Genomic DNA, 57,671 nt, shown 5'->3' with positions numbered 1-57,671 from the left:
GCGATCCGGAGCTGGCACCGGGCACCTACTACTACCGGGTGGTGGCCATCGACGAGGCAGGGAACGCCGGGGAGGCTTCAGACGAGGCGAAAGCCACCGTTGCCGGCCCTCCTCCGGCTGAACCGGTAACGCTGTCCCTGACACCGACAGCCGACACCTATGTGAACCAGGGTGCGCCCAACGCAACCCACGGAGGCGCCACCTCCATGGCCTCGCGCGGCTCACTGGCTTACACGTCCTACCTGCGGTTCACCCCCGGCACCACCGTTCCGCCCGGCATGCGGCTGCTTTCGGCCACGCTGCGGGTCTACACAACTTCCGATCCGCTCGCCAACTCCGTGGACCGGCACAGTGTCCAGACAGTGACTGGCGACTGGACGGAAGCGGGCACCACCTACAACACCCGTCCCGCCCTGGGCAGCGCGGTGCTGGGTGCCCTCTCACCGACGGCCACCAACACCGCCTACTCCGTGGATCTGGACCCCGCAGCCGTCTCGGCCGCGCTGTCCGAATCCGTTGACCTGGCGATCACGAGCGCAGGCACTGACAATGCCTGGTTCTACACGAAAGAAGCGTCCTCCACCCGCCGGCCTGTCCTGACCTTGGTCTTTGGCCCCTAACCCGCTGCCCTGACCGGGCAGCACCATCTCTGCAGGTTTCATCTAAAGAAAGCCCACTCCATGAAAACCGGTCTCAAACCATCAATATTGGGGCTGCTGCTGTTGCCGGCGCTGGGTATGGCAACAGGATGCAGTTCCTCCGACCCCTCACCCGAAGCGGCGCCGCCGTCGGCTTCGTCAGCTTCGTCCGCTTCACCCGGCGGGCCGTCGTCGTCGGCCACGCCCTCAAGCAGCGGGACTGCCGGTGCGAGCAGCGCACCCGAGACGTCCGCCCCGGAAAGTACCCAGACGGCGCCCGAGGCCGTGGTGCAGTCGCCGCAGCCGGCGCCGGTGCCAACCTTCGAGGCACAGCAGGAGCAATACCTGCAGGACAAGGTGCCCGAGGGCATTGACCCCAACGCCGTGCTGCAGGTGGGCCAGGAACGCTGCGACCAGCTGCTCAGCGCCCGTGCTGTTGACGAAGAGTCAGTGCTCAGCGAGCTCATCATGAGTCCCTCGCAGGACACTGCCGACGCCGTCGCCGCTTTGTGCCCCGAGCTGCAGCCCGTCCTGGATGCGGCCGCCCTGGGATTCCCGGACGGGGTCTTCTCGGTGGGAGGGGCAGCGCCGCACGGCGAGCAGCCCTCGATCGCACCGGGGACCTACCGGGCCTACGGGCAGCCCGAAGGCTGTCTCATCATGGTCTACGCCGGCTCCGGGGAGCTTCTCGGGTCCTTTGACGGCTCCGCTCCCGTCACTGTCGGCGCTGACGCTGCACGCGTGGAATCGGACCAGTGCTATTCGTGGTTCCGTTCATGACATTCATCTGCAGCTTCCTTTTCTGTTCACAAATTCTGCCTATCCTAGGGAAGGGGTAACCAATGGATATGCGCGAGCAAATACTCATCCTTCGCCGCAATTGGATGCTCATAGTCTCATTTGCACTTATTGGTCTCATCACCGCAGGAACAATTTCCGTATTGATGCCCAAAACTTATACCGCAACAAGCAACCTTTTTGTCTCCACCCAAAATGTTGAAACCTCCGCCGAACTGCAGCAGGGCAGCGTTTTCTCCCTGAACCGGGTGGGCTCCTATGTGGAGCTGGTCAGCATGCCCCAGGTCCTCAACCCGGTCATCGAGAATCTCGACCTGGATATGACGCCGCAGGAGCTTGCCGGCAAGGTCAAAGCAGGCACGTCCCGCAACACTGTTCTGATCGAAATCCAGGCGGTGGATTCCTCGCCCCAGCGCGCGGCGGACATTGCCAACGGCGTGGTGGCCAGCCTGATTACGGCAGTTGCCGATCTGGAGCGGCCCACCAACGGACTGCCTTCGCCCATGCGCCTCACCTCGGTGGACACGGCCCAGCCGCCGTCCTCCGCTTCCAGCCCCAATACGCCGCTGAACCTGGCACTGGGTCTGCTGTACGGGCTTGCGCTGGGGCTGGTGGTGGCAATTCTCCGCCACGTTCTGGACCGCCACGTGCGCACTGAGACTGATCTGCGCAAGTCCACCGATCTGCCGCTGCTGGGCGGGATCACCGAATCCACGCGGCACACCAGCCGGCCCACCGTCCTGGGCGGTTCGGGGACAGATGCCTTCCGGCAGCTGCGGACCAATCTGGAGTTTGCCGCGGTCAGCCAGCAGATGAAATCACTCGTGATTACGTCATCCCAGGCAGGTGAGGGCAAGAGCACCGTTGCGCTGAACCTGGCACTGAGCATCGCGCAGAGCGGGCAGCGCGTCATCCTGGTGGACGCCGATCTGCGGCTTCCCTCAGTTTCCAGTGCCACCGGCCTGGAAGGAAGCGTCGGTTTGACCACCGTGCTGATCGGACGCACCAGCCTGGCTGAAGCAACCCAGCACTGGGGCACCGGCGGCCTGTCGGTGCTGACCTCCGGACCGCTCCCGCCCAATCCCACCGAGCTGCTCGGTTCCGAGGCCATGCAAAACCTGATCGAGGAACTGGAGGCCGAATACGACATGGTCATCCTGGATGCTCCGCCGGTGCTGCCGGTGGCCGACGCCGCCATCCTGACCCGCCACACGGACGGCATTCTGCTGGTGGTCGGGGCAACCCGGGTTAGCCAGCACAACCTGTCCAAGGCCGTGGAACAGCTCAGCCTGGTGAGCGCGAACGTGGTGGGGCTGGTCCTCAACCGCATTCCGCGCACCGGCCCCGATGCCAACTCCGCGTACCTCTCCGATTACGGAATCACGCCGCTGCCCGTCATTCGGGACGCCGACGGCGGCCCCGCCTCTCCTGTTGCGGAAGCCGAAGCGGCTATCGCCCGGGACAGCCAGGGCGACCGGGCCCTGAGCAAGAGCTAAACCGCCGGTGTCCGGGCCGGTCCGCTCTGCGGGGCCGGCCCCGGGCATTGGAAGACAGCAGGACCGCAGGCCCCACAGGACAGCAGGACCTCAGGACCGTTCACCGGAAGAGCAGGACTCCGGAGACAGCAAAAAGCCTTCCGGGTGATGCAGCTAATGGAGCGCATCACCCGGAAGGCTTTTTTGTGTGTCCGTGTGCTGTCTGAGTACGTTAGTCCACCGGTTCGAGGGCGCCCGCGGCAGGCCTGACGGAAGAGCTCCGGCCCACGCGTACCGCCACCAGTCCGCAGACAGCGGCAACTGCGACCGCACCCGCAAACCCCCAGGCTGAGGCTGCAGCGGATCCGCTCAGGGCCAGGGCCAGGGGCAGCGCGAGAGTCAGGGCCGCCAGAACCCCGCGCATGAGTGTGGACAAGCGGTTGGCCTGAACGGCCCGGAAATAAGCCAGGAGGACTGTGTACGGGACCATCGCAAGGTACTGGACGGCGTACGGCCAGCGCAGCTCGGAGGCATTGTGCCAGGTCTCCCCCAGCACAAACTCGCCGGCGGATGCCGGCAGCAAAAGCACCGCTGCACCCCACCCCAGACACAGGACCAGCACCAGGACAAACGTCTCCAGCAGCCTGCTGCGGAACGCGCCGGTCCCGCGGGTCCGGACGAGTTCAGGGATAACGGCCGTCTTGATCGCGCTGAAGACCGTGTTCAGGGGAGAGAAAAGCAGTTGCGCTGCCCTCAGCGCCCCCACGCCCGCGGCACCCAGCGGAAACACGAGAAAATAGAGCACAGCAAACGTGGAGGCGTTGAGGCCCGCAAATTCGGCAACGTAGCGGAACGCGCAGTCCTTGTTGAGCATCAGCCAGCGGACGCCGGCAGGAACGGCCGGCACGCTGCGGGCCAGGATCAGGCCGGCTGCGAGCGCTGCGGCGGCACCTGCGCCCCACCAGGCCAGGACCACCCACAACCCGGCGCCGGACCGGGCGGCCAGCAGCATCGCGCTGATGGACCCCACCGCCCAGACGCCGTCGATCAGGAGTGCCCGGGCTGGCCGGCCCTGACAGATGAACAGGTACCGGATGCTGTCCTGCAGGAGAACAAACGGCGCTGCCGCTGCCATGACCAGCCAGAGGAGGGAGTTTTCCGGGCCCGAGAGGACGGCCCCGGCCAGCAGCAGCAAGATGGTGGGTACTGCCACCAGGGCTGTGGCGCCAAGGCTGGCCGCGGACACTTCCCGGGTCAGCTTGCCGACCTTGGAGTAGCGCACCAGCAGGGTTTCCCCCACGAGTGCCCGCTGCCCGCCCAGAAACAGCAGCAGCCCGGCATAGGCCAGCGAGAACTGGCCGAATTCCGGGACTGTTGCCACGTTTGCCGCCACCGCCACCGCAACAAAGTTGGAGATGCTGGAAACACCCTGGTCCGCGAAGGTGACCAGCCGGCGGAATCCTCCCATCTAGCCCAGCGCCAGGAGCTCGGACCGCCACTTGGGCAGGAATGCCGCAGCCATCAGCACGTGCGCCGCTGCCAGCACCAGATAGGCTGCCAGGAACACCCGCGGCCAGGGCAGCAGCAGAAACGCCAGGCAGGTCACTCCGTAATCCACCGGCAGGGTTACGGCGGACCGCACCAGCATCCGCCGGTTGTTCGCCCGGTCATTGTCCGGGCGCACGGCCGCCGTACCGGACTGCCCGGCATCACTGGCCAGCGCGGCCCGCCTGCTCTTGCGCAGCTGATCAATGAGTGCGCCGCCGAAGAAAATGCACGAGCTGGCAAGCAAAAACAGTCCACAGGCTGCAGCCAGGAGGATGTGGTCATAGTCCGTGTTCCGGGCCAAAAAGCAGAAGGCCGCCACATGCATGACGGTGATCCTGCCGTTGTCCAGCGCGTGGTCCAGCCACTCACCGAAGGCCGAACTGCTGCCCTGCAGACGTGCCAGCTGTCCGTCGGCTGAATCAAGGACGTATCCGGCTGCGAGCAGCAATCCCACCAGTGCCGATGACAGGTTGGCCGTCGCTCCGAAGGCCAGCCAAAGCAGCGAACCGTAAGTGAGAACCGCGCCGGCCGCAGTGACGTGGTTAGGCGTCAACCGGGTATTGCGCAGTGCTGCCGCCACGGTTCGGCCCGCCGGCCTGTTGATGTACAGCAGGTACAGCGGCACGCCCTTGCGGGTTTTCTGCGCCTGCTTGAGCTGGTTGAACGAGTCCCTGAAGGAAACCCGGGTCTGAGGGAGGGTCTGACTCATGACTGCAGCCTTTCTCGGCGGTTAGTGACAGCGGTCAGGATCAGGACCGAAAGTACCAGGATCATGAGCCGCCCCATGGACTGCAGCAGAGACCCGCGCAGCAGAATGAACAGATACCCGGCGAAAATGGAAATGCCCAGGTATCCCACCGACCCCTTGCTAAGGATCTCCGGCCGGAATCCCCGGTCAAGGCGCCGTGAGAGCAGGCCCAGTGCAGCGAACACCACGATCAGGCCAATCAGGCCGAAGTTGATCCAGGCCTCTGCCCACAGGGGTGCCGAGAGGTTGAGGTTGACGCTGTTCATCCACTGACCCACTTCAACACCCGTATCCAGCGGTTTGTTAGCCCACACGACGCGCGGCACCCAAAAGAGCAGCGGACCCAGGGCCTGCATGCCCCAGGACAGGCCGCTGTTGTCGGTGTAGGCCAGGGTGTTGGCGAACATGGTGAACTGGTCATAGTCCTTGGTGGCGATGACCACCCAGACCGACTCCAGGTTCAGCGGTGTCCCCTGCCCGCCCGCCCGTCGGGTGATGTCCGACAGGGGAAAGATGACAATGGACGCTATGACGCCCCCGGCCACGGCAGCGTTGAACAAACCCTTCCGTCCCCGGATCAGGGGCAGCAGCAGGCCAAAGACCACCGCGAGGGTCCAGTAGCGGGAATTCGAAATCGGGTTGTTAACCACAACGTTCATCACCGCCAGCGCTGCCATCAGGAGACCGTCCACGGCAGTCAGGGTGCGGTCCCGGGTGCGCCAGACGTGCAGATAGAAAATCAGTGCTGTCAGGCAGCCCACCGAACCCGCAGAGGAAATGATGGCACGCAGCGCATGCCCGCTGTCAGGGTTGATCTCATCCAGTGCGTGGCCGGCCTCCTGGCGGCTGAGGAAGAACACGGAGAGACCGCCCGCCTGCACGATGTACACCAGCCCCGCCACCACGGCCGCCACCGAGAAGACGCGCAGCACGTCCATGCTGCGCAGCGTGCGGAACCGCTGCTGTGGCTGGGGTCCGCGCCTGCGCAGCTTCAGGTGATATGCCACGTCAAAGCAGATGCAACCCACCAGGATGAGCAGGGTGGTTGTTGTCAGTGCGGCGTCGTCCACCTGCACGGCCAAAGCCGTGGAGCGGCCGGTAGTCAGCTGTGCCAGCGGCGCGAGTCCCATTCCGGTGTAGACAAAAATCCAGAACACTCCGGCAGTAGGGCGGATCTCGCTGTGCAACAGCAGCAGGGCAAGCTTCACCGACGCGTACAGCGCCACGGTATAGCGGATCGCGAAATCCGTGTCGCTGAAGTAGACCGTGCCGGCACCATGGATCACCAGCGGAAAGACCACGGCAAACAGCAGAAAGGCCACCAGCGCGACGGCGGTGCGTACGCCCGGCCGCGTGCCTTCCGCGCGCTTCTTTGCCGCCGGCGCCGAACGGCTAACTTGTACGGTACTCATGACCGGCCTCCCTTGGGCTGAACGGGCCCAACAGCCCTGATGGTTCCAGCCGCGCTTCCGTCGGTTTCTTCCACTGCCTCCAGGCACAGTTTGCGGAGGTCTGCGGCCAGTGACTGGGTGGACCACAGCCGCTGGTGCACGCGGCGGGCGTTTGATCCCAGTTGGGCGCGGCGGACCGGGTCATTGGAGAGTTCCAGCATGGCCTCACAGAAGGCCTCTGCTGTGGGCTCGGGCAGAAGGGCAGCTTCCCCCTCAGCCAGGTCAGCCGCAAGGCCGCATTGTGCGGTCACAATCAGCGGTGTTCCCACCGCCGCCGCCTCGATGACCGACATGGGGTACGGCTCTTTGAGGGCCGGCAGCACGTACGCCGTGCAGGCAGCCATGGCGCTCTGCACCTGTGCCGGAGACAGCTCACCCAACAGCTGGAACCGGCCCGCGTGCGCCGACGCGGCGATCAGTTCCCTGATCCCGGCGGCTTCACCCTGGTCGGGGCCGGCCAGGACAAAGCGGGCATCAAGTCCGCGGTCCAGCGCTTCCAGAGCGGCCTGGACAAACACGGCCGGCTGTTTCCGGGCGGCCAGCCGTGCAGCAAACAGGTACACCTGCTGCTCGGGATCCGACCACCTGTGTTCGGCTGCGGCAGCTGCGTTGACGACCCGGCGCATCCGCGCTGGATCAACCCCGAGTTGCTGCAGGCCGCGCTCCTCATCCTCCGTCAGCGTCAGCCAAAGCCGCGGAACACGGATCAGCCGACGGGTGATGAGTGCGTCATAGATCCGGATCAGCAATGAGCGTGACGGGACCAGCATTCCGTGGGACTGGGCAATGACGGCGGTGTTGCTCCGTCTCAGCAGTACCGTGGCTGCGGTGGTGATGAAATCACGGCACAAATGCATCTGGACCACGTCCACGGATGCGGCGCGTGCGGCAACATAGCGCGGCAACCGCACGCTCACCAGGCCCCGCAGGCGGGCTCCGGGGAACGGACGCCGCACCCGGAACAGCGTCGCCGGGTCCCGGTCAGTACCGCTACCGCTGTCAGCGGCCGCCGGCACGCGGCCGAGCCAGCCGCCCACCAGTTCGACGTTTTCGCCGAGGTCCGCCAGGGCTGCACGCTGCGTCCTGGCAACCGCCCAGACACCTCCGGCGGCCGCTCCGGGGCCGGCCAGTCCGCCAACCTGCAGAATGTTCAGGCCGCGCTGCGGCGCTTCTACGGGGTTATCCATGGTTTGCCGTCTGCTCCCGCTGCAGTTCGCGCGACTTCAGACCGATCTGCCAGTAGTACATGGACAGGCCAAGGGCGTAGTCGAACCCCGCCCTGCCGTCCAGGAACCCGCGGCGCAGCACATAGCTGTACAGGAAGAACACCAGGGGCTTCAACGGAAGCGCGTCAAACCGGCGCCCCTGGCTGCTCTTGGACTTGCGCACGCTGCCCCGGGTTTCAGGGTGGATGCGGATGGAGGCTTCCCAGTCGGAGTAGAGGTTGTGCCGGTCAAACCATGTCCGCACCGGATCCCTGTCATTGTGGAACAGCATGGCGGTGGTCCTGCCTACGGGACCGAATGCTTCAGGCTGGTAGTGGGCCTCCTGCTCCCCCATACCGGGAAAATGCAGCAGATCGATGTTGGGGTAGGAGTTCCTCCCCCGCCGCAGGAACGTCCGCTTCACCACGCGGTGACCGTACTTCAGGTCCGCGCCGGCGAAGTGGTAGGCAACAGGCACGTCAAAGGCCACCCGGACTTCGGCAGGGTCCTCGGCAATGGCACGCAGTTCAGCGGCCAGCTCCGGCGTGGGGAACTCGTCCGCGTCCATGATGAGCAACCACTCGTTGCGGGTTTCCACCTCGGTGAGCATCCATTGCTTCTTCTGCGGAAACTTCCCGTCCCAAGTGAAGTTGATGACCGTTGCCCCGGCGTCCTTGGCCAGCTCGGCGGTGCGGTCTGTGCTGTTGGAATCAACAACAATAACCTCGTCAAATTCACTGAGCTCAGCCAGGCAGCTCGTAATTCCGTTTTCCTCGTTTTTGGTTTGAATTAAGACCGAGACAGGTATTTTATTCACGTAATTCCCCCCTGAAGCAAGTATTCTGGTGTTTTGGATAAGCGTTTCTTCGAAGCGGCCGCTCGGTTACTCTTTAGGAATGTCAACTCGACGCGATAATCGCCGAACTTCCCGTTTCATTCGCCGGTGGCCCCAGGTCATGGGTTTCCTCGCCCTTTTGGCGGCCGCGGTGCTGCTGACCTTTTACGCGATGTCCCAGTCGAGGGAAGCGAGCGGCGCTACCCGCCCCGCAGGTACACCGGAGTCCGTGACGGAGTCCGTCTCTGAGAAGGTTCCCCAGATCGATATCCTGGGTGACTCCTATGTGGCCGGCTCCGCCGAGGGCGGCACCGGCCCCGCCAACTGGACCCGCGTGGCCGGTACCCGGTTCTACGAGTTGGGTGACCGCGTTGAGCTGAACGTCATTGCGCAGCCCGGCTCCGGTTATTTGGCCCGGGGCACCACCAACCTGGTGTTTCGGGAGGCCGCCACGCTCCGCATCCGCCCCACCGCTGATGTGGTGCTGGTCTTCGGCAGCCGCAACGACGGCCGGCAGGACGACGAGACCATGTACAACGCGGCCAAGCTGCTGTACTCCGACATCCATGAGATGGCTCCGCAGGCGGAAATCCTTGTTGTCGGACCGGTTTGGGTGGATGCCGACGTTCCCGACTTCATCGCTGCCAACAACGCGGCGATGGAACGGGCCGCTGCGGAGAACGATGTGGTGTACGTCGATGCCCTGGAGGAAGGCTGGTTTGCCGGCGCCGAAGAAGGACTGATCGGAGCGGACGGAATCCATCCCACCGATGCGGGCCACGCCTACCTGGCCGCGAAAATCTTCCCCCTCCTCGAGGACATGGTCCAGGAACCCGCCGCCGGATAAGCGGAGCCTCCGGGCGCAGATCATGCCCGCTCCCGGGTATCCGTTTCGCGGGGACCGGCGGTCCCGGAAACAAACCGGTCCCCCAGTTCCACCGGCGGCTGCGGCGTTCCATAGACGCGGTTGGCGCCCACCTCTCCCTTGACCGTTGTCATTGGCTGCACCACTGCGGACTCCCCGATCCGGGAGCCGCCGAGCACCATGCAGCGGGAGGTGATCCAGGCGCCGTCGCCGATCCGAATGGGGCTGGTGATCAGCCCCATGTCGCTGCGTACCCGGTGGCTCCCCGTAGTCAGGAAAGTCTCCTGGGAGATCACGACGTCGGCGCCCACATAGACGTGGTCCTGATTATGGAACCAGACACCGTCGCCAATCCAGCTGCGCTCTCCGATGTGCAGTTTCCAGGGCGACTTCACCCGTGTCCGGGGACGGAAGATCACGCCGTCGCCAATCTCTGCTCCGAAAGCCCGCAGCACCCCCACGCGCAGGCGGGAACTGATCTGCCACGGATTTGATACGAACAGCAGCTCGCAGGCGGACCAGAGATACACCACGGCCCGGGGCCGGTCCCATGATTCACCGCTTCCCGGCGCCTGCGAGAGGTCAATGACCGGAGGACGGCGGCGCGGCAGATCCTGCCGGACCATCAGGAAACCTTCCGCAGGAAGTGCCGCTGGGCAGCATGTGCGGGGCGAAGCCGGGGCACCGGAACTCCCGGAACCGTGGTCCGTAGGACTGCCTCAAAGCGGTCCGTGATGGGTCCGATTCCGAATCTGGTCTCTGCCAGCATCCGTCCCTTGGCTCCCACCGCCCGGGCAGCCTCAGGATCCCGGTGCAGCCGGCGCAGCCATCCCACGCCCCCAGCGATTCCGAAGTCCGTCGGCGGGCCGACAAACCCGTCTGCAGCCCTGATGTCAGCGGCCGCAGGGTTGTCTTCGGGCATCAGTCCCAGCACTGGCCGGCCCGCGGCCAGGGAGGAGAGCACCTTGCTGGGAATGGAGAAGCGGGAAGCCTCGGGTTCCAAGATGGTGACGAGCACGTCGGCGGCTCCCAGCATGTCCGGCAACTCTGCTGCCGGCTGGAAGGGCAGCAAAGTGACAGGAAGCTGCGGCTCACGCTTGACGTCCTCCCGCAGCATCTCGATTCCTTCCCCCTCTGAGGCCACGATCAACCGGGCAGGCAGGCCGGCAGCCAGTGCCTGCCGCAGCAGTGCGGTGAGCAGCAACGGATTGTGCTTTCGTCCGAGGGTTCCTGCATACACGAGCCGGAGTTCAGGCTCAGGCGGAAGGTGTTGTGCCGACCAGGCGTTTTCCCGCGGACGCGGCGTGATCTCATCCAGCGGCGCCCAGTTGGGGATAACCGTGACGTGATCCGTGGTTAGCCCCCAGAGCCGATACGCCTGGCGGAATTGTTCACCAATCGCCACCACCTGTGTGGCTGCGCGCACCACCTCCGCTTCCATGCGGCGTACCAAGGCACGGCCCCCGATGGCTGCCGGCCCGGGCAGTCGCCGGCTGACCTCCTCGGAAATGGCATTGCTGAAGAGGTCCTGGTGCCAGAGCAGCCAGGGCTGTTTGCGTCGTGCGGCGGTTCGCCGAAAGGCATCCAGGGTGAACAGCGGCATGTTGCAGGCCACGACACAATCCGGTTTGGTTGCGCGGACGTGATCCTCCCACACGGCCGCATAGGACCGTTCGAAGCGGATCCGACCGAGGGCGCTGTACTTCTGGAACGGCAGATCCGCCGTGAGCGGCGAAAACGTAAGGCGCTCAGAGTCACCCGCTGTCCGTACCAACGTCCCCTTCCCGCTGGCGTACTGGGTGGAATACACATGGTCCACGGAATGTCCCCGGGCCACCAGTGCACGCGACAGCTCGGCAGGAAAGAGATGGCCGGAAAAATCATGCATTTGGATACGCACGGCTGATCCCTCCGGTGAGTGATGACGTCTTCATGGTTTCCGCTTTCTTAGTGGTGAGACCAGCCGCAGCCGGAAGGGAGTGAATTAGTAGGCGCCCACTGGGCGGCGGAGCATTTGCACCGTGCGCCAGAGAATGATGAGGTCGCCGGCAAGCGACCAGTTTTCGACGTAGTACAGGTCCAGCCGCACTCCGTCCTTCCAGTCGAGTTCCGACCGTCCGTTGATCTGCCACATGCCGGTCAGGCCGGGCTTGATGTAGAGCCGCCGGTGCACCGCGCCGTCGTACTGGGCCACTTCACGCGGGAGCGGCGGCCGGGGACCAACGAGGGACATATGTCCCAGGAAGACGTTCCACAGCTGCGGCAGCTCATCGAGGGAGTACTTCCGCATCCACCGCCCAACGCTGGTGACGCGTGGATCGTGCTGCATTTTGAAGAGCAGGCCGGCGCCTTCGTTGCGGTCCAGGAGTCCGGCCAGGTCATCCTCGGCTGTCTGCACCATGGACCGGAACTTGAGCATTTCGAACGGTTCGCCGCCGCGGCCCACCCGCTCCTGCCGAAAAATCACGGGCCCGGGGCTGTCCCTGCGGATGAGCACGGCCAACACCGCGAAGACCGGAATCAGCACCAGCAGCGCGGCACCGGAAAGCAGCATGTCCAGCCCGCGCTTGAGGACATGCTTTCCGCCGGCGTACTGCGGAAGCTCCACATGCATCAGGGGAAGGCCTTCAACGGGGCGGGTATGGATTCGCGGGCCCGCCACGTTGGTCAGGCCGGTAGTGAGAATCAGCTGGGTGGCCGATTCCTCCAGCTGCCAGCCCAGTTCCTGCACGTAGGCGCTGTGGCCCTTCATGCGGCCCGCCACAATGACGGCGTCCGCCCGCAGGCGCCGCACGGCGTCCACTACGGTGTTCCGGTCGGCGATCACGGGGATTGGGTTGCCGCTGCCTCCCACCTCGCAGTGCCCGGGACTGGTTAGCGCTGCGCCGATGACCCGGTATCCCGATCCTTTCTGGCGCTGAATCTGTGCTGCCACATATCTGACGTCCTTGGGCCGTCCCAGAATGATGACTGTGGACAGGTACCGGCCTTTGGCCCGCTGGCCTGCCAGCCACAGCCGGAGGATGAATCGACAAAGGATCAGGCCGCCCAAACCAATAGGGAAGGCGAGCGCGAAGTACCCGCGGGAGATGTCCACCTGGAACACGAGGCAAAACACCGCAATCAGCCCCATCAGGATGATCGTGGAGCTGACCACCCGCTTGTATTCGTCCACCCCGGTCCCGAGTATCCGCGGATCACGGGTCCGGTAGACCGCCAGGGCCAGCAGCCAGGCCGCCCAGATGCCGGCGGACACGGCGACGTAGGAGATGTTGACGCCGGGGCCGCCGCCGGACATGAATTCCGGTGCCACCCCGAACCGCGCCAGGTGTGCCACTGCCACGGCCAGCGTTACCGCCGCCAGGTCGAAGGCCAAGAGGATTCTGCGGTACCTGCTAATCCAGCGGGCTCTGTCACCCGTGGCCAGGGCCGTGGCACCGGAGCTCTTGTAACTGGGGAAGGTGAAGGGTGCAGCCGGGGCCGGAATCGGTCTCGGCCCAGCAACTTTGACATCTGTCATCCGAGACTCTCCTAGCCGCTGCGAAATCTTCCGAAAGGGCCGACGGCGGCTGGGGGGAAGCCTTGGTCTCAAGAGGCTTCGACGCCGTCGGCCCCGCTCGGGGACCGGCGCCTGGGGCGCCGGATAACTGGTTCAAGACGGGCCTGGTGGTGGGCAGTATCCGCTGGGGATATCCGCACTACCTGCGCTGAGAGAGGCGCAGCCGGTAACAACAACCAATCAACAAAACCAAGACTAGGAGCGGCTCAAATGGCAGGCACGAGTAATGCCTACTCGACTCCGCAGCCCAACTTCGCCCTCTGCGGAAGCTTTACCTAGCACTACTTGGAGGGCGCCCGGGGATGGTTCCGGAGACGCAGAAAGCCGGCCCCGGTAGTGCAAATCCGGGGCCGGCAGGATGTCCGTCTTCTGCGGGTGCAGCTATTCGTGGGCGGCCGAACTCGTTCCAGGCTCCAGTGCACGGTAGGCGGCTTCAAGATCTGCGCGGCGGCTGATACCCAGCTTCACGTATATGCGGTACACATGCCCTTCGACCGTTCGCTGCGAGAGAGTGAAGTGTGCCGCCACGTCCCGGGTGCTGGCCCCGGCGAGCAGCAAATCGACAATTTCATGCTCGCGGCGGGTCAGCCGGACCAGGTGCAGGGACGGACTCAGGTAGGACACGGTCACGCCCGCCAGCTCCCCGCGCCTCCTTCTCAGCTGCTGGATCAGGGCCCGTTGCCGGCGCAGGTTGCCGTGCGTGCCGTAGAACCTGATGGCGTGCCCGATGCTCTCCACGGCAAGGAGATATTTGCGGTGGCGCACTGCTTCATCCGCTGCCGCAACCATGAGATCCGGGTTGCCGGAAGCCACCGCACCGGCATAGGCGTTCAATGCCTGTGCCTCACCGCCTTCAAAGGCCGCACTGACCTCCTGCAGCCGGGATGCCTGGGACAGGTCCCCCACGGCGAGGCACAGTTCCAGGATGTCCTTTTCCGCCGCCAGCAGACCCTCAGCCCGGGCCTGTTCAGCGATTTCCGCCAGTGTTGCCGGAACGCGGGCATCCGGTTCGGATGACGCCGACGCCGCAGCTGCATATGCCTGGCTCACCAGCCACAGCGGCCGGGAGCCGGTGCTGGCAAGGCTGCGAAGTTCCTTGGCGTACCGGGCTGTCTGGTCCTGGTCCCCCACCACGGTGGAGGCATAGCCGGCAAGCCCCAAGGCATAAGGCAGGAGTTTCTCCGGGTCGGAAATCCGCAGGGCTTCCACTGCCGGATGCAGGCTTTGAAGCCCTTCCCGCAACCGGCCCTGGTGAATCTCCAACGCTCCCTCGAAGACGCCCAGGGTGCCGCCGTGAGCGATCAGGTGCTTGGTGGTGCCCTCCAGTTTGGCTGCCAGAACGCGTTCAAGTTCACTGAAGCGTCCTCCGTGCAGCAGTGCCTGCGCATGACGCACCAGCATGGCACCGCAGTATGCCTGCAGCAGCCCACCCAGGCGTTTGATCAGATCCAGCGCCGTGCCGGAGTGCACCAGCGCGCTGCTGATCCGCCCTTCCGACACCAGGAGTTCCGCCAGCAGCCCGTGGGAAACCACGGCCACCAGTGCCGGCAGCCCTGAAGCCTGAGGCTGCGGAGCTTTCGTTAATTCGGTGAGCCGGTCCCGTGCCTCGGGATAGTTCCCCGCCGCCATGAGCGCCAGAACGCGAAGCACTTCAGCCCCGGCCTCAACCGAAGGCGGCGGCTCCCCGGAACCGCCGAGCCTGGCTGACAATTCGCCGGCGGCCTCGACCCACGTGGAAGCAAGAGCCTCCAGATCCCCTTCGTCCAGCCCGGACCGGTTGTCCAGGCGCACGGTGGCAAGCACCGCCCGGGTGAGGGTTTCTTCATCCTGGGCCAGGGTTGGTTGTCCCGGTTCCAGCATGCCTTCCAGCAGGTCACGGGCCGGGCCGAATCCCCCGGTTTCCATCAACGCAGCTGCGGTTTCCACCCGTGCCGCCGCGAAGCAGGAGCCGTCGCGGACGGCAGAGCCGAGGCGGACCGCCAAAGGCCACTGGCCGTCGTCGTTCGCTGCCCGTGCCGCCTGCAGCAGCTCCGCGTCGGGGATCCCCTCACCGCAGTCAAGGGCCCATTCCAGCCGGCGCAGCCAGGCCGTCTTTACGGACGGATCACCGGTCTCTGCCCCCTCGCGGTCCGGGAGGCAGTCCAGCACCTTGGTACGGATTGCCGCACTGCGCACGGCCGGCACCAGGGACCGGATCACTTCGGCGTGAAGGGGCTGGGCCAGCCGGAGCATTTCAGCCGGCCCCTGCACGGCGCACAGTATTCCGTCAGCCAGCAGGGCGTGGACCGGGGCCGGGCCGCAGACGGCCGCCAGCACCGAACGCTGCAAGGGCTGGGCCAGGGCGAGGGTCTCCAAGGTGTCGCGCTCTTCTGGACTCCTGGTAAGCAGCTGGCCCTTCACCCGGTCAACCACGGCGGCGTCCAGTCCGTCCGGTTCGCGGCGCAGGAACCATGCGCCGTTGCCTTCGGCGAGGTGGCCGAGCCGGCGTGACTGAGCGAGCAACGCCTTGAGATAGAGGGGATTACCGCCGGACAACGTTGCCAGCACGGCACTGGAGGCCCGGAGCACGGGTCCGTCAAGGACACCTTCACAGACTTCGTGGACCGCGTCCCGGGACAGTGCCCCCAGGTCAATGCGCGCCAGCAGGCCGTCCCGGGCCAGGGAAAGCAGTTCATGGATGTGTCGGGCACGCGGCTGCGCAAGGATCAGGAGCCTCAGCTCCCCGGACATGGCCAGCTGCGTCACCACGTGGGCGCTGGCTTCATCGAGGAACTGGGCGTCGTCGATGACCAGCAGCGGCTGCCCGCTTCCCACCTCGCTGAGCTTGCGGAAATGGCGGCGGATGGTCCGAAGCACTGCAAGCGGTGACTCCATATCCTCCGGCCCGGCGGTTTCGAGATACGCGGAGAGCACCCCGTAGGGCAACCGGGACAAAACGGGGCTGCCGTGGATGAAGGACGGCGTGACGATTCCGTTCAACCGTTCCAGGACCTGATCTGCCAGTGCAGACTTTCCCATTCCCCCTTCTCCAATAACCACGGCGCCGCGCAGCCCCGGCTCGAGCAGCCGGGAAGTGATTTCCGCAAGCTCGCGGTCCCTGCCGAACAGGGCCGGTGCCCGCCCTGGTCCGGGAACCGTTCCGGGGATCATGGCCGCACCGCCGATTTTTCGGCGATGACTTTGGCCAGTTCACGCCTGCTGCCGACGTGGAGCTTGGAATAGACCTGGTACAAGTGACCCTCCACGGTTCGCACCGAGATGTTCAAATCAGCGGCAATGGCTTTATTGCTCGTTCCCGCGGCGGCCATCCGGGCGATCGACCGTTCCCGGAAGGTCAGGGCGCTGAGGTACTCGTCGGCGGAGTCGGAACCTTCAACAGCGGCGACGTCGGGCCCGCGGCGGCTGCGGTGAATCAGCCTCACCGTTGCACGGTCTCCCGCTCCCGACGCCACAGCGAGCGCACGTTCCGACGCCTCGGCGGCGAAGAGCACATGCCCGTCGGCTTTCCCCAGCTCACTGGCCTGGATCAGCAGCTGAGCGTCGAAGCTGCCCACGCCTTTGGCATAGACCTCGCACATCCGGGGAAACGAACCCTGCTGATGAGCGGCAACGGTCAGAATCCGGTCAAGGTTCTCCAGATCCCCCAGCCGGGCGGCGCTGAGCAGCGACAGCAGCTCGTATGAGTACGCTCCCCTTCGATGGTCATGGCCGGCCAGCTCAAGGAACCGGCGGGCAGCCTGCGGGGAGCCAAGCGCACCGTTGGCGAGGGCAGCGAAATGACGTGCGGCGCGGCGCAAGCTCCAGGGACCGCCGTCGCCCGCCTTGGCTCGGAGCTGAAGGTAGGCCTCGGCATTCTCGCGGTCCTTTTGGAGGGCAAGGCAATAGGCGGCTGCGGACGTGGCCAGCGGCAGCAGGGATGCCGGTCCGCTCAGCCGCAGCTGCGCGACGGCGGGGACCAGACAACGCAGCGCGGGCGCCGGCTCTCCGGCATAGGCATGCAGTATGCCCTCGGAAATTTCGCCGAGCAGCCCCGGAAACAGCTCCGTCTGGCCGTTCCCGGACGGCTGCTGCAGCAGGCGGCGGGCGCTGTTCAACGCTCCAATGGCCAGGTGGACGTGGACAATCCGGGCGAAGGCACGGGTACGGTCGGCCGTGCTGATTCCGGAATCGCCCAGCAGCCGCTCCACCTCCCGGGAGACTTCGGCTGCCTCATCCTGCCGGTTTGTCATCCCCAGGGCCTCGCAGAGCCAGGAGCCGGTGAGGACGCGGTAGGTCTTGTCCTGGGAAGCTGCCTCCGCCTGCAGCGGTGCAAGGAATGCGGCGTTTTCGAGGAACCGCCCGTGTGTGGAGTTGCACTCGGCCCGGGCCAGGACCAGCCTGCGCTTCAGCTCTGCGGCCTCGCTGCGGCTGACGGTTCCGGCACTGCTGATTGCGGCCACCCGTTGTTCGGCTTTGGCCAACAGCTCTTCGTGTTTCTTGGCAGCCCCGGAAGGAAGCACTGCTGCGGACACCGTGGCGGACAACGCGCCGGTGGCTGCCATGCAGAGTACCCTGTTCTCCGCAATCAGCAGCAGCACCTCTTCCCGCGGTGCCGCGCCGCCGCTGCGGGCCCGGCAGGCACCCAATACTGAGACCGCCGCAGCGTAGTCTTCCAGTGCCATGTGGGCAGACACCAGCTCAAGGACGGCTCCCGGGTTATTGGCGTAATTCTCACAGGCGGTGATGAAGCGGATGGCGCCCCGGAAGTCCCCCGCGGCGTTGGCACTTTGTGCCGCCTCCACAGCGGACTCCAAGTCGAGGGACTCTCCGGCGTCGAGCCGCCACAATGCCAGCCGTGCAGGGTCCAGAACCGCCGCCAGCGGGTCCGTGCCGGCGGCCTGGAGTTCGCCGGCCGGCACCGCAGCCGCGGCAACGTCCCGCAACTGATGCAGCAGTTTCGCCCGTGTGGCTGTGTCCGCGGAAGAGCGCAGGGCGGACACCAGTACCCTGTCGGAGATCATGATCCGCGGGACGCTCCCCTGTTCGAGGGCCAGAATTTCCCGTTCCTGCAGGGTGTCCACTTCATCGGAGGCGACGCTGTGCAGTGCTGCTGCCAGGGGCAGGGCCCCTGCCAGCGCGACCGTTTGCACCAGTGCCAGCTGGCCGTCCGTCAGCGTGCCCAGCTGGTTGAGCACGGTTTCAGCCACACGGCCCGCGGGTGCTGCCTTGGCGCGGTCAAGAACCCAGACGCTTCCGCTGAGGCGGAGCTTGCCCGAGTCACGGTAGTCCTCGCAACCCAGCTGGAGCAGATGGGGGTTGCCGCCGGTGGAACGGTGCAGGTGGGCGACGGCGGAGCCCGAGACGGGGCCGTCCAGTGCAGCCGACATCAGTTCCGCCGTCTCCGCCAGATTCAGGGGGTCGAGATCGACCCGTGACAGGATGCCCTCGCGCCAGAGCCCGGCGAATTCGGCCGGTGCCCGGCTAAAGTCGCGGAAACAGGCCAGGAGTCCTGCCGTGCGGCTAAGGACCATTTGGCTAAGTGCCATGGCGGAGAACTCATCCAGGTCTTCCCCGTTGTCCACGGCCAGCAAGACGGCACGTCCCTGAGCACGTTCCTGGATCAACCGGGTGAGTCCGCGAAGGATCAGTACCGGATGCGTGGCAATCTCCGGTTCCAGGTCCGAGAGGAGAAAGGTGAGGGCACCGAAGGGGGTCCGGCCGGAGAAAGCCGATCCGCGGACATGGACCACATACGTGTCGGGGCTGCACTGGCGCAGTACGTGGTGGATCAGTGCGGTCTTGCCGCTTCCTGCTTCCCCCACCAAGATGCATCCTGCTCCTCCGCCGGATGCCAGGCGGCCCAGAATGGTGCGGGTGACGTCGCTGCGGCCCACAAAGTGGGGTGGCGTCCGCTCTTCAGGACCAGCGGTATCCGGCCTGGGCCCGCTGGCGAGGGATACGACAGGACCCAGGGAGTTCGGCCCGGGAGCTGACGAGGGACGCACATAGGACTGGGAGAGACTGTTTTGCACGGTGAGACCCGATTCTTCCGATGGCCTGCACCCGACCGCGTTCGCCGGGCACAGGCTGCGTTCTATACCTGCGGCCAGACTAGAAGCCGGAGAAAGTACAAACACGAGTACCGTTCACCAGTCACGCGCGCCAACTACTCAGGTTCGTCCCGCATCCGGCCCGGACACCACTTGGTTTGGGGGTAAGTTGCAGCGTGTGTCTACGTAGTTTTCCCGCTGAGAGCCGCTCGAAGGTCGCTTCTGCCCGAGACACTCAACCGGGCGAAAATGCGGCCCAGATGCCAGTCAACAGTCCGGGCCGACAGATGGAACCGTTCCCCAAGCCGGGCGCTGGTCTCCCCTCCGGCGGCAAGCAGGGCGAGCTCCCGTTCAAAGTTTCCCAGCCGGGACAGGCCGTGCTCAATACTGTTGGCCGGCGACAGTTCACGGAAGGTCACGTGCTCCAGCTGTCGTGCCCGCCGCGACAAGGCGCGGCCGCCGCCGTCGGCCGCGAAACTGCGGGCAGCACCGGCAGCTTGATAGGCCAGCAGGGTATTTGACTGCCCCAGGGCCGTCTCCCCGGCCCGGATCAGCGTTGCCGCGTCCTTCTCCAGGAGTCCGTCAGCCAGATTGCGGTAAAGGAGCCCGGGGATGCCGTTGGCCGATGACGCCGCAGCGGAAAGGTCCGCTGCCGCCGCCCGGCTGCCCCGCAGCGCTGCCGCACCGTAGCAGAGGAGGGCATCCGGAAGGTTTCCCTCAGCGCGGGCATGTCCGGCACGGGTATGAAGCTGCTCCGCCGTACGGCCGGTGCCGGCAGGGGTACTCAGGATCCGAAAGTACCGCACCGCTGTTTCAAGATATGGATCCGTTCGGTACCCGGATTCGGCGTATGCTTCCCGGTCCGGCTGCCGTCCGGGTTCCGAACCGAGGAAATCCGAGTAGGCAGCTGCCGCGGATGCCAGCGGCAGCATGTTGTCCGGGTCGCGCGATTCCAGCTGTGCCAGCGCCGGATTCAGGAAATCCATGGCGGTGTCGCCGCGGCCGGCATACGCGTGGACCAGGCCGGCGGGCAATTCGGTCCCAGCGGCGGCCCGCAGGCCTGTTCCATTTCCCGGGCGGGCAACCAGCTCGGTCATTGCCAGCGCCTGGCCCAGCTCGCCGCAGCGGATCAGCAGGAAGAACAGATGGTGGAAGAGCTGTTCCCGGGTGCGCACGTCTGCCGAGATGCCTCCTGCCAGACGGGACCGAATCAGCGCCACTAGTTCCAGTGCTTCGTCAAAACGGCCGGCAGCTGCATCCTGCTGTCCCCGGCGGATACCGGCCATCAGCCTGAGGTCGGGCGGAGCAGCGGGGTCGGCAAAGTCGTCCCCCAGGGACGCCGGCAAGTCCCCGAGCCTGCCGTCCAGCGAAAGGATCTCCGCCCGTGCCAAGGTTAGCCTCAGGCCGGGCCCGGGATTGGCGCCTTCGTCTTTGGGGAGCAGCCGTTCGGCCTGCTGCAGCAGGGCCGGCGGATCGTCGGTTGAGTCCAGGATCCGGGCCGCTGCCAGCGCACGCTGGGTCAGTAGGGTGATGTGCCGGTCATGCGATGGCTCGCTGCCGGTTTGTGCCGCTGCAAGACACCGGTGCGCCTGCGCATGGTTACCAATGGACCGCAGGGCGGCCGCTTCTTCCAGCACCAGGGGCAGCGGCCGCGGGGACGGAACCGCACGGGAATACCGCAGGGCGGCGTCAACGTCCCCGGTTTCGTTGGACCAGCATGCGGCGGCCAGAGCTTCATCCGGGTCGAGGGAAACGCCCACCGAGAGGGACCAGGCGGCCATGCCGGCAGCAGCCTCTCCGCTCAGCTGTTGCGGATTCACCACCCGGGTTACTTCGGTCCAGAGATCCCGGCTGCGGCCGAAGGGGATTCTCGCTGCAATGGTTGCCGGCTGCAGGTTCCAGGCCAGGCGCACCGGCTGGCCCGGTCCGCCGCCAATGGTCACCAGCGATCCCTCCTCCAGTGCATCCACGGTGTGGGCCGGCATCAGCTGCAGGAGAGTCTCCAGCGGCAGCCCGCCGCAGAGCGCAAGAATTTCCACGGCGTGCCGTTCACCGGGGGTGAAGCGGCGCAGTACTGTTTCCACGCGGTCCGGAAGCTCACCGGAATGAACCAGCGGACCGGTCCACGTCCAGTAGCCGCGTCGAAGCACCAGCGCCTTGGCCGCTTTGTGGTCCCTGCACAACAGGGCCGCCAGAAGCGGGTTCCCCCTGCTTTGCTGCCACAGCTTCTCCTGCGCCAGCGTGGTCAGCGGGCCTCCGGCGGCGTCGGCGAGCAGTTCCGCGGTTTCCGGCAGGTCCATCGGTGCCAGGTCAATCCGTTTCAGGGTTCCGTCGGTCCACAGCCGCACGTAATCCTGGTGGCAGCCGAGCAGGTCACCGCAAATGAGCAGCAGTGCCACGGTCCCCCGGCGGCACAGTTCCGACGTCACGAGGACGCCCAGATCATCAATTCCCTCGGCGTTGTCGATCACCAGGATAATCCGCCGGCCGCCGGCCAGCCGGGTCAGCAGTGATTCCAACGCCCGCAGGACCTGAACCGGATTGACGAGATCTTGTGGGGGCAAATCGCTGAGCAGCCAGGCCATGGCTCCGTAGGGGGTCTGTGCTGACAGGGGGCTGCCGCGAAGGTGTACCCGAAACCCGTCCTCGCAGAGGTCCACCGCCTCCCGTGCCAGCGTGGTTTTTCCGATGCCCGGGGGGCCCAGGATAACTGCACCTGATCCATCTAAGGCGTCCCGCACAGCCATGCGGGCGCTCCCCCGGGCCTCGGCGGATCGAGACGGGACGGGTGTGCGGTGGTACCGGGCACCGGACGGGGACGGGGGTTGAGGCACCCGGCCGTCCGGGGTCGCGGGGTCGCCGGGCGGGCCGGACTGCAGGAGCGTGCTCATCAGGGACCTCTAAACAAGTGCGGAGTGCGGCTGGTGGGGGACCGCCGAATTTTCCGGGCGCCTCATTGGCCCCGGACAACAATTGCTCACCAAGGATCACGGCCAGATTAAGTCACGGGGCTGAACCCTGCACGGGTAAGGCATACCCGAATAGCGGTCCCTGACCGCTTGGATTTCCGGCCAGGCCAGATACGGAGTACTGGGTCAGGCCGAGCCGTCCCGGGCCAGAAGCTCCTGTTTCAGCTCTTCCCGCTTGCTGATTCCGAGTTTTTCGAAGGTCCGGTAGATGTGTCCTTCAACTGTTCGCACGGAAAGGAAAAGGCGCTCGGCAATTTCAGCGTTGCGGTAGCCCTGCATCACCAGCGCTGCGACGTCGCGTTCCCGGCGGGTCAGCAGTGGAATCCCGGCCTTGGTCCTTGACCCCGTCCCCCCACGCTGCTTGCTGAGGACCCGCTGGACGCGCTGGAGCAGAGCGTGGTCACCTTTGGCCTTGGCAATCCGGTGCGCTGCGGCGGTGCATTGACCGGCCAGACGCTCCCAGCCCGGTTCCACGGGGTCGGATCCCATCAGGAGCAGCTCATCGGCGTCGTCGTCCAGGATTGCCCGGGCGAAACGGCCCAGGACCGATGCCTGCGGTCCCTCAAAATCCTCCGCGATTTTCTGCAAACGGTTGAGCCCCTCCAAGTCGCCGAGGGACAGGGACAGGAACCGCAGTTCCAGCTCAACGGAAACAAACCCGGCGTTCTCCGCCTCATCGGCGAGCTCGCTGAGCGTGTTCGCCGCCTGCCGCTCCGGCGACAGGATCGAACGGGCTGCCGTCTCGTAGCCCCTCGCCAGCAAACGGTACGTTGCGGCTCCCCGGGGTTTCCGGGAATCGGCGTCGGCAAGCAGTTCTTCAGCGAGGATCGGCTGCCCGCTCGAGGCTGCGACGAAGGCGCCAAGCCCCAGGGCGAGAGTCAGCAGTCCTTCCGAATCGCTGGTGCGCAGTCCCTCGACGGCGGCGGAGAGAGAGACCAGCGCCTCCTTAGTGTCGTTTGTCCGCAGGTGCGTGACGGCTTTGGTCAAATCCACGACACCGGCAACGTGGACCAGCGCGCCGAAGATCCCTGAGACGCCGATTTGGATGGTGGAGTGGATTTCATCCCACTTCCCCAGCCAGAGGAGCACCGTCAAATGGCGGTACAGGACAAACTGGTAGTAGGCCATGAAGCGGTGCCCGCCCCGGTCCAGCATCGTGACCGCATCCTGCGAAAGGCTGTAGGCCGCCTGGAGCCGGCCGGTTTCGGTCAGGATCTCGGCAAGGAGGGTCTTTGCGATGAGGACCGCTTCGTCGTCGTGCGCCCGCAGACCTGCAGCGAGGATGGCACGGAGCTCCTCCTCGGCGGATCCGAACCTGCCCTCGAGTATCCTTCCCGTCAGATCCAGCAGCCGCCCGCCGCGGCGTGATGACAGGATGTCCGCCGCCAGCTCGCTGCCCGCGTTTTCTCCCGCGGACTCTTCGATCCGATCCACGCCGGCAAGCCAATCCGCAGCTATGGCGGAAAGCCCGCCGTCATCCGTCTGCTGCAACCGAAAAAGTTCCACCCGGATCAGTACTGCCATCTTGAGCGTGGTCAGGTCCGCAGCGGCAGCACTCACTCCGTCAATCAGTTCACGGGCCGCCTCCGGTTTACCGTCCTGGAAACGGGCGCGGGCGGCCTGAACCCGCGCGGCCATGGCATACGCCGGATCCTTGACGGCGGAAGCCAGCCGAAACGCTGACGAACTGTCGAAGAGGTTGTTGGCACGGTACGCGGCGGCGACCAGACTCGAATCCGGCACATCCGCTCCGCAGTCAAGGGACCATGACACCCACCGCAGCAGGTTCTCTCCCTCCTCAGCCCCGGGATCGGAGACGGTGAGCAGCCGCCGTCGCAGGCGCGCACTGCGGGCGGCGGGGACGAGCCGGCGAACAACGTCACCGTACAGCGGATGTTTCAGCCGCAGAAGCCGAACCGGATCCCCGGAAAGGACCACAAGCTTGGCGTCGGTCAGCGAATCCACCGCGCGGTGCAGGCCCAGGCTGAACGCTGCGGCGGCCGGCAGCGGCTCCGCCAGTGCGATGATCTCCAGCGCGTCCCGCTCCTCGGTGGACAATCCTGACATCTGTGCCCGGAGCAGGTCACCCAGCCTCCCCTCCGGCGGAAGCATCTGTTCATGCAGCAGCCAGACGCCGTGCCGGAACACCAGGCTTTCGGCCCTCACAGTTTCGGCGAGAAGCGCCAGGACCAGCATGGGATTGCCGCCGCTGACCCGGGCGAGGTCGGTGCTGGTGCTGGTCAGAACCGGTCCGTCAAGCACCTGGACGCAGAGCTCATGAACCTGGGCCTCCGTCAGCGGGGGCAGGTCGTGCCGGGACAGTACCCCCTCCCACACCAAGTTGGACAGCCCGGCGGGAAGACCGGCGATCCGCCGGGTGAGCAACAGGACACGTATGCGGCCGGAGGCCACCAGCTGCATCACGAGGTCACCGGACGCCTCATCCAGCGAGTCGGCGTCATCCACGATCAGCAGGGGCGCGGTGGCAGATTCGTAGCGGGCATCCGGGAAGAACCGGCCCATCAGGGAGCGCATCACAGCGAGCGGGGAATCGGTCTCGCCTGGATCCAACTCGGAAATCAGTGGTGCCAGTGCACCGTAGGGAACCGTGGAAAGGGAAGAACTCGTGTGGATGCGATGCACGTCCGCGCGGTCCTTCATTTTTCCGGCAACTGCCGATGCCAGCAAACTCTTGCCTGTGCCCGCGTCAGCCACCACCACAGCTCCGTGCCCGCCCGGCCGGCGGAGACTCTCCATTACAGCCTCAAGGACTGCATCCCGGCCCACCGGCGGCCGCACGTTAAAGCCCTGTCGCACCAGTCACCCCCTGACTTCCGTACCTGTTCAGTGCTGCCCCAGAACCTCGCCAAGTTCCGAGCGCCCCGAAACGTGCAGCTTGTCGAAGATCTTACCCAGGTGCCAGTCAATGGTGCGCGGTGACAGTTTCAGCGCGCCGCTAATCTCCGCCCGCGTTGCCTGTCCTGCCGCGCGAAGGGCAATTTCAGCTTCAAACGGCGTGAGGGTCTTCATCCGTTCCGTGATGGTGTTGGATGCACGGAGTTCGCGGAAGCTCAGATGTTCGAGCCTGAGCGCGTCCCGGGCATGGACCCGGTCTGCGGAGTCCGAACGGCCGTCCAGAAGCCGGAGTGCAGCACGCGCCGCTGTGTTGGCCAGAAGGACGTTGCCCAGTTCAAGAGCGGTATCCGCCGCTTCCACCAGCAGGGCGGGGTCATTGCCGTCCATGCCGGCGCCAAAGCAGTACAACGCCCGGGCCCAGCGGCCGCTGGCTTGGGCAGCTGCCTCGGCCAGCTCGATTGCTGCTTTTGCATCGCCGTGCCGCGCTGCCGCGGCCAGGCATTCCAGGGCCGGCGCCACCATTGCCTGGTCCAGGCAGCGGCGCGCCATGGAACGCAGTTCGACGCAAAGCCGCTGCGGGTCACCGGCCAGCACCACCTGTACCCGCAGCAGTTGTGCCACTGATTCCAGCTGGGCAGGAGGCCGCCACCGGTACCCGACATTGTTCTCGGACAGACGGGCGGCCTCATCCATGTTTTCCAGCAGAAGGTGTGCGTAGGCAGCCAGTGACTGCGCCGTCGGCAGCAGATCGATGGAATCCCGCAGCTGCAGTTGGCTCATGGCCGAAGCGAGCGACCCGAGCGCTTTGTCAGCTCTTCCCGAGAGGGCATGCACCATCCCGGAAGCAACTTCACCCGAGTTGCAGCAGAAAGCACGCGGGCTCCTGCCATCCACCAGTTCATTTGCCAGTGCCGCGGCACGCGCATACTCGCCGGCTGCGGTGAGGGTCTGAAAAACCCGGACATGCACAATGTCCAGGATGCTTGGAATGAACACACCGCGGACATCCTCCATCACGGCATCGAGCAGTGTCATCGCCTGGTCGGCCCGGCCGGACAGCGCCAGGAACTGTGCCTGCAGGGCACCTGCACCGGCACGGACTACAGGCGGGAGCGCCGGATCTGAGCTGATGTCCGCGAGCTCCGGCGGCACATCGGCCAGGCACCCGGAGTCAATGGCCAGGGCGCCGCGCACCACCAGCAGCAGGGCCTCTCTCTTCCGTCGAACAGTTTCCGGTTCATCCGGCAGGACCGCTGTCCGGGCCTTCTCCAGCACTTCCACCGGGTTTCCGCGTCCAAGGAGTCTCAGCAGGAGGACCTGATGGCGGAGAAGATCCGCCCACGCGTCCACGTCTGCGGGGCCGTCCGCCCTATCCAACCTCTGAAGTGACGCCAGTGCATCGCTGTACTCCCCCTGCGCCGTAAGCGCGCGTACCTCCTCCAACACCATGGCCTGGGTACGCTGCCCGGCCTCAACGGAATGGACAAATTGCAGGGCCTGGCCATAATTCCCCGCCGCCGTGGCCAGGCTGGCTGCACGCTGAGCGGTTTGCGGGTCCAAGGTGCCGTCGCATGCCAGGGTCCAGCGGCAAAAACCCGGAAGCGCCGAAGCCGGCAGCAGCGCCGGGTCCAGGATGGCTGACACTTCCTCCCAGAGCTCGCGGCTTCTTCCCGGAGGTATGCTTGCGGCGATTGCCTCGGCGGAGGTCTCCGGTCCAAGACGGATGATCCCGGAGCCGGTCACTTCCAGAAGCCGCTCCTCTTCCAGCGTATCCACCGTTTCCGCGGGAACCAGCTGCAGGACAACGGACAACGGCAGCTCACCGGAGAGGGCAAGCAGTTGAATGACGGAGCGCTCCGCCGGGGGACGCCGTTTCAGCCGAACGGTCATCACTTCGGCAACCTGACCTGAAGACACCAGCGGTTTGGCCAGCACCCACGCACCGTTCTGCTCCTTCAGGACTCCTTCGTCCGCCTGTTCCCTGGTGAGGAGCGTGATCAGGTGGGGGTTCCCGCCGGTATGCCGCTGCAAGGCCCGGGCCGCGGCCGAGGACACCGGCCCCCGGAGGATAACCTGCATGAGTTCACGGGTGTCATCCAGGTCAAAGGCAGCCAGGTCCACTCGGAGAAGCAGTCCTTCAGTCCAGAGTGCCTGAAACTCGGCAGCTGCCCGAAACAGGCTTTCGGCCGTGGCCAGCACAGTGACAACGGAGCGCCGCGCCAGTTGGGAGACCACCATGGCGGTCAGTTCGTCCAGGTGCTCCACGCCGTCCAGCAGCAGCAGAATGCGTTTTCCGGCAGCCCGTTTCAGCAACAGTTGTTCCAGTTCCTGCAGCAGGCGGGCGGGACGGGATCCCAGCCCGTCGGGAAGGTCCGAGATCAGCCAGGCCAGAGCGCCAAAAGGCGTCTTGCCGGATTCGCGGCTGCCGCGGATGGTCACCGAATAAAAAGCCGGATCGGCCGCCGCGGCATGAACCAGGACAGTCTTGCCAATGCCTACCGGCCCCACCACAACGGCACCGCCGTGGCCGGCCTGCAGCGCCTCTGCCAGCACTGCATGCTCTCTTGCCCTGCCAATTAATGCGCACTGCGGTACGCCAGTATCTTCAAGCAACATATTATTGTCCACGCCCCCGCGGCCCCCCACGACTATTGCAACCGCACACACCGAGTCCGGCAGCAACTAGAGCGCCGGCGCCTGAATTTTCAGATCACTGCGGAAAAAGCGGCGGTTACTGGAGCGACAGTACGCGACATGCCTGGTTTCGTCTACATACAAAGGCATGCGTTTTGGGCGTGGCGGTTTTATTGGGTCGAGACAATCTACAAAACGGCGGACAACCCTTAAACGCAAAAACCCGGGCGGTAAACGCAAAAATCCGGGCGCTCGGCATAAAAACTGCCGAACACCCGGATATTCTGTCAAAGGGACCGGCGCCGGGATGGGGGTGGCCCAGTCTCGGAGGCCTCCCGACGCCGGCCCCAGCTAATAGTGCCCGAAGGCATGATTCGATTCTAGGCCCGGGGTATGCCCCCAACAATGGGTGGCGGCCTGTTTGCCCTGACGGGATCAGTACCCGTTTCTGCTGGCCAACTACCTGCCGGGCCGCCCCCCCCGCACGAAGGAGGACGAACGCTCACCGGGATCAGGCCGCTGAGTGGAATTTCTGCTGCGCAGCCGTTAGGCCCTCCGTCAGCAGCAGCTCCACCGCATCCGCCGCGTCGCCAATAAGGAACGGCAGTTCCTTGGCTTCGGCCGAGGGGAAATCCTTGAGCACGTAATCCGCGGTGTCCATGCGTCCGGGCGGCCGCCCCACCCCTACGCGGACCCGGAAGTAGTCTTTGGTGCCCAGGGCCCGGCTCATGTCGCGAAGCCCGTTGTGGCCGCCCTCGCCGCCGCCGGACTTCAGCTTGATGGTGTTGAAGGGGATGTCGATCTCGTCGTGCACGGCCACTACGTGGTCTGCCGGAATATCGAAGAACTTGGCCAGCGCCGATACGGGGCCGCCGGAGAGGTTCATGTAGGTCTGGGGCTTTGCCAGGATGACGCGCGGTCCCCCAATGCCCAGCCGGCCCTCCAGGATCTGCGCCCGGGACTTGTGGGACTTGAAGTTCCCGCCCACGCGGGAGGCCAGGTCATCCAGGACCATCTGGCCAATATTGTGCCGGTTGCGGCTGTAGCCGGGCCCGGGGTTCCCGAGCCCGACTACAAGCCAGGTGTTGCTGTTCACTGCAGGTACTGCTCCTTCGGCAAGAACCGGACGGCTCCGTTACGGGGAGCAGACCCCGGAGATGAATTACGCTTCGGCGCCAACTTCAGCAGCTGCATCGGCGATCTGCTCGTCCGACGGCGCGCCCAGGTCCTGGACCGTGGCTTCGGAGATGTTGATGACCATGGTCTCGGGATCCAGCAGCAGCTCAACGCCGGCGGGCAGTTCCAGGTCCTTGGCGTAGATGTGCTCGCCGGCGACGCGGCCTTCGATGCTGACCACGATGGTTTCCGGCAGGTTGGTGGCGTCGGCGGAAACCAGAACCGTGTTGGCTTCCTGGTTGTAGACGTCGGTGCCCGGTGCCAGTTCGCCCTCAACGTGGACGTTGACCTCAACCTCAACCTTTTCGCCCTTGCGGACGGTCAGCAGGTCGATGTGCTCGATGATCTGCTTGATCGGGTCGCGCTGGATGTCCTTGGCCAGAGCCAGGTGGGACTCGCCGTCGACGTCGATTTCCAGCAGGGCGTTGGCCGTGCGGACTGCCAGGGTGGTTGCCTTGGCGGGCAGCAGGATGTGCATGACATCTTCGCCGTGGCCGTAGATGACTGCGGGGATCATGTTGGCAACGCGTGCCTTGCGGGCCGCACCCTTGCCGAATTCGGTGCGGACGGTTCCTGCGAGCTTCTGCTCAGACATTTCAAACTCCTGATAATGGATGTTCCGTGGTTGCCGGGACGAAGGCGCCGGTATGGGAACAGCGCTGCATTCCGTGGATCAAACGTCCGCGGATGCAGTCAGAAGTTGCCAGCCACCGTCGATAACGGAGTATTGCCCGAATGTATCCGGGCCTCTCCCTCGCCTAGGCATCGCAGACCATCCTACCAGCAGCACGCTGCCCGTCCGAACCGCGGCCCCAAGGGAGCCGAAGGTTGAACGGGCAGCGCGGATGTTGCAGTGATTAATTTGTGAAGCAGCTGACGCGGAAGGAACTAGGCCTTGCCGTCGAAGAGGCTGGTGACGGAGCCGTCTTCGAAAACTTCCTTGATCGCCCGGGCAATCAGCGGAGCGATCGAGAGGACGGTCAGCTGGTCGAAGCGCTTAGCGGCCGGGATCGGCAGCGTGTTGGTGACCACCACTTCGCGGGCACCGGACTCGGCCAGCGTGCGGGCCGCCGGGTCGGAGAACACGGCGTGCGTCGCAGCGATGATGACGTCCTTTGCACCGGCTTCCTTCAGCACACGCACGGCGCCTGCGATGGTTCCGCCGGTGTCGATCATGTCATCGATGAGCACGCAGGTGCGGCCTTCAACCTGGCCCACAACCTGCTTGGACACAGCCTGGTTGGGCACTGTGAGGTCACGGCTCTTGTGCACGAACGCCAGCGGCGCTCCACCCAGGCGCTCGGCCCACTGCTCGGCGACGCGGACCCGGCCGGTGTCCGGGGACACCACCGTGACGTTGGAGACATCAACTCGGGTGCGGATGTAGTCGGCCAGCAGCGGAATGGCCATGAGATGGTCCACGGGACCGTCGAAGAAGCCCTGGATCTGCGAGGTGTGCAGGTCAACGCTCATGATGCGGTCAGCGCCGGCCGTCTTGTACAGGTCTGCGATCAGGCGGGCCGAGATCGGCTCGCGGCCACGGCCCTTCTTGTCCTGGCGTGCGTACGGGTAGAACGGGGAGACCACGGTGATGCGCTTGGCGGAGGCCCGCTTCAGGGCGTCAACGGTGATCAGCTGTTCCATCAGCCAGTTGTTCATGGGCGCCGGGTGGGCCTGGATCACGAAGGCATCAGTGCCGCGGACGCTTTCGCCGGGACGGACATAGATCTCGCCGTTGGCGAAGTCATAGGAAGCCAGCGGCAGCAGGTCCGTGTCGAGACAGCGTGCGATTTCCTCGGCCAGTTCCGGGTGTGCACGGCCGGTGGCAAGGACAAGCTTCTTTTCACCTTGGGCGGTGATCTCGCTGCTCATTAATGATCGCTTTCTCGCGTGGGGGAATCAGTTGTTGAGGAAGAGGCTGTGGAATCGGCGTCCGCAGCGGCGGCTGCCGCATTGGCTGCGGCGGTGCCCGGACGGTTGGTCAGCACCCAGCCGTCGAGGTTGCGCTGAGGCGCCACATTGATGGCCAGGGAGCCGGCCGGAACGTCCTTGCGGACCACGGTTCCAGCTCCACTGTACGCGCCGTCGCCCACCGTGACGGGGGCCACATACATGTTGTCGCTGCCCATCCGCACGTGTGAACCGATGGTCGTGTGGTGCTTGTTGACGCCGTCGTAGTTCACGAAAACCGAGGCGGCACCGATGTTGGACTGCTCGCCGATGGTGGCGTCCCCCACATAGGAAAGATGGGGAACCTTGGACCCCGCACCGATATCCGCGTTCTTGGTTTCCACGAAGGTGCCGATCTTGCCCTTGGCGCCCAGGACGGTGCCCGGTCGCAGGTAGGCGAAGGGTCCGACGTCGGCCCCGGCCCCCAGACGGGCCTCGGAACCGTGGGTGCGGACCACCTTGGCGCCCTCCCCCACCACGACGTTGGTGAGGGTGGTGTCCGGGCCGACGACTGCGTCGCGCTCCACCACGGTGGAGCCGTGCAACTGGGTGCCGGGCAGGATGGTGACGTCCTCGGCGAGCGTGACGCCGGCGTCGATCCAAGTGGTGGCGGGGTCAACGACGGTGACGCCGGCCCGCATCCAGCGAACGAGGTTGCGGCGGTTGTGCTCGGCATTCAGTGCTGCCAGCTGGACGCGGTCATTGGCGCCCTCCACCTGCCAGAAATCATCGGTGACGACGGCGGCAACGCGGCCGCCGTTCGCCCTGGCCAGGCCGAGTACGTCAGTGAGGTACATCTCACCCTGGGAGTTGTCCGAGGTGACCTCGGCCAGGGCGCTGCGCAGCACGGCGGCGTCGAACGCGTAGATGCCGGAGTTGATTTCGGTGATGGCGCGCTGTGCCTCGTCGGCGTCCTTGTGCTCCACGATGGCGGTGACGGTGCCGTCTTCGGCGCGCAGGATCCGGCCGTAGCCGGTGGGATCTTCCAGCCGGGCGGTGAGCACGGTGACGGCGTTGGCGTCGATTTGGTGCACGGCCACCAGCTGCCGCAGCGTGTCCGCCTCCAGCAGCGGCACGTCTCCGTAGGTCACGACGACGGTGCCCTCCAGCGGCGCGAAGGTGTCCAGTGCGTCCAGCGCCACCTGCACGGCGCGTCCGGTGCCGGGAACGTCATCCTGGTCCACGATCACGGCCTGCGGAGCGGCGGCGGCAACGTGCTCCGCCACCCGGTCCCGCTCATGCCGGACCACCACGGCCAGGGCGCGGGGCGCCAGTGCCTGTGCTGCCGCCAGGGCATGGCCCACCATGGACGTTCCGCCAACGGGGTGCAGGATCTTGGGTGTCCGGGACTTCATCCGGGTGCCGGCTCCGGCAGCGAGAACTATGACAGCCGCGGGTCCGCCGGTCTCGGCGCTTTCGGTGGATTTTGCATCCTGCATGGTCACGAAGTAGCGCTCCTGGGGGGGGTGGTACGGCCTCGGGTCTGGAGGGGCGGGCCACCGGACCGGGCCGGTGCTCCTACCGTTCCGCCCATAGGATTCGAACCTATACTCCACGGCTCCAAAGGCCGGGGTGCTGCCATTACACCAGGGCGGAAAATGTACAGGTTGCCCCGCACACAAGAGTTTAGTTTGCCATGTCTGCCGATGTCGGCGCGACTTGGGACGGCGGAGTGTCATGCAGCGCCGCCTTCCGGACACATCCGAACGCGTCCCGGGGACAAGGCTTAGACTGTGGAGGTGGCAAGAATTCCGGCTGGCGGTGTCCGCCTGCGCATGACCGGCGTGCAGCGGCGCGCACAGCTTATTGAGGTGGCCCGGGGGCTGTTTGCCCTGCGCGGGCTCGACGGAGCAACCATCGAGGACATTGCCGCTGCGGCCGGTGTCTCCAAACCAGTGGTGTATGAACACTTCGGGTCCAAAGAGGCGCTCTACACCGAGGTGGTTGAGGCCGAGTTCAACCGGCTGCTCGCCGTCATTACCGAAGCACTGGGCGCCGACGCCGGTCCGCGGATCCTGATTGAACGCGCCGCCTATTCGCTGCTGGACTATATCGAATCTCACACCGACGGTTTCCGCATTCTGGTCCGGGACGCCCCGCCGTCGCAGCCCGAAGGCACCTTTGCCACTCTGCTGTCCCGGGTCACCAGCCATGTGGAGCACATCCTCTCCAAGGAGTTCAGCAACCGCGGCCTCAGCGCCGAGGTGGGCGGCATGTACGCGCAGATGCTGGTGGGCATGGTGGCCATGACCGGCCAGTGGTGGCTGGATGCCCGCACCCCGGACAAGGCAACGGTGGCGGCGCATCTGGTCAACCTGTCCTGGAACGGCCTGACCGGGCTGCAGAAGGATCCCGAACTCCGGCACATGCGCACGGAGGACCCGGTGGTCCTCACCCTGTCCGCCGTCCTGGTCCGCGACGCCGGCGGACGGATCCTGCTGGTCCGCAAGCGCGGAACCAGCAAGTTCATGCAGCCCGGCGGCAAGCTGGAGCCCGGCGAATCATTCAGCGCTGCTGCGGCCCGGGAGATGCAGGAGGAACTGGGCCTCACTGTCGCGGAATCCGAGCTGGAAGTCCTGGGCGACTGGTACGGCCCCGCCGCGAACGAGGAAAACACCTTCATTGATGCCGGGCTGTTCGCGTACACGCTGCCGGCGTCCAACGGTGATCCGGCCCGGGAACCCGTAGCCGCTGCCGAAATCGAGGAACTGCTGTGGATGGATCCGGCGCAGGCGCTGGAACGCGAGGACATTTCCCCGCTGCTGCGCGAGCACATCCTGCCGCACATGCTTGCCGGCGCCTGACCGCCGTTTTGGGCATTCCCCTCCGTTTTGGGATTTTACTGCCGGTACGCCCCGGCAGTAAATTCCCAAAACGGTTGCCCTTTTCGCTCTTTTTCGCGCCGAAGGCTACTCGAGCTTCTCCGACGCCTCGAGCCACTGCATTTCCAGGTCTTCCTGGTCCGCTGCCAGTGACTGCAGCTTCTTGTTCAGCTCGGCCAGCTGCTCAAAGTCCGCTCCGCCGGATTTCTCCGTGGCGGCCGTCATCTGCGCGTTGACCTTTTCCACCTGCTGCTTGAGCTTGGTCATCTGCCGGTCGATCCGGGTCAGGTCCTTCTTGGCGATCCGCTTCTCGGCTTCGGAAGAGCCGGAGGCCACCGCCGTCGCCACCCCGCCGCCGGAACCGGGCCGTGTGGATCCGGCCGCTGCGGCACGCGCCGCCTGCGAGGACCCGCGGGCCGCCGTCGACGCCGAAGAGTTCGCCACCAGAGCCGCGTTGCGCAGCTCAAGGTACTGGTCCACGCCGCCGGGCAGTCCGCGCAGCTTGCCGTCGCCCAGCAGTGCCATCTGGTGGTCGGTGACGCGCTCCAGCAGGTACCGGTCGTGCGAGACCACCACGAGCGTGCCGGGCCAGCCGTCCAGGACGTCCTCAACGGCAGCCAGGGTGTCGGTGTCCAGGTCATTGGTGGGCTCATCGAGCATCAGCACGTTGGGTTCGCCCACGAGCAGGCGCAGCAGCTGCAGCCGGCGCCGCTCACCGCCGGACAGTTCCTTCACCGGGGTCCACTGCCGCTGGGCGGAAAAGCCCAGCTGCTCCACGAGCTGGCCGGCGGAGAGTTCGCGGCCGCCCACGTTGAAGACGCGCTTCTCGTTCTCGATGACCTCGATGACGCGCATGTCCGCCACCTCGTCGAGTTCCTTGACTTCCTGGGTCAGCACGGCGGTCTGCACGGTCTTGCCGCGCTTGAGCCGGCCCCTGGTCGGTTCAATGTCGCCGTTGAGCAGGCGCAGCAGGGTGGTCTTGCCGGCGCCGTTGACACCCACCAGTCCCAGCCGCTCCCCCGGCGCCAGGCGCAGGGTGATGTTCTTGAACAGTTCGGTGTCGCCCAGGGTCAGGGACACTTCCTCAAGATCCAGTACGTCCTTGCCCAGGCGGGCGGTGGCCATCTTGTTCAGTGAGAGGGTGTCGCGGGGCTCGGGGACGTCTGCGATCAGGTTGTTCGCCGCTTCGATACGGAACTTGGGCTTGGCGGTCCGGGCCGGGGCGCCGCGGCGCAGCCATGCCAGTTCCTTCTTCACCAGCTGCTGGCGCTTGCCCTCCACCACGTTGGCCATCCGGTCACGTTCGGCGCGGGCCAGCACATAGGCTGCGTAACCGCCGTCGAACGGATCAATGACGGCGTCGTGGACTTCCCAGGTGCGGGTGCAGATTTCGTCCAGGAACCACCGGTCGTGGGTGACCACGAGCAGGCCGCCGGCGTCGGCGCGCCAGCGGTTCTTCAGGTGCTGCGCCAGCCAGGCCACGCCTTCGACGTCGAGGTGGTTGGTGGGCTCGTCCAGCATGACGACGTCGTCGTCTCCGGTCAGCAGCTTGGCCAGCGCCACGCGGCGCTTCTGGCCACCGGAGAGCGAGGAGACCTGGGCGTTCCAGTCGACTTCCTGGATCAGTCCGCTCATGACGTCGCGGATACGGGCGTTCGAGGCCCATTCGTAGTCGGCGGCGTCACCCACGATCGCTTCACCGACGGTGAGGTCGCCGTCGAGCACATCGGACTGGTCCAGATAGCCGACGGTGACGTCGCGGCGGCGGGTGACCCGGCCGTCGTCGGGCGTCTGCCGCTCGGCCAGCAGGCGCATCAGGGTGGACTTGCCGTCGCCGTTGCGGCCGACGACGCCAATCCGGTCCCCCTCTTCCAGGCCCAGGGAAACCCCGTCCAGGATCGTGCGGGTGCCAAAGGAAATGCTGAGGTTCTCAGCACCAAGCAGGTGTGCCAATCGGTACTACTTTCTTCCGGGGTTGGAAATGTTGGAAATATAAAAAGCTAGCCGGCGACGGCTGAGGCCAGCCGGGCGCCGGAAACCGGCCCCTCGACGGCGAGGGCGCGGTGGCCGCCGGCGCGCAGGGCCGCCGCAAGCTCCGCAGCCGCGGGCGCGTTCTGGGCCAAAAAGGCCACGGTGGGCCCGGAGCCGGAAACCATGCCGGCCAGTGCGCCCAGCCGCTCGCCGGCGCTCAGTACGTCCGCCAGGCCCGGCGCCAGCTGCAGCGCGGCCGCCTGCAGGTCATTGGACATAACGGATGCCAGGTCCTGAGCATTCCCGGAACGCATGGCGGTAAGGATTGCCGGATCAACTTCCTCCGGTTCCACTGCCTGCAGCTGTTCCTCCTCGCGGAGGGAATCCAGGGCGCCGTAGACGCCCGGGGTGGACAGCCCGAAGTCGGAGGCGACGAGCACCCAGTGCAGGGGCGTCTTGGATATGGCCGGGGTGAGCCGGTCCCCCACTCCCAGGCCGACGGCGGTGCCGCCGAGCAGCGAAAAGGGAACGTCAGCGCCGAGCCCGGCGGCGATGCCGGCCAGCTCTTCACGGGAAAGATGCGTGTTCCACAGGGCGTCACAGGCGACCAGCGCCGCCGCGGCATCGGCCGAGCCTCCGCCCATGCCGCCGGCAACCGGGACCCGCTTGGTGATGTGCAGGTGCACCCCGGTGGGGTTCTCCGCGAAGGGCGCCAGTGCCTGGGCCGCGCGGACCGCGAGGTTGTCCGGCCCGAGGGGAATGTCCTTCACGGGGACCTGCAGGGCACCGTCGCTGTCCACGGTGACGGTGATTCCGGGTCCCTCGGTAACCGTGGCCCGGACCTCTTCGAACAGCGAAACGGCCAGATAAACGCTGGCGACGCTGTGGTAGCCGTCGGGCCGGAGCGGGCCGACGCGCAGGGATACGTTGATCTTCCCGGGGGCGCGGACGCACACGGAGGCCGGGGCTGCCGTGGGGGGCTGTGCGGGTGAAAACTTCGCTGCGCTCATGTCTTCCAACTTAGAGGAAGGGCGGGCCGCGCCGTTAATGCAGCTGTTACCGGGGCCTGCGCCGGTGCAGCTCCGGAGCGGGCTCCGTGCCGGGCTCCGCGATTAGGAGGCGTCGCGATTAGGAGGCGTCGCCGTCGGGCAGTGCTTCGATGTCCGACGCAGACACAGACTCGGCGTCCGCAGGAGCCTGTGCCCCCTTGGCTTCCGCAATCCGGGCAAAGGCGGCAATGTCAATGACTTCGCCCCGGGCCCGCGGGTCCACCCCGGCCGCAACAAGCGCGTTTTCGGCCTGGGCCGGGCTCCCCGCCCAACCGGACAGAGCAGCGCGCAGCGTCTTGCGGCGCTGGGCAAAGGCGGCGTCGATCACGGCGAAAACTTCTTCGCGGGTGGCAGTGGTGGGCAGCGGATCATGACGGGTGAAGCCCACCAGCCCGGAAGCAATCTTGGGCGCGGGCCAGAACACGTTCATGCCGATCACGCCGGCCTTGCGCATGGTGGTGTACCAGGCGGCCTTCACTGACGGCACGCCGTAAACCTTGGATCCGGGGACCGCAGCCAGCCGGTCCGCGACTTCGTCCTGAACCATCACCAGGCCGTGCTGCAGGGACGGGAAGCGCTCCAGCAGATGCAGCACCACCGGAACGGCCACGTTGTACGGAAGATTGGCCACCAGTGCCGTGGGCTCAACAGGAAGCTCGGTAATCCGCATGGCATCTCCGAGGACCACGTGCAGCTGATCCGCCTTCTCGGGCCGCCATGCCTTCACCGTTGCGGGCAGCCGTCCGGCAAGCACAGGATCAATTTCGACGGCGACCACGGTCTTCGCTGCATCCAGCAGTCCCAGCGTGAGGGATCCCAAGCCGGGCCCCACCTCCAGCACGGTTTCTTCGGGTCCGACGCCGGCGGCGGCGACGATGCGCCGGATGGTGTTGCCGTCAATGACGAAGTTCTGGCCCAGGGTCTTGGTGGGGCGCACGCCCAGCTCGTCGGCCAGGGCGCGGATGTCAGTGGCACCCAGCAGCGGTTTGACCGGAGGACGGGAAGCGGAGGCGGATTCAGTCACCTAGCAATACTAGCCGAGCACCGTGTTCCTACCGATGGGGCGCTAGTCAGGCCAGTTACCCACCGCCGCGCCTGCCCGCAGGCGGAATTCATTCCTCTTCATCGTGTTTCCTCCCAGAATGGTGGATCACCCTGCCCCCACCAAAAATCGGTCGGTAGCATTCGGGGCCGAGGCACTCTTCCAGTGTCCCCCAGCCCCGGAACGGCGGTAATGACATATGGGCAAAACCTTCGGAAACCGACTTCAATTGGCGCGCACGGAACGCCTGCTGACCCAGGAAGAGTTGAGCGGCGACGTGTTCCTGGCACGCGATGTGTCGATGCTTGAAAAGGGCCGGCGGGAGCCGTCCGGCGGGGCCATCCGGTTTCTGGCGGAACGGTTGACCGCGGTGCCGGGCTATCCGCACCCGAGGGCAGGCGGGGACAGCCGCCTCTTCCTGGAGTTCTCTGCAGCACAGGCGTGGGATGAGCGGAATTACCAGGCCGCACGAAGGTTGTCCCAACTGGCGGCGGATGCGGCGCTGGTGGAAGAGGACCCTACCGGATGGTGGGAACTGTCCTTCATGGCGGCTGCGTGCCTTCGCCGGCTGCACGACTACCCGGCCTGCATCGCAGAGGCGGAACTGCTGGCACAACACCCCCTGGCAGCGGAGGGGCAACCGCTGCGCCCGCAGGCTGAGGCCTTGCTGGCAACCGCCTGCCAGGGAGCCGGACGGCTGCCCGAGGCTGTCATCCATGCCAGACGCGCACTGGACATTGGCGTGCTGCTGCGGCTGAGCGCTGATCAGCTCATCGAGGTATATCAGGCACTCATCGCTGCCCTTTCCGAAAGCGGCCTGCAGGAGGAAGCGTGGGGCCACTGCCAGGCATTGCTGCTTCCGCTGCTGGAAGCAGCGTCGGATGCCCAGACGGCGGGAAAGGGGTTTTGGGCGGTGGGCAACGTCGCGTTCCGCCGGGGCGATACAGCCGCCGGCCTCCGTTACCATGCCAGAGCCGAGTTCCTCCTCAATCCCGACGCGGATCTGGAGGCCTGGGCTGCCTTTAACCGCTCTTCGGCGGCCATGCGTCTTGCCGAGGGACTGCACGACGCCGCTACCAGCCGGCTCATGGACCATGCCGAAACTGCCCTCTCAGTGCTGGGCGGCACCGAGGAAGACATCCTGGAGAACCTGCACAGCAGGGGCCGGTGGCATCAGCTCTCAGGCAACCATCAATCCGCCGTGCAGATCCTTACTGATGTCTACGCCCGGCGGACGGCGCTCTCCCCCCAGGGCGCCGCCGAAGTGGCCCTGCACCTGGGGTTGAGCCGGGCTGCCCTCGGAGAAATGAGCACCGCGGTGCAAATGCTGGATGACAGCGCGAAGGCCTTCTTCAACGCCGGAGCCATGGACCGGGCAGACCACGCAGCCCGGTTGGCGAGCCAGGCGCGGGCGGGGGCTCCTGTCTGGTTAACCGCGAGGACCGGAACCTGATAACAGGTTCCGGTCCTCGCGGAACTGGTAGCGCTCTGTGCCCTTAGCCCTTAGCCCGGGCGGGCACAACAGGCGGGGTAACTTCCGCCCGGTTAGAGCAGGCCCAGCTTGGCGGCACAGGACGGCCAATGTCCCCAGCCGCCGTTGGCGCGAAGCTTTTCAGCTACGGCAATCTGCTGATCCGGGGTGGCCCCGGCGGCGATGGGCGCGTACTGGCCGCCACCGGCACCAAGCCAGCTGGAGACACTGAACTGCAGGCCGCCGGAATAACCGTTGCCGGTGTTGATGTGCCAGTCTCCGCCGGATTCACACTGGGCCAGAGCCGCCCAGGTTCCGCCGGAGGGAGCGGCGCCGCCCGGAGCGGCAGCCGGAGCCGGTGCCGCGGGTGCGGGCGCGGTTTCCTTCTTCTTGGTGCCTACCGCGACCTTCGCGTCAACCGGCTGCACGGAGACGGTTTCACTCACCAGGGTCCGGCTGACCTCGCGGCCGTCAACGAGTTTGATCGCGAAAACTGCGGCCTTCTCGCCCGGAGTTCCCTTGACCGTCACCTTTTCTTCGCCCTCGTAAAGGTTGGGGTCCGGCACTTCAGCGGTTTCAAACGGCAGGGCTTCGGTGACTGTGACCTTTTCGCCGGCCGTGACGCGGGTAATCTTCAACGCCATGCCGTCCACCAGTGCGGCGGACTCAGGAGCCGAGAGGCGGTCCGTTGCAGCGAGCTCAATGCCCGCTTCGTCCAGCAGCTCCTCCACCGTCTCCGCTGTGGTGGGGCGGTTGTAGGACTTGCCGTCCATCACCATGGTGACTGTCTTTGGAGTGGAGATCGACAGCGGATCCTGAAGCCCGGAGAGGGCCGTGTCCAGGGAGGCGGACACCGCAGAGTTGGAAGCTACCCGAAGTTCCGACACCAGATCCGCAACGGTCTGGCCGGTGGTGCTCACTGTGTGGCCCTGGCCGTCCAGGGTTACGTCCACGGTCTTGGCCTTGGAGACTTCGATCCGGGTTCCGTCGCTGACCTCGCTGGCCAGGTCGGGGCTCACCTGGTCTGCCTCGGTGACCTGGACATCTGCTTTTTGGAGAACTTCAGCGACTGTGCCGCCGAACGTCTTGACGTCGCTGGTCTGGCCGTCGACGCTTAGTACCACGGACTTGTTGGTGCCTACAAAGGCCACCAGTCCCAAAATGAGGGCGACCATAACAACGGCCTGCCCGGTTAGTTTTACCCCACGCCTCACGAGTGCATGTGCCACGGAATCCCAAACGTTCATAGTTTCCGGGCACGGGGATCAGGGCGCGTGGCAGCCGATGTCCCCGGGTCTCACGGGGCGACTCTGTGCGCAGGCAAGGAACCTCTGCCGCAACCAGGCACAGATGTGGCACGGCGCTTCGGCTGAAGCGTGCGCACGCCTGTTCACAGGACGGTGTGTGGTTCGATATCAGTTCCGGTGCCTTCCCCGACCCCGGCTAATAGGTCCCCACCGTAACCGAACCGTGATCTGAGGGCAAACCGGGGTTTGGGCCGGTCCAAGTGGTACATGTGCCATACGGGGAAACTTTCACACCGGCGGCTAGTCCCATGAACCGTAGGTACGGACCGTGTTTTCCACCAACTGCGTTCCCAGTTCAGCCAGGTCCGCTCCGAGTTCTGCGGCCATGAACCGGACGGTGTAGGGCACCATGTAGCTGGCATTGGGCCGGCCCCGGAAGGGGTGCGGCGTGAGGAAGGGGGAATCGGTTTCCACGAGCAGCAGCCTGCGGTCGGCCACGGCGAGCGCCTCCCGGAGATTCCCCGCGTTCTTGAAGGTGACGGTGCCGGCAAAGGACATACTCCAGCCATGCTCATTGCAGGTCCTGGCCAGATCGGCATCCCCGGAAAAGCAGTGGAAGACCACCTTCTCCGGGGCCCCCTCTTCCAACAGCACACGGACAACGTCCGCGTGCGCGTCACGGTCATGGATCTGCAGGGCCAGCCCCAACCGCTTGGCAATGTCGATGTGCCGGCGGAAGGAGTACTGCTGCCGCTCAACGCCGTCCGGGCCGGTGCGGAAGTAATCAAGTCCGGTTTCGCCGATGCCCCGGACCCGGGGATGGCCGGCCAGTGCTTCAATTTCCTCGAGCGCCGCGTCCAGGGTCCCCTCTCCGGCCAGTACGGGGGCATCGTTGGGGTGAATGGCCACCGCTCCCAGCAGCCGCGGTTCCTCATCCAGGATCCGGACAGTGAACCGCGAAGATTCCAGATCCGTGCCTACCTGAACCGCACCCCGGACTCCCGCCGCGGCGGCGGCGTCCATGGCCGCCCCCACTTCCGCGGTGCCGGCCCCGCCAGGGGCAAAGTCCAAATGTGTATGGTTGTCAATCACGGGCACCGGCAGGGGCTCCGGCCCGGGAGGATAAGGTTTCCCGGTGCCGGACGCGAAGTCCAGATAGGCCGCAGGGATTTCGCCCGGAACATAACCACTGTCATTGCACATGTCTTTAACCCTAAGTGAGCTTGTAACCTGTATTCACATGAGGCCGCTGCCGAACCGGCGGAGGGCCTGTAGCGTCGCACACCGGATCCCTTAGTCAGGGGCAACGGAGTGCGATTTCCCGAGGCTTGGAAGGTATCCATGGACGCTCGAACTCCAGCTGCAGCCGCCGCTCCCTTTGCCGGTGATTCACCGGGAACGGAGGTTCCCGGGCCTACGGCTGGATGGAACCGAGCCGCAGGAGCGGGATACAGCGCCGACGCATTTCACACTGCGGCGTCCAGCATCCTCGCCGCAGTCAATACTGTCATTGACGGCAAGAAGGAAGCAGCCTCGCTGGTCCTGACCGTACTGCTGGCCCAGGGGCATGTCCTGCTGGAAGACGTGCCCGGCGTCGGAAAAACGCTCCTGGCCAAGACGCTCGCCCGGACCATTGACTGTTCGGTGACGCGGATCCAGTTCACCCCGGACCTGCTGCCGTCCGACGTCACGGGCGTGTCCATCTACAACCAGGACGCCCACCGGTTCGAGTTCCGCCAGGGCCCCATCTTCGCCAACATCGTGATCGGCGACGAGATTAACCGCGCTTCCGCGAAGACCCAGTCCGCGCTGCTGGAGTGCATGGAGGAGCGGCAGGTGACCGTCGACGGCGGGACCTACCGGCTGGCCGAACCCTTTATGGTGGTGGCCACCCAGAACCCGATCGAAATGGAAGGGACCTATCCCCTGCCCGAAGCCCAGCGGGACCGGTTCATGGCCCGCATTTCCATGGGTTACCCGGACACCCGGTCCGAAATTGAGATGCTCGAAAGCCACCAGTCCACCTCGCCGCTGGACGCGGTCTCGGCAGTGGTCGACGTCGGTGAAATTGCGGCCATGACGGCCCGGGTACGGGATATCTTTGTCTCCTCCGCCGTAAAGGAGTACACGGTTGCCATTGGCCAGGCGACCCGGGAGCATCCCCATCTGCGCCTCGGTGCCAGTCCCCGCGCCCTGCTGCAGCTGCTGCGAGCCGCCAAGGCCCACGCCGCGCTGGCGGGGCGTGACTTTGTCCTGCCCGATGACATTTCCCGCCTCGCTGATCCCGTGCTGGCCCACCGCATCATCCTGGACCGCAAGGCCACCAGTTCCGGCGATACGCCGTCGGGCCTGCTCTCACACCTGCTCGCACGCGTTCCCGTTCCGCGCAGTCCCGCCGGCGAGCGCCTGAGGCGGTAGGGCCGCCGCGGGACGGCTCAGGCAGCACCACCGGTACACCACCAGCGGGAAGGCTCCATGGACTTTGCAAGCGCAGCACGGCTGCTGACGGCGCGCGGCTGGGGTCTTGTCGTGGCCGGGGCCGCAGCCCTCCTGACCGCCCACATTATGGGCCGCCGGGACGCACTCATCCTGGGCCTGTTCCTGCTCACCCTGCCGCTGCTTTCGGCGCTGGCGCTGCGGCTGGTCAAGCCGGTGTTCCTGGTTGAACGCACCTTCAGCCCGGCCACCGTGGAGACCGGTGTCCCCGCCCGGGTGATGCTCTCGCTGCGCACTCCCCGACCGGTCCGGCAGAGCGCCTCCATGCGCGAAGGTCTGCCGCTGCGCTTCGGACAGAGTCCGGTGTTCCGTTTTCCGGCCCGTTTTCCTGATGCCGACGGCGCCAGCACCTACGAGTACCAGTTGCGCTCCGCCCGGCGCGGCATGTTTCCCATCGGACCGGTGACGGCGGAGTTCACCGACCTTTTTGGCCTCTCCCGGAGGCTGCACACCCTCGGTGCCACGGATCCGCTGGTGGTGTCCCCGGCACCTCAGGAGCTGCCGGCCGCGTCGCTGGGCGGCCCCCGGGGGACGGAGGGATCCGTTTCCAATCCCCGCCGCGGCAGCCCCAGCGAAGATGACGTCTCCACGCGCGAGTACCGCGCGGGTGATCCCATGCGGCGGGTCCACTGGGCGGCGACTGCCCGTCACGGCGAACTGATGGTCCGGCAGGAGGAACCCGTCACCTCCCCGAGCGCCACGCTGCTTCTGGATTCGCGGCAGTCCTGCTTTGCGGGCGGCCTTGGAACGCCGCTGTGGACGGACCCCGCCGCCGGAAACGGGCTGTCCACCTCCGAGTCCTTTGAATGGGCGGTCACAGCATCAGTTTCAGCTGCCGCCTTCCTGCTCGACAACGGCTACTCGCTGCGCCTGCTGGATGCGTACGCGCGGCCCGGTCTCGGCCGTTCCCCTTCCACCCCCGATCCCCTGCAGCGCGATTTCAGCGGCCCCGCAGGGCTGCAGGACATCGCAGAGGGCCTGGCGGCGCTGGAACTTGAGGCGCGGCCGTTTGAACGGCAGGCGGACACGGGCAAGGCGGCGGTCCCCGGGTCCGTACCCGCAGCCCCGTTCCGGGGTATTCGCGCAGTCCGCGGCGCCCACAGCGCCGGCACGGCCAGCCCAAAGGGAGCCGACCCGTCACCGGCCGACAACCGCCGTGCCTTCGGTTCCGGGCTGGCGGACACTTTGGCCCAGCGCCGACGCGGCCCCCTCGTTGCGGTTCTGGGCAGACTCACGGCCGACGACGCCGCCCGGCTGGCTCCGGCGGCAGACTATGCCACCCGGGCCTGCGCCATCCTGGTCACGGACCGGCTCCAGGAGGCGGGGCCGGCACTTGCCGTCCTGCACGCCGCCGGCTGGCAAGCCGTTGCTGCTACCCCCGAATCCGATCTGGCCCGCTGTTGGGCGGGCTTCGCTTCCGCCGCCCAGCCGGTAACTTCATCCCCCGGTCGGGAGGACCATCCATGACTGATGTGCTGTCCCGCCCCGCGGCCAACGCCCCCGCCGGTCCTCCCCCGCCGCCGTGGGACTGGACCGCCGCCGGGGCGAGCGCCGCAGCTGTCCTGCTCTGCAGCATCAGTCTGCACGGAGTCCTGGACGGCTGGAGCTGGTTGCCGCCGCTAACCCTCAGCACGGCCGCGGTGATCGCCGCCATGGCTGCGGCACGCAGGTTCCGGTTTCCCACCGCACTGGTGCCGGCGGCAGGCCTGGCAGCGCTCGCCGTCGTCCTGACCTGGTTGTTTGCCGCCTCGACGGCGCTGCTCGGGCTGCTGCCCACCGGGGCGACCCTGGGGCGGGGCAGACAGCTGCTCACCGAAGCCCAATCGACCATCATGAACCAGGTTCCGCCGGTGCTCGCCGACTCCGGGATCGTTTTCATTGCCTGTTTGGGCACCGGACTGATCGCACTGCTGGTGGACACACTGGCCACTACCCTGCGCATGCCTGCAGCCAGCGGCCTGGGGCTGCTGTCCCTGCTGATCGTGCCGGCCGTCCTGAAGCCGGAGAGCATCGGCGCGTTCCCCTTCATCCTTGCCGCAGCCGGATACCTGCTCATCCTGGCCACCGGGTCCTGGCAGGAGCGGCCGCACCGACCGGGGGACGCCATGCGGCGCCCGCCGCGCAGCCAGGTGGGCACCGCGGCCGGCATCGGCGCCGGTGCCCTGATCCTCGCCCTGTGCCTGCCCGCAGCGCTTCCGGGCTTTAACCAGGGCACGTTTCCGCAGGGCTCACGGCTGAACATCTGGACCGGCCAATCCGGTCTCAATCCGGTGGTGGCGCTGGGCAATGACCTGCGCCAGCCCTCAGCCTCCGGCCGGATCCTGTATGCCACGGATTCTCCTTCTTCGCTCTATCTGCGATCGACCACTTTGGAGGACTTCTCGGGCCGGCGCTGGGCACCGGATCTTCGGGAAGACACCCGACGGCGGGGCCTGCAGGACATGTCACCGGCCGAGGAGAACGGTCGGGCGCCGAACATGTCAGTGGTGACCACACGGGTCAGGTCCGAGACCTATGTCAGTCCCTGGCTGCTCGCTCCCTATGCCCCCCAGCGCGTGTCCGGAGCCCTCGGACCGTACAGCTGGGATCCCAAAACCATGACCGTCATCTCCGGGGACAACACGGAGCGCGGGTATTTGGACTACGAGGTCCAAAGCTTCGCGCCCAACTTGTCCCAGGCTGACCTGCAGGGCCTGGCGCCGGCACCCAAAGACGCCGTGGACCCCGTTTTCACCTCACTGCCCGAGGACCTGCCCGTAAGTATCCGGGACGCTGCGGCGACTGCCACGGAGGGAACCTCCGGACCCTATGAACAGGCCATGGCCATCCAGGCCTACCTCCGCGGGCCGGCGTTCAGCTATTCGCTCGATGCTCCGGTTGAGGGCGGATACGACGGGAACGGCATTGATGTCCTCGACCGGTTCCTGCAGGAAAAATCCGGCTACTGCACTCATTTCGCCGCTGCCATGGCTGTCATGGCCAGAGAGGCCGGCATTCCCAGCCGCATGGCGCTGGGCTTCGCTCCGGGGCGGTCCACCGGTAATTCCATCCCCGGCAACGACGGCCAGGAGCTTCGGGAGTTCGAAGTGGATTCCCGCGATGCGCACGCGTGGCCGGAGCTGTATTTCGAAGGGCTGGGCTGGGTGCGGTTTGAGCCGACCCCGTCCCGGGGATCAGTGCCTGCCTACGCGGTGGAGCCCCGCTCGAACCCCGGCCCGGTCCGCGACGACGAGCGGGACCTGGAGGCGGGAAACCCGGTGCTTCCCGAGCCCAGTCCCGAAACCTCAACCAGCGCGGCCGCCCCTGAGGCTGCAGCGCCGCCGCAGCCGGAAGAGACCCATGCCGGGAGGTTCGCCGGAGTTGGACTTGGCTTGGCGGCAGCCGCCGGTGCACTGCTGAGCCCCTGGCTGCTGCGCCGGCGCAGGCGCAGCATCCGCCGGCGTCTCCTCGGACCCGGACAGCCGGCACGCGGCAGCGCGGGGGCTTCCGGTGCCGGCGGGGCGGGGCCCCGGAACAGCCTCACCGGGCCCGCAACCCTGGCCTGGGAAGAAGCGGCGGACACCGGAGTGGACTACGGCCACGTCCCGCAGAAGGCGGAATCTCCCCGTGCCTACGCCCTGCGACTGGCGCACGAGGCCGGACTGACGGACAACTCCGCGGCAGCGCTGGAGCGGCTTCGGGCCGCTTATGAACTCGAAGTGTATGCCGCACCGGCTGCACGGCCGCAGGGCGCGTCCGGAGCAGCCCGAGACCTGCCGCCGGGCCCCGGATCAGGGCTCTGGTCCGATGTCACCGCTGTCCAGCAGGGGCTTCAGGAATCCGCCACGTGGGGCGCAAAGCTCCGGGCCCGCTTCTTCCCGGCCTCCCTGGCCTCCCGGTTCCAGCGCTGACGCACAGGCTGTACTGACCGGCAGTACGGTACGGGAGACCGGGAGCCCGGACAGTCCGGCCTAGACCGCGGTGGGATCAGCGATGCCGATGTACTGCGTGTACAGGTACTCCTCGATGCCCTCGGCGCCGCCTTCACGGCCGAGCCCGGACTGCTTAACCCCGCCAAAGGGAGCGGCGGCGTTGGAGACCACGCCCGCGTTGAGCCCGAGCATCCCGGTTTCCAGCTTCTCCCCGATCCGCAGTCCGCGGTTCAGGTCCTCGGTGAAGACGTAGGCCACCAGGCCGTACTCCGTGTTGTTTGCCAGTGCCACGGCTTCATCCTCAGTGGAGAAGGTGACGATGGGGGCCACCGGACCGAAGATTTCTTCCCGCAGGATGCGCGCATCAGGAGCCACGTTCTTCAGCACGGTCGGCTGGTAGAAGTAACCCGGGCCGTCCACCGGTGCGCCGCCCACTACGGCGGAGGCGCCGCCGTCGACCGCATCCGTCACCAGGGCGTGGACCTTGTCGCGGGACTTGGCATCAATCAGCGGGCCGATCTTGGACTCGTCCTCGGTTCCGCGGGCAGTGGTCATGGCGCCCACCTTCGCCGCGAACTTCTCCGCGAACTCGTCGGCAACGGACTCGTGCACAATGAAGCGGTTCGCCGCCGTGCAGGCCTCGCCCATGTTGCGCAGCTTGGCAGCCATGGCGCCGGCCACGGCCTTGTCCATGTCCGCGTCCTCGAAGACCACAAACGGGGCGTTGCCGCCGAGCTCCATGGAGGTGCGCAGCACCCGGTCCGCGGCGTCGCGGATCAGACCCTGGCCCACGGGAGTGGACCCGGTGAAGGAGACCTTGCGCAGCCGCTCATCCTTCATGATCGGGCCGGTGACGTCGCCTGCGGACGTAGTGGAAACCACGTTGAGGACGCCGGCCGGCAGCCCTGCCTCCATCATCACCGCAGCAAAGAGCTGGGAGGTCAGCGGGGTGAGCTTGGCAGGCTTGAGCACCATGGTGCAGCCTGCGGCAACGGCGGGGGCGATCTTGCGGGTGGCCATGGCCAGCGGGAAGTTCCACGGGGTGATCAGCAGGCACGGTCCCACGGGTTTCTTGTTCACCATCAGGCGGGACTTGCCGTCCGGGGAGGTGCCGTAGCGGCCCGAGATGCGGACCGCTTCCTCGGAGAACCAGCGCAGGAACTCGGCGCCGTAGGTGACCTCGCCCCGGGCTTCGGCCAGCGGCTTTCCCATTTCCAGGGTCATCAGCAGGGCAAAATCCTCAGCCCGCTCGGTTACCAGGTCAAAAGCGCGGCGCAGGATTTCCCCGCGCTCCCGCGGTGCGGTTTTGGCCCAGGAGTCCTGCGCGGCAGCGGCGGCGTCCATGGCGAGGGCGCCGTCCCCGGCACTGGCGTCGGCGATGCTCAGCAGCACCTTCCCGGTGGCCGGATCCTCGACGTCGAAGGTCCTGCCGCCCTCGGCATCCCTCCACTCGCCGTTGATCAACAGGCCGGTGGGGACCTGAGCCAGCAGTTCGGCTTCGCGGTCAGCGGTAATACCCATGGAATGCCTCCAAGATTCGACGTCGTTGCCCGGGCCGGAAGACCCGTCATCCATGTTCACCGTATGCGGGTGCCGTTGCGGCTGTAAATGCGGAAGTGCACCATGGAGTTCCCCCGACGCTGTGCATTTGGCCAAAGACCGGACGGCTGCAGCCCTAGCCGCGGGCGGCCAGCACCGCCGAGTACAGCTCGCGCTTGCTGATCCGGGCGTCCTCCGCGACGGTGGCCACGGCGTCCTTCAGGCGTGCGCCCTGGGCCACCAGGCCGTTGACCGCCGCAACGTGGTCTTCAGGCAGCTCGGGGGCAGCCTCGCCGGCTCCGGCGACGACGACGGCGATCTCCCCGCGCACCTCGGAGGCCTCGGCCCATTCCAGCAGTTCACGCAGCGGGGCACGGAGCACCTGCTCGTGCAGTTTGGTCAGTTCTCGGGCGACGGCGGCCCGCCGGTCTCCGCCGAACGCTGCGTCCAGCGCGCGGAGCATTGGTTCCAGACGGTGCGGCGCCTCAAAGAACACCATGGTGCGCCGTTCTCCCGCCAGCTCGGCCAGCCGTGCACTGCGTTCGCCGGCCTTGCGGGGCAGGAACCCTTCGAAACAGAACCGGTCGGTCGGCAGTCCGGAAAGCGCCAGGGCGGTCAGGACCGCGGACGGACCGGGAGCTGCGGTGACGGTAAGGCCCTCGCGGGCTGCGGCCTCCACCAGCCGGAAACCCGGATCGGAGACCGCGGGCATGCCGGCGTCGGTCACCATCAGCAGGGTGGCGCCGCCTCGCACCATCTCCAGCAGGTCCGCCGTGCGGGTTGCCTCGTTGTGCTCGTGGTAGCTGATGATCCGGCCGCTGGTGGTGATCTTCAGGGCGGACACCAGCCGGTGCAGGCGGCGGGTGTCTTCCGCGGCGATGACATCGGCGGTCTCCAGCAGCCCGATGAGCCGGTTCGTGGCGTCTCCCATATTGCCGATGGGAGTGGCGGCCAAAACAATCTGCCCGCCGCCGGTGCGTGCGTCAGCGGCGGCCGAACCGCCGTCGTTCTGCGTGTTTTGGGAGGTGCCGGGGCCGGTGGTCTGCTTGCTGGAATTCACCATCTAACCCTACGCGAGTTGGGAACAGTGGGCGCCCCCGGCACCTATAGAGTGGTGCGGGTGAGCCCGACCGTGATCGAGACCCCAGCCCCCGGAGCAGCACCGCTGGTGCAGGATCCCGTCCGCGCGTACAGCAGTACCCAGCTGCGGAACCGGCTGCTGGGCTGGGCGCCGGGCACCTCCTTCACCCTGGGCGTCTGGGGCTGGATCCTGCCCCTGGTGTCCACGGTGATCGGGGCGGTGCTGCGTTTTGTCCGGCTGGACGAACCGCATTCGTTGGTATTCGACGAGACCTATTACGTCAAAGACGCTTATTCGTACCTGATCTCGGGTTATGAGCGTCAGTGGCCCGAAGACGCGAACGCGTCCTTCAACGCGGGCATCCCAGGAGTGCTGCTCGCCGACCCGGAATACGTGGTGCATCCGCCCGTGGGGAAATGGATGATCGCTGCCGGGATGGCGCTTTTCGGTGCGGACAACAGTTTTGGCTGGCGTTTCGGCGCCGCGCTGACCGGCACGCTCACCGTGCTGCTGGTGGGACTCATTGCCGTCCGGCTGTTCCGCTCACCGCTGCTGGGCGGCATCGCGGGGCTGCTGCTGGCCGTTGACGGCCACCACTTGGTGATGTCCCGCACCTCCCTGCTGGATGTTTTCCTGACGTTCTGGGTGGTGGCGGCTTTCGGCGCCCTGCTGCTGGACCGCGACGACGGGCGGCGGCGCCTGGCCCGCCGGCTGTCGGCGGCGGCCGGCGGCAGTGCACCCCCGGCGGCCGCCCTGCTGTACGGTCCGTGGCTGCTGTGGCGGCCCTGGCGGCTGGCCGCCGGCGTCTGCCTCGGGTTGGCTGTGGGCACCAAGTGGTCTGCGCTGGCCTTTGTCGCCGTTTTTGGCCTGATGACCGTGCTGTGGGATGTCAACGCGCGCCGCGTCGCCGGCATCCGTGCCTGGCCAACGGCGGGACTGCTCAAGGACGGCGTGCCGGCATTCTTCACCGTCATCCCGGCGGCGGCCCTCACCTATCTGGCCTCATGGACGGGCTGGCTGCGCTCGGCGAATGCCTACGACCGCAACTGGGCGCAGGACAACCCCTCCGAAACGTGGGGCTGGCTGCCGGACTGGCTGCGGTCGCTGGCGGAATACCACCGCAGCGCATACGCCTTCCATAACAATCTCAGCTCGGAGCATGCGTACGAATCCAGTGCCTGGACCTGGCTGTTCATGGGCCGGCCCACGTCGTTTTTCTACGAATCATCAACCCTGGGAACCGGCGGCTGCACCGCGGACAGCTGCTCCACGGCCATCTCCTCCGTCGGCAACCCGGTGATCTGGTGGTCCGCTGCACTGTCCCTGCTGGTCCTGCTCTTTTGCTGGCTCGGCCGCCGGGATTGGCGCGCCGGCGCCATCCTGGCCGGAGTTGCCGCGGGCTATCTGCCCTGGTTCGCCTATCCGGAGCGCACCACGTTCTTCTTCTATTCGGTGTCCTTTGAGCCGTTCCTGATCCTGGCGCTGACCTACGTGCTGGGCCTGGCCCTGGGCCGGAGTACCGATCCGCCGGCGCGCAGGAGGACAGCCGGTTTGGCGGTGGCCGTGTTCCTTCTCGCCGCGATTCTGGTCTCCGCGTTTTTCCTGCCGGTCTGGACGGCTGAAACTATCCCGTATTCTGACTGGCGGCTGCGTATGTGGATGCCCAGCTGGATTTAGTCTCATTTACCCATGTGCGCAGCACAGAAAGAGAGGCCAACGGTGCGCGAATCCGCCACTGATTTACTGGTCCATCTCCCCGAGAAGTCGAACATCACCGACATCCTGGTGGGACTCCATGCGAAGACCCCCAACCACCCCCTGTTTTCGCTGAAGAACGGCACCGGCTGGAAGAACGTCACTGCCGACGAATTCCTGACGCAGGTCAGCGAACTGGCCAAGGGGCTGATCGGCCTCGGTGTGCGCCCCGGCGACAGCGTGGCCGTCATGTCCAAGACCTGCTACGAGTGGACCCTGGTTGACCTCGCTGTGTGGTTTGCCGGCGCGGTCACGGTGCCCATTTACGAAACGTCCTCCCCCTCCCAGGTGGAGTGGATCATCCAGGATTCCGGCGCCACGCACGTCTTCGTCGAAGATGATCGGAAAGCAGCGGTGGTATCCGCCGCAGTGGCCTCGGGAGACCTCGACATTGCGCTGTGGCAGATGAAGGCCGACGGCGGCGAGGGAACGTTTGAGGAGCTCATCGCCGCGGGCGCTTCGGTGGACGATGACCGGCTGGAAACCGCCCGGACCACCGCAACCCTGGAATCCGTGGCCTCCATGGTTTACACCTCCGGCACCACCGGCCGTCCCAAGGGCTGCGAAATCACGCACGGCAACTTTGCACTGTTCGGCGTCAACATCGTGGAGTTCCTGCCGGAAATGCTCAAGCACAAGGACGTCAGCACGCTGATGTTCCTGCCGCTGGCCCATGTACTGGCACGCGCCGTGCAGGTGGGCTGCCTTGCGGCCGGAGTGCGCGTAGGCCACTCCGGCAGCGCCGCGGACCTTATGGGCGACCTGAAGTCCTTCCAGCCGACCTTCCTGCTCGCCGTGCCCCGGATCTTCGAAAAGATCTATGCCGGAGCGCAGCAGTCCGCGGAGGCCGCCGGCAAGGGCAAGCTGTTCACCGCCGCAGCGGACACCGCCGTCGCCTATTCCACCGCCCTGGATGCCGCAGCCCGCGGCGGCAAGGGACCCTCCCTTGCACTGAAGGCACGCCACAAGTTCTTCGACAAGACCCTCTACCCGAAGGTCCGCAACGTCTTTGGCGGCAAGCTGACCCACGCCATCAGCGGCGCGTCCGCGCTGAGCCCGCAGCTGGCACACTTCTTCCGCGGCGCCGGGATCATGGTCCTCGAGGGCTACGGCCTGACGGAAACAACGGCTCCGGCCACCGTGAACACCGTCCCGCTGGCCCGGGTCGGTTCGGTGGGCCTGGCGCTGCCGGGCAGCAGGATCCGGATTGCGGACGACGGCGAGGTCCTGATCGCCGGGGCCGGCGTCTTCAAGGGCTACCACAACAACCCCGAGGCCAACGCTGCCGCCTTCAGCGGCGAATGGTTCCACTCCGGGGACACGGGCTCCCTGGACGACGACGGTTTCCTGACCATCACCGGCCGAAAAAAGGACATCCTCGTAACCGCCGGCGGCAAGAACATTGCCCCCGGCCCGATGGAGGAGAAAATCCGTGAGCACCGTTTGGTGTCACAGGCAATCGTGGTGGGCGAAGGCCGGCCGTTCGTGTCAGCGCTGCTGACCCTGGACGACGAGGCGCTGGCGGCCTGGGGGCGCGAGAACGGCGTGTCGGCGGTTGCCGCTACGGCTGCCGATGACCCCCGGGTCCGCGCCTCGCTGCAGGAAGCCGTGGATGCGGCCAACGCAACGGTTTCCCAGGCCGAGCAGATCCGTAAGTTCACCGTTTTGCCGCAGGACTTCTCGCTTGAGTCCGGTCACCTGACGGCAACCCTGAAACTGCGGCGCAATGCCGTGATTGCGGATTACTCTGCCGAGGTGGAGAAGCTTTACCAGAAGTAAGCCTGCACGCCGCTGACCAAAAAAGCTGCACGCCTCCGGAGGGAGACGTGCAGCTTTTTTATTCGGTGTCCGAAGTACCGCCGGTCTGCTAAACCGCTTCCAGCGACTCGAGGTAGCGGCGGCGGGCCTCTTCCTGCTTGCGGCGGGAGCGCTCCCGGCGGGCTTTGGTAGGCCAGGCCGCGATCAGCACCACGATGCAGGTCAGCAGCACCAGTCCGGCAATGGCGATGCCGGCGTCCATCCAGAACTGGGCGGGGAAGAGGCGAATCAGGGTGTCGTCCATGCGGAACGTCCAGTTGCCGTTGGCAAAGAAGATGGTGTGCACCTGGGTGAAGAAGCTTTCCCAGCCCAGCACGGCCGTCACAATCAGCGCGCCGACCAGGACCAGCGTCACCACTGAGCCGGAGAACAGTGCACGCCGGATTCCGCCGGGGCTGCGCTTCGCCAGGTAGATGCAGGCCAGAAGACTCAGCACCGCCATGGCGAGGGCCGTCACGAAGGCAACGGTCAACACGGTTTTGACGTCCGCCATATGGCTGACTTCGCTTTCCAGATACAGCGGTTCTCCGCTGGACATCACCAGGTCACCGAGGTAGCGGGCGCCGGAGAAGTTCAGCAGATAGTCCACGGCATAGGAGCCGTATGTCATGCGGTCATCCGTGGAGAAACCGTAGCTGTCGGCAGGGAACCCCGGCCGGTGGTACTCGACCCAGAGGAACAACGGGGTGGCCACCGCCCGGATGGCTGCCGCCAGCAGCATGACCGGGAAGAACACCGCAATCATGACCTGCAGGATGCGGGCCAGCACGGGCTTGGCTGCCCCGGCCCGTTCGCGTTCCTCGGCCCGGCGCCGGATTTCCTCTTCGGAGATCTCGTCTTCGGCCGGACGGTCCGCCTGTGCGGCAGTGTTGTTGCCGTCTGTACTGTTGCTTTCACCGCTGCCGGTCCCGGCAGCGGTGGCTCCCGCAACAGGAATGGCGGCCGTGGCAGTGGTAAACGCGGTGCTTCCGGACGCACCCTCCGCAGCATTGTGGGTGTTGGCACCTGCTGTTTCCGCGCTGCGGTCCAGCAGCGCCGTGTCCTGATCCGACGCAGCCTCCTGGACCGGCACCGTATCCGAAACCGGCTCTCTTGCCGATTCCTTTACTGCGGCGCTGTCATCAAGGTGCGGGGCCGAAGCAACGGTGCTGACGGGGGTGGTCTCCGGCGACTCATCCGGGTCCGTGTCACTGGCCGGAGCGCGGGAGCTGTCCTGCGCCGTGTTGTTCCCGGCGGAGGGAACCTCGGCGTCGATGCGGCCCGCCTGTTCCCGCTCCTCATCGCTGAGGTCCCCGTAGCCGCTGACGTTGGGCATCGTGCTTGCCCGCCGCATCGGCAGGGTGCTCCGCTGGGCGAGGGAAGGATGGCCGCCCGGGACAACGTTGGCGCTGGAAGTTCCTGCCGCCTCGGCAAAGGCAGCTTCCCAGTCATCATGATCGAGTCCGGCATCACGCTCGTCCGGTTCGGAACCTCGGGATGCAGGAGAACCTGCGGCGTCAGCGGTACCCGTTGCACCGCCGTCGGCCGCAGCGTCTGCATCCGTGCCGGCCGCATGGTCGCCGCTCACGATGGTCTCGCTGGCGTCACTGAGCCGGCTGCTCTCCTGGGCGGCCTGATCAGTGCGGTGCTTCTCGGGTTCGGCGGAGCCTCCGGGCGTGGGGTGTTGCTGGGGGGTATCGTCCTGGCTTGCCACTACTTCCTCTTTCACTTCCCTGGCCTGTTGGTTCTGGCCTGTTTGCGGATACCGATGGACTTTTACGGTTCCATTCTTCTTCGACCCTACCGGGCAAGCACGGCAGGAACGGCGCCGCCACCCCGGGTTCAAGGAGACTCAATCCGACTGTTACCTTCGGACCGCCGCAGCACAGGACCCGGTCAGGCGGTCCGCAGTACGTCACCGCTGTCGCGCCGGGACAAATCGCCGCGGTGACCCGCACGGTAGGCCCGGCCGCCCAATACCAGTGTGTACGCCCAGTACGCGAAGAACAGGACAGCTCCGATACCGATCCGTAGCCAGGTGGGCAGCGGCGACGCCGTCACGAAGCCCTCGACCAAACCGGAAAGGAACAACACGATGACCAGGCCCAGGGCCACGGTGAACAGCGAGCGTCCTTCCGCCGCCACGGACACCGCGCGGGTGCGCCGTCCCGGAGCAACCCAGGCCCAGAAAATCCTCAGTCCCGCGGCCACCGCGATGAAAACGGCCGTCAGCTCCATGAGTCCGTGGGGCAGGATGTAGCTGAAAAAGACGTCCAGTTTCCCGTACGCGGCCATAGTCCCTGCGGCTATGCCAACGTTCAGGGCATTTTGGTACAGGATGAACGGTCCCCAAATGCCGGTAATACCGAACGCGACCGCCTGCAGGGCAATCCAGGCGTTGTTGGTCCAGACCTGTCCCGCGAAGGAGGCAGCCGGGTTCTCCGAGTAGTATCCGGCGAAGTCCTCTTCAACGTACCGCCGGACTTCCGCATCGGAGCCCAGGGCCGCGGCAATGACTCCGGGGGTGTTCGCAGCCCAGATTCCAAAAAGCCACGACGCTGCAATGAACGCCGCTCCCACGGCAACGGTCAACCAGCGGACACGGTAAAAGCCGGCCGGCAGTGCAACCACGAAAAAGTACGCCAGGTCCTCGGCAAAGTTGGACCGTGCGCCGGTGAAACGGGTTCGTGCCCGGGACAGGCGCATGGACAGCGCAGCAGAGAGCGCGCCTTCCGGAGCCACCGAGCGGACCATGGAAAGGTGTGCCGAGGCCCGCTGGTAGAGGCGCAGCAGCTCATCGGCTTCCTCCCCGCTGAGCCGGCGCCGGGCGGCAAGCTCATCCAGCCGCAACCAGTCAGGGGCATGCACTGCGCTGAACGCTTCCATATCCACGGTTACACCCTAGCGCTGGGTACAGTGGAGTACCCAGCACCAGTATTCGGACGAGAGGACCGCCCGTGAGTTCCATCGTCACCGGAGAGGCCGTTGTCCTGGAACTGCGGCCGGCATCCTTCGCGGCACGTGCCCTGAGTTCCATCATCGATGTGACCGCCCAGTTCATTGTCCTTCTCGGGCTGCTGCTGCTCTTCGGCCAAACCCTGGGCGAATCCGTTGATCCCGCTCTGGGACAGGCACTAATCCTGACGATCGTGGTCCTGGTCCTGATCGGCGTGCCCGTGACGGTGGAAACGCTGACCCGCGGCAAGTCGCTGGGACGCCTGGCCATGGGACTGCGGATAGTGCGCGACGACGGCGGGGCGGTGCGCTTCCGCCACTGCTTCATCCGGGGTATGGCTGCGGTCCTGGAAATCTACATGTCCGCGGGATCGGTGGCGTTCATCGCGGCCATGTTCAACGAGAGGTCCAAACGGCTCGGGGACATGATGGCCGGAACGTACGCGATGAGGGAACGGGTCACCGCTCCCGTGCCCAACCAGGTTCAGATGCCGCCGTGGCTGCGCGGCTGGGCGCATCTGGCGGACATGGGACGCTTTCCCGATGCACTGTCCCGCAGGGTGTCCCGCTTCCTGTCCCAGGCCTCCCGGCTCTCAGCCCCGGCACGGGCCGCCCGCGCCGCAGAACTGGCCGACGAGGTCTCCGCCTTCGTTTCCCCCCAGCCCCCGCCCGGCACCCGGGCCGAGGACTTCCTCAGCGCCGTGACGGCTGAGCGCCGGGACCGCGATTATGCCCGGATGTCCAGGCAGCGCGAACATACCGAACGGGTGAGCCGGCGGCTGCACCGGCTGCCGTTCGATCAGTAGGATTCTTCCGGCATCCGGCCGGGCAGACTGCTCGGCCGGGCAGGTTGGGTTACTGCTTGGGCTGGCTGACCCACTCGGCCCACGGCAGGTTCCAGTCCCCGAACCCGTCCCACACGAACATGGGTCCGTAGCCGGTGTTCAGCACCTGGACCACGTCACCGGCGTCGAAATTGTCATAGATGTATTTGGCGCCCTCGGGACTCATGCCGATGCAGCCGTGCGAAACATTGGACACGCCCAGCACCGGCTGGGCGGACGGCAGGGCTTCGTGGATGAAAGCGCCGCCGTCGGAGATGCGGGAGGCGTTGTGGGCGGTGACCGGCTCGTAATAGTGTTCATCGCCGGGCTTCAAACCAATGGATTCGGCACGGAACGGGATGGACTCATGCTGGTCCATGATCACGTGGTAGCCGATAGTGGACGGCCAGTCCTCGGTGCCCAGTGTGACCGGGAAGGTCCTGGTGAGCTGCCCGTCGATGTACACGCGCATCATCTTGTCCGCGTTGTCCACCACGGCCAGCCGGTTGTTGTGGGTGCTGAAGCTGGCGGTCTCATTGAAGTTGCCGATCATGCCGTTGCCGAAATCCACGCCAAGCAGCTTCATATCCACGGTGATGGTGCTCTGCGGCGCCCAAAATTCTTCGGCCCGGTAACGGACCTTCGTGTCGCTGATCCAGTAGAAGGCCCCTACCTGGCCGGAGGTGGAGGTGACCGTGATGGCCTTTTCCACGGCCTGCTTGTTCAGGACCGGTTCGCTGAAGCTGAGCTCCAGCGGCTGGCCGGTGCCCACCACTGATCCTGACTGCGGGTACATGACCGCATTGGCCTCATTGGCGGTGGAGACGGTGGTGAACTTCCGGGTTTGGGTACTGGTGTCGCCGTTGGCATCGGCGAGGGTGAAGGTCAGGGCATAGGGCGTGTTGAAGGCCAGGGTCCCGGTGGCAGTCCACGTGGTTCCGTCGGCGCTGAGTTCGCCGGGAACGGGTTCGCCGC

At 66.1% G+C, this 57,671-nt stretch carries 39 protein-coding genes and 1 tRNA gene (2 of these 40 only partly in view); 12 read left to right on the top strand and 28 right to left on the bottom strand.

Annotated elements, in window-relative coordinates; genetic code table 11:
• The 3 genes from CXR03_RS14520 to CXR03_RS14505 form a co-directional block, all read left to right on the top strand.
• Positions 1-620, top strand: the end of a protein-coding gene (locus CXR03_RS14520) for a DNRLRE domain-containing protein (protein ID WP_104104452.1). Its footprint begins 2,500 nt before the window's first position; only the last 620 of its 3,120 coding nucleotides appear in the window; the start codon falls outside the window, past its left edge; the stop codon is at positions 618-620.
• A 60-nt stretch (positions 621-680) separates the two neighbouring features.
• Positions 681-1,418: a hypothetical protein gene (locus tag CXR03_RS18185; RefSeq protein ID WP_146070531.1), complete on the top strand. Its 738-nt coding sequence runs from the start codon at positions 681-683 to the stop codon at positions 1,416-1,418.
• Positions 1,419-1,486: 68 nt separating this feature from the next.
• A complete protein-coding gene (locus CXR03_RS14505; protein WP_181034626.1) occupies positions 1,487-2,932 on the top strand; it encodes a polysaccharide biosynthesis tyrosine autokinase in 1,446 nt (481 codons plus the stop codon).
• Between the two features lie 211 nt (positions 2,933-3,143).
• On the opposite strand, the gene CXR03_RS14500 is transcribed toward CXR03_RS14505, so the two are convergent.
• From CXR03_RS14500 to CXR03_RS14480, 5 genes are read right to left on the bottom strand one after another with little or no spacing between them, the layout of a single operon-like run.
• Complete coding sequence (locus CXR03_RS14500; RefSeq protein ID WP_104104448.1) at positions 3,144-4,379, bottom strand: hypothetical protein; 1,236 nt, start codon at positions 4,377-4,379, stop codon at positions 3,144-3,146.
• Positions 4,380-5,168, bottom strand: coding sequence for a CDP-alcohol phosphatidyltransferase family protein (locus CXR03_RS14495; protein WP_104104447.1), 789 nt, complete (start codon positions 5,166-5,168; stop codon positions 4,380-4,382).
• Positions 5,165-6,619 carry an O-antigen polymerase gene (locus tag CXR03_RS14490; protein WP_104104446.1) on the bottom strand — a complete coding sequence of 485 codons (1,455 nt, stop codon included), beginning with the start codon at positions 6,617-6,619 and terminating at the stop codon, positions 5,165-5,167. Before CXR03_RS14490 ends, CXR03_RS14495 begins: the two co-directional genes overlap by 4 nt.
• Positions 6,616-7,845: a glycosyltransferase family 4 protein gene (locus tag CXR03_RS14485; RefSeq protein WP_104104445.1), complete on the bottom strand. Its 1,230-nt coding sequence runs from the start codon at positions 7,843-7,845 to the stop codon at positions 6,616-6,618. The genes CXR03_RS14490 and CXR03_RS14485 overlap by 4 nt, the downstream gene beginning before the upstream one ends.
• Positions 7,838-8,680 (bottom strand): glycosyltransferase family 2 protein, encoded by an 843-nt coding sequence (locus CXR03_RS14480; RefSeq protein WP_104104444.1) that lies wholly within the window; start codon positions 8,678-8,680, stop codon positions 7,838-7,840. Before CXR03_RS14480 ends, CXR03_RS14485 begins: the two co-directional genes overlap by 8 nt.
• 79 nt (positions 8,681-8,759) lie before the next feature.
• On the opposite strand from CXR03_RS14480, the gene CXR03_RS14475 reads away from it, so the two are divergent.
• A complete protein-coding gene (locus CXR03_RS14475; protein WP_104104443.1) occupies positions 8,760-9,545 on the top strand; it encodes an SGNH/GDSL hydrolase family protein in 786 nt (261 codons plus the stop codon).
• Positions 9,546-9,565: 20 nt separating this feature from the next.
• On the opposite strand, the gene CXR03_RS14470 is transcribed toward CXR03_RS14475, so the two are convergent.
• The 13 genes from CXR03_RS14470 to CXR03_RS14410 form a co-directional block, all read right to left on the bottom strand.
• The gene (locus CXR03_RS14470; RefSeq protein ID WP_104104442.1) at positions 9,566-10,189 is read right to left on the bottom strand and encodes an acetyltransferase; all 624 of its coding nucleotides are present in this window, start codon (positions 10,187-10,189) and stop codon (positions 9,566-9,568) included.
• Positions 10,189-11,463, bottom strand: a complete 1,275-nt coding sequence (locus CXR03_RS14465) for a glycosyltransferase family 4 protein (RefSeq protein WP_146070530.1) — start codon at positions 11,461-11,463, stop codon at positions 10,189-10,191. The genes CXR03_RS14470 and CXR03_RS14465 overlap by 1 nt, the downstream gene beginning before the upstream one ends.
• Positions 11,464-11,547: 84 nt before the next feature.
• The gene (locus CXR03_RS14460) at positions 11,548-13,083 is read right to left on the bottom strand and encodes a sugar transferase (RefSeq protein ID WP_104104440.1); all 1,536 of its coding nucleotides are present in this window, start codon (positions 13,081-13,083) and stop codon (positions 11,548-11,550) included.
• A 420-nt stretch (positions 13,084-13,503) separates the two neighbouring features.
• Positions 13,504-16,272, bottom strand: coding sequence for a LuxR family transcriptional regulator (locus CXR03_RS14455; protein WP_104104439.1), 2,769 nt, complete (start codon positions 16,270-16,272; stop codon positions 13,504-13,506).
• Positions 16,269-19,133 (bottom strand): LuxR C-terminal-related transcriptional regulator, encoded by a 2,865-nt coding sequence (locus tag CXR03_RS14450; RefSeq protein WP_181034625.1) that lies wholly within the window; start codon positions 19,131-19,133, stop codon positions 16,269-16,271. Before CXR03_RS14450 ends, CXR03_RS14455 begins: the two co-directional genes overlap by 4 nt.
• 200 nt (positions 19,134-19,333) lie before the next feature.
• The gene (locus CXR03_RS14445; RefSeq protein WP_104104437.1) at positions 19,334-21,898 is read right to left on the bottom strand and encodes a LuxR family transcriptional regulator; all 2,565 of its coding nucleotides are present in this window, start codon (positions 21,896-21,898) and stop codon (positions 19,334-19,336) included.
• Positions 21,899-22,246: 348 nt separating this feature from the next.
• A complete protein-coding gene (locus CXR03_RS14440; RefSeq protein WP_146070528.1) occupies positions 22,247-24,877 on the bottom strand; it encodes a helix-turn-helix transcriptional regulator in 2,631 nt (876 codons plus the stop codon).
• Positions 24,878-24,964: 87 nt separating this feature from the next.
• Positions 24,965-27,589, bottom strand: a complete 2,625-nt coding sequence (locus CXR03_RS14435) for a helix-turn-helix transcriptional regulator (protein WP_181034624.1) — start codon at positions 27,587-27,589, stop codon at positions 24,965-24,967.
• Between the two features lie 532 nt (positions 27,590-28,121).
• Entirely contained in the window at positions 28,122-28,706 is a 585-nt protein-coding gene (pth, locus tag CXR03_RS14430) for an aminoacyl-tRNA hydrolase (RefSeq protein ID WP_104104434.1), read from the bottom strand.
• A 66-nt stretch (positions 28,707-28,772) separates the two neighbouring features.
• Positions 28,773-29,381 (bottom strand): 50S ribosomal protein L25/general stress protein Ctc, encoded by a 609-nt coding sequence (locus CXR03_RS14425; protein WP_104104433.1) that lies wholly within the window; start codon positions 29,379-29,381, stop codon positions 28,773-28,775.
• A gap of 293 nt (positions 29,382-29,674) precedes the next feature.
• Positions 29,675-30,658, bottom strand: a complete 984-nt coding sequence (locus CXR03_RS14420; RefSeq protein ID WP_104104432.1) for a ribose-phosphate diphosphokinase — start codon at positions 30,656-30,658, stop codon at positions 29,675-29,677.
• Positions 30,658-32,175, bottom strand: a complete 1,518-nt coding sequence (gene glmU / locus CXR03_RS14415) for a bifunctional UDP-N-acetylglucosamine diphosphorylase/glucosamine-1-phosphate N-acetyltransferase GlmU (protein ID WP_104104691.1) — start codon at positions 32,173-32,175, stop codon at positions 30,658-30,660. Before glmU ends, CXR03_RS14420 begins: the two co-directional genes overlap by 1 nt.
• Before the next feature lie 85 nt (positions 32,176-32,260).
• A tRNA-Gln gene (locus tag CXR03_RS14410) sits at positions 32,261-32,332 on the bottom strand.
• Between the two features lie 143 nt (positions 32,333-32,475).
• Here CXR03_RS14410 and CXR03_RS18800 point away from each other — a divergent pair.
• Entirely contained in the window at positions 32,476-33,540 is a 1,065-nt protein-coding gene (locus tag CXR03_RS18800) for an NUDIX domain-containing protein (RefSeq protein ID WP_146070527.1), read from the top strand.
• A 105-nt stretch (positions 33,541-33,645) separates the two neighbouring features.
• On the opposite strand, the gene CXR03_RS14400 is transcribed toward CXR03_RS18800, so the two are convergent.
• From CXR03_RS14400 to rsmA, 3 genes are all read right to left on the bottom strand, one after another.
• Entirely contained in the window at positions 33,646-35,511 is a 1,866-nt protein-coding gene (locus CXR03_RS14400; RefSeq protein WP_104104430.1) for an ABC-F family ATP-binding cassette domain-containing protein, read from the bottom strand.
• A 47-nt stretch (positions 35,512-35,558) separates the two neighbouring features.
• Positions 35,559-36,539, bottom strand: coding sequence for a 4-(cytidine 5'-diphospho)-2-C-methyl-D-erythritol kinase (locus tag CXR03_RS14395; RefSeq protein WP_104104429.1), 981 nt, complete (start codon positions 36,537-36,539; stop codon positions 35,559-35,561).
• A 118-nt stretch (positions 36,540-36,657) separates the two neighbouring features.
• Entirely contained in the window at positions 36,658-37,602 is a 945-nt protein-coding gene (gene rsmA, locus CXR03_RS14390) for a 16S rRNA (adenine(1518)-N(6)/adenine(1519)-N(6))-dimethyltransferase RsmA (protein ID WP_104104428.1), read from the bottom strand.
• A 247-nt stretch (positions 37,603-37,849) separates the two neighbouring features.
• Here rsmA and CXR03_RS14385 point away from each other — a divergent pair, with 247 nt between their 5' ends.
• On the top strand, positions 37,850-39,073 hold the full coding sequence (locus CXR03_RS14385; protein ID WP_146070526.1) for a helix-turn-helix transcriptional regulator: 1,224 nt from the start codon (positions 37,850-37,852) through the stop codon (positions 39,071-39,073).
• Between the two features lie 92 nt (positions 39,074-39,165).
• Here the strand turns inward: CXR03_RS14385 and CXR03_RS14380 are convergent, their stop codons facing one another.
• Both CXR03_RS14380 and CXR03_RS14375 read right to left on the bottom strand, forming a co-directional pair.
• On the bottom strand, positions 39,166-40,266 hold the full coding sequence (locus tag CXR03_RS14380) for a resuscitation-promoting factor (protein ID WP_181034623.1): 1,101 nt from the start codon (positions 40,264-40,266) through the stop codon (positions 39,166-39,168).
• A gap of 372 nt (positions 40,267-40,638) precedes the next feature.
• Complete coding sequence (locus CXR03_RS14375; protein WP_104104425.1) at positions 40,639-41,541, bottom strand: TatD family hydrolase; 903 nt, start codon at positions 41,539-41,541, stop codon at positions 40,639-40,641.
• A gap of 138 nt (positions 41,542-41,679) precedes the next feature.
• On the opposite strand from CXR03_RS14375, the gene CXR03_RS14370 reads away from it, so the two are divergent.
• From CXR03_RS14370 to CXR03_RS14360, 3 genes are read left to right on the top strand one after another with little or no spacing between them, the layout of a single operon-like run.
• Entirely contained in the window at positions 41,680-42,756 is a 1,077-nt protein-coding gene (locus tag CXR03_RS14370) for a MoxR family ATPase (RefSeq protein ID WP_104055207.1), read from the top strand.
• A 57-nt stretch (positions 42,757-42,813) separates the two neighbouring features.
• Positions 42,814-44,301, top strand: coding sequence for a DUF58 domain-containing protein (locus CXR03_RS14365; protein WP_104104424.1), 1,488 nt, complete (start codon positions 42,814-42,816; stop codon positions 44,299-44,301).
• Positions 44,298-46,724 (top strand): DUF3488 and transglutaminase-like domain-containing protein, encoded by a 2,427-nt coding sequence (locus CXR03_RS14360; protein ID WP_104104423.1) that lies wholly within the window; start codon positions 44,298-44,300, stop codon positions 46,722-46,724. The genes CXR03_RS14365 and CXR03_RS14360 overlap by 4 nt, the downstream gene beginning before the upstream one ends.
• Positions 46,725-46,784: 60 nt before the next feature.
• Here the strand turns inward: CXR03_RS14360 and CXR03_RS14355 are convergent, their stop codons facing one another.
• Positions 46,785-48,266, bottom strand: coding sequence for an NAD-dependent succinate-semialdehyde dehydrogenase (locus tag CXR03_RS14355; protein WP_104104422.1), 1,482 nt, complete (start codon positions 48,264-48,266; stop codon positions 46,785-46,787).
• 154 nt (positions 48,267-48,420) lie between these two features.
• Complete coding sequence (rsmI, locus tag CXR03_RS14350) at positions 48,421-49,245, bottom strand: 16S rRNA (cytidine(1402)-2'-O)-methyltransferase (RefSeq protein WP_258060144.1); 825 nt, start codon at positions 49,243-49,245, stop codon at positions 48,421-48,423.
• Positions 49,246-49,404: 159 nt separating this feature from the next.
• On the opposite strand from rsmI, the gene CXR03_RS14345 reads away from it, so the two are divergent.
• Complete coding sequence (locus tag CXR03_RS14345; RefSeq protein WP_258073665.1) at positions 49,405-51,042, top strand: dolichyl-phosphate-mannose--protein mannosyltransferase; 1,638 nt, start codon at positions 49,405-49,407, stop codon at positions 51,040-51,042.
• 42 nt (positions 51,043-51,084) lie between these two features.
• Positions 51,085-52,899 carry a long-chain fatty acid--CoA ligase gene (locus CXR03_RS14340; protein ID WP_104104421.1) on the top strand — a complete coding sequence of 605 codons (1,815 nt, stop codon included), beginning with the start codon at positions 51,085-51,087 and terminating at the stop codon, positions 52,897-52,899.
• Positions 52,900-52,987: 88 nt separating this feature from the next.
• Here the strand turns inward: CXR03_RS14340 and CXR03_RS14335 are convergent, their stop codons facing one another.
• Positions 52,988-54,631 (bottom strand): TIGR01906 family membrane protein, encoded by a 1,644-nt coding sequence (locus tag CXR03_RS14335; protein WP_258073664.1) that lies wholly within the window; start codon positions 54,629-54,631, stop codon positions 52,988-52,990.
• Positions 54,632-54,813: 182 nt separating this feature from the next.
• Entirely contained in the window at positions 54,814-55,809 is a 996-nt protein-coding gene (locus tag CXR03_RS14330; RefSeq protein ID WP_181034621.1) for a stage II sporulation protein M, read from the bottom strand.
• A gap of 65 nt (positions 55,810-55,874) precedes the next feature.
• Between CXR03_RS14330 and CXR03_RS14325 the strand changes: the two genes are divergently transcribed.
• Positions 55,875-56,678, top strand: a complete 804-nt coding sequence (locus CXR03_RS14325) for an RDD family protein (RefSeq protein ID WP_104104419.1) — start codon at positions 55,875-55,877, stop codon at positions 56,676-56,678.
• A 49-nt stretch (positions 56,679-56,727) separates the two neighbouring features.
• Here CXR03_RS14325 and CXR03_RS14320 read toward each other — a convergent pair whose 3' ends face one another.
• Positions 56,728-57,671 carry the 3' portion of an Ig-like domain-containing protein gene (locus CXR03_RS14320; RefSeq protein WP_181034620.1) on the bottom strand. 256 nt of this gene lie beyond the right edge of the window, so the window shows 944 of its 1,200 coding nt (coding positions 257-1,200); its start codon lies off the right edge, out of view; it ends in the stop codon at positions 56,728-56,730.

It is taken from the genome of Arthrobacter sp. 08Y14 (assembly GCF_002929455.1).
Lineage (GTDB): Bacteria > Actinomycetota > Actinomycetes > Actinomycetales > Micrococcaceae > Arthrobacter_B > Arthrobacter_B sunyaminii.
Note: the sequence above shows the minus strand (reverse complement) of the source record. Positions and strands in the feature narration are given on the sequence as shown.

Bases quoted from the DNA above. Each gene is read 5' to 3' on its own strand.
- CXR03_RS14360 (WP_104104423.1), top strand. From the start codon at position 44,298: ATGACTGATGTGCTGTCCCGCCCCGCGGCCAACGCCCCCGCCGGTCCT.
- CXR03_RS14455 (WP_104104439.1), bottom strand. From the start codon at position 16,272: ATGATCCCCGGAACGGTTCCCGGACCAGGGCGGGCACCGGCCCTGTTC.
- CXR03_RS14485 (WP_104104445.1), bottom strand. From the start codon at position 7,845: ATGGATAACCCCGTAGAAGCGCCGCAGCGCGGCCTGAACATTCTGCAG.
- CXR03_RS14445 (WP_104104437.1), bottom strand. From the start codon at position 21,898: ATGGCTGTGCGGGACGCCTTAGATGGATCAGGTGCAGTTATCCTGGGC.
- CXR03_RS14440 (WP_146070528.1), bottom strand. From the start codon at position 24,877: ATGGAGAGTCTCCGCCGGCCGGGCGGGCACGGAGCTGTGGTGGTGGCT.
- glmU (WP_104104691.1), bottom strand. From the start codon at position 32,175: ATGCAGGATGCAAAATCCACCGAAAGCGCCGAGACCGGCGGACCCGCG.
- CXR03_RS14470 (WP_104104442.1), bottom strand. From the start codon at position 10,189: ATGGTCCGGCAGGATCTGCCGCGCCGCCGTCCTCCGGTCATTGACCTC.
- CXR03_RS14425 (WP_104104433.1), bottom strand. From the start codon at position 29,381: ATGTCTGAGCAGAAGCTCGCAGGAACCGTCCGCACCGAATTCGGCAAG.
- CXR03_RS14490 (WP_104104446.1), bottom strand. From the start codon at position 6,619: ATGAGTACCGTACAAGTTAGCCGTTCGGCGCCGGCGGCAAAGAAGCGC.
- CXR03_RS14505 (WP_181034626.1), top strand. From the start codon at position 1,487: ATGCGCGAGCAAATACTCATCCTTCGCCGCAATTGGATGCTCATAGTC.
- CXR03_RS14495 (WP_104104447.1), bottom strand. From the start codon at position 5,168: ATGAGTCAGACCCTCCCTCAGACCCGGGTTTCCTTCAGGGACTCGTTC.
- CXR03_RS14460 (WP_104104440.1), bottom strand. From the start codon at position 13,083: ATGACAGATGTCAAAGTTGCTGGGCCGAGACCGATTCCGGCCCCGGCT.
- CXR03_RS14380 (WP_181034623.1), bottom strand. From the start codon at position 40,266: ATGGTCGCCCTCATTTTGGGACTGGTGGCCTTTGTAGGCACCAACAAG.
- CXR03_RS14370 (WP_104055207.1), top strand. From the start codon at position 41,680: ATGGACGCTCGAACTCCAGCTGCAGCCGCCGCTCCCTTTGCCGGTGAT.
- CXR03_RS14375 (WP_104104425.1), bottom strand. From the start codon at position 41,541: ATGTGCAATGACAGTGGTTATGTTCCGGGCGAAATCCCTGCGGCCTAT.
- CXR03_RS18185 (WP_146070531.1), top strand. From the start codon at position 681: ATGAAAACCGGTCTCAAACCATCAATATTGGGGCTGCTGCTGTTGCCG.
- CXR03_RS14500 (WP_104104448.1), bottom strand. From the start codon at position 4,379: ATGGGAGGATTCCGCCGGCTGGTCACCTTCGCGGACCAGGGTGTTTCC.
- CXR03_RS14420 (WP_104104432.1), bottom strand. From the start codon at position 30,658: ATGAGCAGCGAGATCACCGCCCAAGGTGAAAAGAAGCTTGTCCTTGCC.
- CXR03_RS14475 (WP_104104443.1), top strand. From the start codon at position 8,760: ATGTCAACTCGACGCGATAATCGCCGAACTTCCCGTTTCATTCGCCGG.
- CXR03_RS14365 (WP_104104424.1), top strand. From the start codon at position 42,814: ATGGACTTTGCAAGCGCAGCACGGCTGCTGACGGCGCGCGGCTGGGGT.
- CXR03_RS14395 (WP_104104429.1), bottom strand. From the start codon at position 36,539: ATGAGCGCAGCGAAGTTTTCACCCGCACAGCCCCCCACGGCAGCCCCG.
- CXR03_RS14355 (WP_104104422.1), bottom strand. From the start codon at position 48,266: ATGGGTATTACCGCTGACCGCGAAGCCGAACTGCTGGCTCAGGTCCCC.